General features: G+C 57.8%; 46 protein-coding genes and 3 pseudogenes (1 of these 49 running past the window's edge). 22 read left to right on the plus strand and 27 right to left on the minus strand.

Annotated features, from left to right (window positions below; genetic code table 11):
• The 10 genes from Q363_RS46125 to Q363_RS07290 form a co-directional block, all read right to left on the minus strand.
• A partial coding sequence (locus Q363_RS46125; RefSeq protein WP_211256135.1) for a helix-turn-helix domain-containing protein occupies positions 1-150 on the minus strand: 150 nt, incomplete at its 3' end.
• A 173-nt stretch (positions 151-323) separates the two neighbouring features.
• Positions 324-1,397, minus strand: a complete 1,074-nt coding sequence (locus Q363_RS07250; RefSeq protein ID WP_084080134.1) for a radical SAM protein — start codon at positions 1,395-1,397, stop codon at positions 324-326.
• A complete protein-coding gene (locus tag Q363_RS07255) occupies positions 1,381-3,288 on the minus strand; it encodes a methyltransferase domain-containing protein (RefSeq protein ID WP_035349039.1) in 1,908 nt (635 codons plus the stop codon). Before Q363_RS07255 ends, Q363_RS07250 begins: the two co-directional genes overlap by 17 nt.
• Entirely contained in the window at positions 3,285-4,754 is a 1,470-nt protein-coding gene (locus Q363_RS07260) for a B12-binding domain-containing radical SAM protein (RefSeq protein WP_035349040.1), read from the minus strand. The genes Q363_RS07255 and Q363_RS07260 overlap by 4 nt, the downstream gene beginning before the upstream one ends.
• A complete protein-coding gene (locus Q363_RS07265; protein ID WP_084080112.1) occupies positions 4,751-5,719 on the minus strand; it encodes a class I SAM-dependent methyltransferase in 969 nt (322 codons plus the stop codon). Before Q363_RS07265 ends, Q363_RS07260 begins: the two co-directional genes overlap by 4 nt.
• Positions 5,716-6,531, minus strand: coding sequence for a class I SAM-dependent DNA methyltransferase (locus tag Q363_RS07270; RefSeq protein WP_035349042.1), 816 nt, complete (start codon positions 6,529-6,531; stop codon positions 5,716-5,718). Before Q363_RS07270 ends, Q363_RS07265 begins: the two co-directional genes overlap by 4 nt.
• A complete protein-coding gene (locus Q363_RS07275) occupies positions 6,528-7,931 on the minus strand; it encodes a B12-binding domain-containing radical SAM protein (protein ID WP_035349044.1) in 1,404 nt (467 codons plus the stop codon). The genes Q363_RS07270 and Q363_RS07275 overlap by 4 nt, the downstream gene beginning before the upstream one ends.
• On the minus strand, positions 7,931-9,406 hold the full coding sequence (locus Q363_RS07280; RefSeq protein ID WP_035349045.1) for a B12-binding domain-containing radical SAM protein: 1,476 nt from the start codon (positions 9,404-9,406) through the stop codon (positions 7,931-7,933). Before Q363_RS07280 ends, Q363_RS07275 begins: the two co-directional genes overlap by 1 nt.
• Positions 9,396-10,910, minus strand: coding sequence for a B12-binding domain-containing radical SAM protein (locus Q363_RS07285; RefSeq protein WP_245632080.1), 1,515 nt, complete (start codon positions 10,908-10,910; stop codon positions 9,396-9,398). The genes Q363_RS07280 and Q363_RS07285 overlap by 11 nt, the downstream gene beginning before the upstream one ends.
• Positions 10,907-12,439 (minus strand): B12-binding domain-containing radical SAM protein, encoded by a 1,533-nt coding sequence (locus tag Q363_RS07290; RefSeq protein ID WP_035349046.1) that lies wholly within the window; start codon positions 12,437-12,439, stop codon positions 10,907-10,909. The genes Q363_RS07285 and Q363_RS07290 overlap by 4 nt, the downstream gene beginning before the upstream one ends.
• A 1,007-nt stretch (positions 12,440-13,446) precedes the next feature.
• On the opposite strand from Q363_RS07290, the gene Q363_RS07295 reads away from it, so the two are divergent.
• A complete protein-coding gene (locus Q363_RS07295; RefSeq protein ID WP_035349047.1) occupies positions 13,447-14,721 on the plus strand; it encodes a glycosyltransferase in 1,275 nt (424 codons plus the stop codon).
• Positions 14,722-14,809: 88 nt separating this feature from the next.
• Positions 14,810-16,054, plus strand: coding sequence for a phthiocerol/phthiodiolone dimycocerosyl transferase family protein (locus Q363_RS07300; RefSeq protein ID WP_035349048.1), 1,245 nt, complete (start codon positions 14,810-14,812; stop codon positions 16,052-16,054).
• 455 nt (positions 16,055-16,509) lie between these two features.
• On the opposite strand, the gene Q363_RS07305 is transcribed toward Q363_RS07300, so the two are convergent.
• A complete protein-coding gene (locus tag Q363_RS07305) occupies positions 16,510-17,586 on the minus strand; it encodes a 3-deoxy-7-phosphoheptulonate synthase (RefSeq protein ID WP_035349049.1) in 1,077 nt (358 codons plus the stop codon).
• A 287-nt stretch (positions 17,587-17,873) separates the two neighbouring features.
• Between Q363_RS07305 and Q363_RS07310 the strand changes: the two genes are divergently transcribed.
• Both Q363_RS07310 and Q363_RS07315 read left to right on the plus strand, forming a co-directional pair.
• Entirely contained in the window at positions 17,874-18,374 is a 501-nt protein-coding gene (locus Q363_RS07310; RefSeq protein ID WP_157466605.1) for a tyrosine-type recombinase/integrase, read from the plus strand.
• 88 nt (positions 18,375-18,462) lie between these two features.
• Positions 18,463-18,918: pseudogene (locus Q363_RS07315) on the plus strand (IS91 family transposase); the annotation flags it as partial.
• Between the two features lie 23 nt (positions 18,919-18,941).
• On the opposite strand, the gene Q363_RS35810 reads toward Q363_RS07315, so the two are convergent.
• Both Q363_RS35810 and Q363_RS07330 read right to left on the minus strand, forming a co-directional pair.
• Positions 18,942-20,330 carry a recombinase family protein gene (locus Q363_RS35810; RefSeq protein WP_342667397.1) on the minus strand — a complete coding sequence of 463 codons (1,389 nt, stop codon included), beginning with the start codon at positions 20,328-20,330 and terminating at the stop codon, positions 18,942-18,944.
• 659 nt (positions 20,331-20,989) lie between these two features.
• Positions 20,990-24,799, minus strand: coding sequence for a PAS domain-containing protein (locus Q363_RS07330; protein ID WP_035349052.1), 3,810 nt, complete (start codon positions 24,797-24,799; stop codon positions 20,990-20,992).
• 561 nt (positions 24,800-25,360) lie between these two features.
• Between Q363_RS07330 and Q363_RS07335 the strand changes: the two genes are divergently transcribed.
• The 6 genes from Q363_RS07335 to Q363_RS07360 all read left to right on the plus strand — a co-directional run bounded on the left by Q363_RS07335 (position 25,361) and on the right by Q363_RS07360 (position 31,921).
• A complete protein-coding gene (locus Q363_RS07335; protein WP_084080118.1) occupies positions 25,361-25,960 on the plus strand; it encodes an IS110 family transposase in 600 nt (199 codons plus the stop codon).
• A gap of 34 nt (positions 25,961-25,994) precedes the next feature.
• Complete coding sequence (locus tag Q363_RS07340; protein WP_281175976.1) at positions 25,995-26,744, plus strand: DUF4331 family protein; 750 nt, start codon at positions 25,995-25,997, stop codon at positions 26,742-26,744.
• 72 nt (positions 26,745-26,816) lie between these two features.
• Positions 26,817-28,094, plus strand: coding sequence for a tetratricopeptide repeat protein (locus Q363_RS07345; RefSeq protein ID WP_035349054.1), 1,278 nt, complete (start codon positions 26,817-26,819; stop codon positions 28,092-28,094).
• Positions 28,095-28,115: 21 nt separating this feature from the next.
• Positions 28,116-29,447, plus strand: a complete 1,332-nt coding sequence (locus Q363_RS07350) for a tetratricopeptide repeat protein (RefSeq protein ID WP_035349056.1) — start codon at positions 28,116-28,118, stop codon at positions 29,445-29,447.
• The gene (locus tag Q363_RS35815) at positions 29,437-30,951 is read left to right on the plus strand and encodes a nickel/cobalt transporter (RefSeq protein WP_051978506.1); all 1,515 of its coding nucleotides are present in this window, start codon (positions 29,437-29,439) and stop codon (positions 30,949-30,951) included. The genes Q363_RS07350 and Q363_RS35815 overlap by 11 nt, the downstream gene beginning before the upstream one ends.
• Before the next feature lie 178 nt (positions 30,952-31,129).
• Positions 31,130-31,921, plus strand: coding sequence for a hypothetical protein (locus Q363_RS07360; RefSeq protein ID WP_035349057.1), 792 nt, complete (start codon positions 31,130-31,132; stop codon positions 31,919-31,921).
• A 1,422-nt stretch (positions 31,922-33,343) separates the two neighbouring features.
• Here Q363_RS07360 and Q363_RS43785 read toward each other — a convergent pair.
• From Q363_RS43785 to Q363_RS46140, 7 genes and pseudogenes are all read right to left on the minus strand, one after another.
• A complete protein-coding gene (locus Q363_RS43785; protein ID WP_051978507.1) occupies positions 33,344-33,631 on the minus strand; it encodes a cupredoxin domain-containing protein in 288 nt (95 codons plus the stop codon).
• Positions 33,632-33,649: 18 nt separating this feature from the next.
• Positions 33,650-33,850, minus strand: coding sequence for a hypothetical protein (locus Q363_RS43790; protein WP_245632099.1), 201 nt, complete (start codon positions 33,848-33,850; stop codon positions 33,650-33,652).
• A gap of 9 nt (positions 33,851-33,859) precedes the next feature.
• Positions 33,860-33,910 (minus strand): annotated as a pseudogene (locus tag Q363_RS46130) (hypothetical protein); the annotation flags it as partial.
• A 13-nt stretch (positions 33,911-33,923) separates the two neighbouring features.
• Positions 33,924-34,331 (minus strand): annotated as a pseudogene (locus tag Q363_RS46135) (multicopper oxidase domain-containing protein); the annotation flags it as partial.
• Between the two features lie 105 nt (positions 34,332-34,436).
• On the minus strand, positions 34,437-34,793 hold the full coding sequence (locus tag Q363_RS07375; RefSeq protein WP_035349059.1) for a metal-sensitive transcriptional regulator: 357 nt from the start codon (positions 34,791-34,793) through the stop codon (positions 34,437-34,439).
• An 8-nt stretch (positions 34,794-34,801) separates the two neighbouring features.
• On the minus strand, positions 34,802-37,201 hold the full coding sequence (locus Q363_RS07380) for a heavy metal translocating P-type ATPase (RefSeq protein WP_035349060.1): 2,400 nt from the start codon (positions 37,199-37,201) through the stop codon (positions 34,802-34,804).
• Between the two features lie 17 nt (positions 37,202-37,218).
• A complete protein-coding gene (locus tag Q363_RS46140; protein ID WP_035349061.1) occupies positions 37,219-37,431 on the minus strand; it encodes a heavy-metal-associated domain-containing protein in 213 nt (70 codons plus the stop codon).
• Between the two features lie 953 nt (positions 37,432-38,384).
• Between Q363_RS46140 and Q363_RS41980 the strand changes: the two genes are divergently transcribed.
• The 4 genes from Q363_RS41980 (at position 38,385) to Q363_RS07410 (ending at position 45,941) form a co-directional block, all read left to right on the plus strand.
• Positions 38,385-38,657, plus strand: coding sequence for a hypothetical protein (locus Q363_RS41980; protein ID WP_035349062.1), 273 nt, complete (start codon positions 38,385-38,387; stop codon positions 38,655-38,657).
• 1,541 nt (positions 38,658-40,198) lie between these two features.
• On the plus strand, positions 40,199-41,545 hold the full coding sequence (locus Q363_RS07400) for a TolC family protein (protein WP_084080123.1): 1,347 nt from the start codon (positions 40,199-40,201) through the stop codon (positions 41,543-41,545).
• A 2-nt stretch (positions 41,546-41,547) separates the two neighbouring features.
• Positions 41,548-42,825: an efflux RND transporter periplasmic adaptor subunit gene (locus tag Q363_RS07405; protein ID WP_035349064.1), complete on the plus strand. Its 1,278-nt coding sequence runs from the start codon at positions 41,548-41,550 to the stop codon at positions 42,823-42,825.
• Complete coding sequence (locus tag Q363_RS07410; protein ID WP_035349065.1) at positions 42,825-45,941, plus strand: efflux RND transporter permease subunit; 3,117 nt, start codon at positions 42,825-42,827, stop codon at positions 45,939-45,941. The genes Q363_RS07405 and Q363_RS07410 overlap by 1 nt, the downstream gene beginning before the upstream one ends.
• A 51-nt stretch (positions 45,942-45,992) precedes the next feature.
• On the opposite strand, the gene Q363_RS07415 is transcribed toward Q363_RS07410, so the two are convergent.
• From Q363_RS07415 to Q363_RS07440, 6 genes are all read right to left on the minus strand, one after another.
• Entirely contained in the window at positions 45,993-47,006 is a 1,014-nt protein-coding gene (locus Q363_RS07415) for a YncE family protein (RefSeq protein ID WP_035349066.1), read from the minus strand.
• Positions 47,007-47,051: 45 nt separating this feature from the next.
• Positions 47,052-48,476 (minus strand): sensor histidine kinase, encoded by a 1,425-nt coding sequence (locus tag Q363_RS07420; RefSeq protein WP_084080125.1) that lies wholly within the window; start codon positions 48,474-48,476, stop codon positions 47,052-47,054.
• On the minus strand, positions 48,476-49,153 hold the full coding sequence (locus Q363_RS07425; RefSeq protein WP_035349069.1) for a response regulator transcription factor: 678 nt from the start codon (positions 49,151-49,153) through the stop codon (positions 48,476-48,478). Before Q363_RS07425 ends, Q363_RS07420 begins: the two co-directional genes overlap by 1 nt.
• 179 nt (positions 49,154-49,332) lie before the next feature.
• A complete protein-coding gene (locus Q363_RS07430) occupies positions 49,333-50,037 on the minus strand; it encodes a hypothetical protein (protein WP_035349071.1) in 705 nt (234 codons plus the stop codon).
• Positions 50,038-50,110: 73 nt separating this feature from the next.
• On the minus strand, positions 50,111-51,943 hold the full coding sequence (locus Q363_RS07435) for an amidase (protein ID WP_051978511.1): 1,833 nt from the start codon (positions 51,941-51,943) through the stop codon (positions 50,111-50,113).
• A 54-nt stretch (positions 51,944-51,997) separates the two neighbouring features.
• Positions 51,998-52,567 (minus strand): hypothetical protein, encoded by a 570-nt coding sequence (locus tag Q363_RS07440; protein ID WP_035349073.1) that lies wholly within the window; start codon positions 52,565-52,567, stop codon positions 51,998-52,000.
• 124 nt (positions 52,568-52,691) lie between these two features.
• On the opposite strand from Q363_RS07440, the gene Q363_RS07445 reads away from it, so the two are divergent.
• The 6 genes from Q363_RS07445 to Q363_RS35840 all read left to right on the plus strand — a co-directional run bounded on the left by Q363_RS07445 (position 52,692) and on the right by Q363_RS35840 (position 55,681).
• Positions 52,692-52,889: a hypothetical protein gene (locus Q363_RS07445; RefSeq protein ID WP_035349075.1), complete on the plus strand. Its 198-nt coding sequence runs from the start codon at positions 52,692-52,694 to the stop codon at positions 52,887-52,889.
• Positions 52,876-53,094: a hypothetical protein gene (locus tag Q363_RS42675; protein ID WP_211256130.1), complete on the plus strand. Its 219-nt coding sequence runs from the start codon at positions 52,876-52,878 to the stop codon at positions 53,092-53,094. Before Q363_RS07445 ends, Q363_RS42675 begins: the two co-directional genes overlap by 14 nt.
• Before the next feature lie 124 nt (positions 53,095-53,218).
• Positions 53,219-53,524, plus strand: coding sequence for a hypothetical protein (locus tag Q363_RS07450; protein WP_035349077.1), 306 nt, complete (start codon positions 53,219-53,221; stop codon positions 53,522-53,524).
• Positions 53,525-53,680: 156 nt separating this feature from the next.
• Positions 53,681-54,382: an energy transducer TonB gene (locus tag Q363_RS35835; RefSeq protein ID WP_084080127.1), complete on the plus strand. Its 702-nt coding sequence runs from the start codon at positions 53,681-53,683 to the stop codon at positions 54,380-54,382.
• A gap of 106 nt (positions 54,383-54,488) precedes the next feature.
• Complete coding sequence (locus Q363_RS07460) at positions 54,489-54,998, plus strand: hypothetical protein (protein WP_035349079.1); 510 nt, start codon at positions 54,489-54,491, stop codon at positions 54,996-54,998.
• Between the two features lie 110 nt (positions 54,999-55,108).
• Positions 55,109-55,681, plus strand: a complete 573-nt coding sequence (locus Q363_RS35840) for a TlpA family protein disulfide reductase (protein WP_051978513.1) — start codon at positions 55,109-55,111, stop codon at positions 55,679-55,681.
• 9 nt (positions 55,682-55,690) lie between these two features.
• Here the strand turns inward: Q363_RS35840 and Q363_RS07470 are convergent, their stop codons facing one another.
• Entirely contained in the window at positions 55,691-56,311 is a 621-nt protein-coding gene (locus Q363_RS07470; RefSeq protein WP_035349081.1) for a D-sedoheptulose-7-phosphate isomerase, read from the minus strand.
• A gap of 169 nt (positions 56,312-56,480) precedes the next feature.
• On the opposite strand from Q363_RS07470, the gene Q363_RS07475 reads away from it, so the two are divergent.
• Positions 56,481-57,389, plus strand: coding sequence for an alpha/beta hydrolase (locus Q363_RS07475; protein ID WP_035349082.1), 909 nt, complete (start codon positions 56,481-56,483; stop codon positions 57,387-57,389).
• 128 nt (positions 57,390-57,517) lie between these two features.
• Positions 57,518-57,671 carry the 5' portion of a hypothetical protein gene (locus tag Q363_RS42680; RefSeq protein ID WP_035349083.1) on the plus strand. 101 nt of this gene lie beyond the right edge of the window, so the window shows 154 of its 255 coding nt (coding positions 1-154); its start codon is at positions 57,518-57,520; its stop codon lies off the right edge, out of view.

Below are 57,671 nucleotides of genomic sequence, written 5' to 3' on the forward strand. Positions count from 1 at the left end.
ACGGGCGGCATCGAACAACGCCCGCTCCAGCCCGCCATCAAGATACCGCTTGCCGATCTGCCATACCGCCTTGGCGGAAAGCCCCAGGTTGGCTCCCACCGCAGGCGTGGACTGTCCCTGATCCAATTGATGCAAGGCCAAGGCGCGCAATGTGTCGTGCGTACCGACTGCAACCCGCCTCCTAACAACTGATCGATCTGCTGTCGATCTCGCTGCTTGAGTTCAATCTGAAGTCGTATGCCTCTGCTCACTCCCCAGATATACAGCCAGCACCAGAACCCAACAAGCGCCTACATTGGTTACCTATACATGCGGCCACAGTACTAGAGGCCGCTCTTTGCTAGTGTCGAAACTACCTCAGGACCTATCTTTCCGGGCCGGTAGTTGAGGGAGCAGACACAACGCTGGCAAATGGGATTGGTTGGGACGTCGAGATTACTGCGGAAGGCGCGGGCGATGGTGCTATTGAGGGCCTGTTCCAACGTTGCCCCGGCTGTGGATGCGATGGCTGGCTGGAAGAAGCAGGGGCGTAGCGTGCCGTCAACCTCCATTACGGTTGAGACCCAGGGCGCGTTGCATTGAGGGGATCGAGGCGGTGTCCCTTCAAGGTGTTCACCGAAGCGTGTGGCGAGGCGGCGAAGCTTGGCTTCGTCCTCCTGAATAAAGCGTGAGCGGATATCGTGCTGGTGGGTGGCGATCAGGCCTTCAATCTCTGATTCAAGGGCAGTGATTTCTGCTGCGGTGAGGGCGACCTCCTTCTGGCGGTCGGCAGTCCAGGGCTCATTACGATTGAAAGCGGCAGAGGTGAGGTCTGCGGGCAGGAAGGAGATGCTGTCCAGGCCAATGGCGTGCGCGGCATCGACGGTGGCTCGGAGGTGCGCATGGTTTTGCTTCTGGACAGTTGTGCGGCAGACGATAGGCATCGAGGGGCAAAGGTCGCGGATAGTTCCGATGCCGTGGGCAATTGTTTCGAAGGCGCGGGGGATGCGGCGAATGGTGTTATGGATAGGTGCGGGGCCGTCGAGCGAAAGAATGATGTCGTCCACCCCATCTGCGATAAGAGCGGCTCGCTTATGTAAGAGCAAACCTGTTGTGAGCAGGGTGACATGGATAGTCAGAGAGCGGAAGAACTCAAGAATGGCCGGGAGGTCGCGGTTGAGTAACGGTTCTCCACCCGAGAGGACAACCTGTCGGACGCCGAGATGAATTAACGAGTCGCGATGGCGCATGAGGGTTGCGGCGGAGAGTTCCTGGGATTCGGTGCGCTGCCAGATATCGCACATGACACATCGGCAATTACAAAGTGTGTGAATGTTTAGCAATAGTATCGGCAAAGTGGAGATTCGAGAGTCTTGGTGGGCGACTTCAGCGGGCTGGATTTTATATAGTTGTGAGATGACGCACCTCCTTGTTACCGAGGCGAAGCTTGCCTGGACCGAGGACCTGTTCTGCGCTTTCGAAAAGATGAGGCAGGGGAGCACGGACGTAGCGTTCGATGCCTCCTATCTGGAGGAGGTAGAGGCCGGAGCGGTGGTGTTGCGACAGGCGAGCGTAGAGGGTAGGTGATGCGACCTGGACGCGTCCTTCGAGTACGACGAGTTCTACATCGGCCGAGGTCAGCTGCGCGAGTGTTTGGGCAGGTGTGGTCTGGATATCGCGAACAGCGATAAAGTCTGCTCGCTTACCGGGCATGATGCGGCCTTCACCCTGATTCAAGCGGAGAACTGCTGCTGGATTCGTGGTGACGAGGTTGTAAAGAATGGCAGGGTCTACTGCTTGTTCCGAGTGCAGATAGTAAAGTTCATCGAGGAGGTCCCCACTCGAAGTAAGAGGAGAGTCACTACCGAGGGCTTTACGCTCAATGGCTGTGAGAAGGCCGGCGGAGAGAGTCTGATTGAAGAGGAAGCGGTTGGAAGTTGGGCAGAGAATGACGGCTACCCCACGTTCATTCAGGAGCGCGATCTGCCGGGTGCCAAGCGCGAGTCCGTGGACGAGGGCGGTACGGTCGTTGAGGATATTGATGCGGTCAAGCTCCATAATCTCGTTACAGCTTTGTGGGTCGGTGCCTTCCGCAGCGTGAATGATGAAAGGTAACCCGGGGGGAGTGCACTGGAAGCGCACAATGAGATCTGGATCGAACGCGAGCGAGTGAGCCCAGCCGAAGTTACTGAGGACACGTATGGGAAATCCGGGTTCGGTGAGCGCGGGATGAAGAGGGTTGTGGTGGCAGACGGTCGTGACGCCTGAGAGGAGATTGCGGATAGCGCCCCACCAGAGGCGGGTCTCAAGCGGAACCTGTAGGTGTTGCGCGATGGTATGGGCGTGAACCTGATGAATCTCTTGGGCCCACTCCGCGGCGTTGCGGAAGGGTGGTTGGTCTGGCGGGCGCCCGAGATTGGGAAAGAGAGCAAACTCGAGGTGGTCATGGGCGTTGATGAGACCTGGAAGAAGTACGTAGCCCGTGAGGTCGAGGGAGCTGTGCGGTGTGTCTCGAGCGACGAACAATCCGTCCTGAACGGAAATCGGGGAGACATCCCACGTTGATTCGTTTGCGCTCCAGGGCACATTTGCGAGTTGAAGGTCGAAAGTAGGCGACGCTCGCTTCTGCAGCTTGAGGAGATAGATCGCGGGTGTGCTGGCGAAACGGTCGAAGTCGCCAAGCTTGCCTCTCTGCACGAAGAGGATTCTCTCTGGTTCGCCGAAGGAGGGTTCCGTCAGTTGGATGAGATCGAAGCCTCTATCGGCAAAGGTGGAAAGAATGTCGTCGAGGGAGTACGTGGTTGCAGGTAGTTGGATGCTGGCATCTTCAATACGGAAGGCGCGAGTCCAATTGCGCTGGATTGCGGTGACAGGGTGCATGTCAGAAAGGAGGATTTGGCCGCCCGCACGCAGGACGCGAGCGCACTCATCGGCGAAGGCCGTGAGGCTGTCGATGTAACTGAGCACAAAGGAGGCGACGATCAGTTCTACGGAGCCGTCGCTGCCGGGAAGAGCGGAGGCGTCTCCGAGATGGAGTGCCGTGGCCGGGGCCAGCTTTAGACGGGCACGCTCTAGCATCGCAGGCGAACAGTCGATGCCTGCCAGAGATTTTGGAGAGAGTGCCTCAAGGCGGCTGAGCCAGCGGCCGGTACCGCAGCCCACGTCGAGGACGTCAGTGCCGGCAATTTCAGGCAAGAGGGCGGGGAGTGTACGTTCTTCTAGAGTTAGCAGAGGATTAAGTTGGTGATCATAGACCTGCGCCCAACGGTCGAAGGTGCCACTGGACGAGACTGTACTTGGCGCCGTCACAAGCTCTCCCGCTTGGGTTTGCGCAGAGCGATGAACTGATTGGCTAAATGAAGTTCCAAGGGAAAGCTGTAGATATGCAAACGATACCGCCATGCACTGAGGGCTTTGAGGAAGAGACGGCTCCAGCGGGGTGCACGGATGTCCTGAACGGTGGGCCAGCGGGATGCGACGACGATTTCGAAGTTGTCTATGAGTTGCTTAGTCTTTCGTTTGAGCCAGGGTGCATTCGTATCGATGCGGAGAGTGTAGTTCATCCATTCGGGAGTGGCCCAACCGGCGGGCGTGTCAGGGAACGGGACCTCGATGTTGCCATACATCTCTCCGCCGGCTCTATGGGGCTGAGGAGTGGGAGTGTAGTGCTGAATGATGATCTCGGAATCCGGGTTGATGCGCTTGATCTTTCGGATAAAGCGGAGCGTCTCACGCGTATCGCGGTCGGGATCATTGGGGTTACCGATGACGAAGGAGAACTCCGGAATGATCCCGAACTCGCGGGTGCGGCGGGCGATCTCGAGCGTCTGTTGTGTGGTTATCCCTTTTTGCATCTCCTCAAGAACCCAGTCCGAACCTGACTCCGCGCCAAAGAAGATCATGGCGCAGCCGGCGCGCTTGATCGCGGCCCATGTCTCATCGGAGTAGCGAGACATGATGTCAACGCGTGCCTCGCACCACCAGCGGAGCTTGAGCGAAGCCATGCGATCGCAGAGTTCGCGGGCGAGGTCTTCGCGGAGGAAGAAATTCATGTCGTAGAACTGTACGGAATCGGCGCCATAACGTTCGACGAGATGTGTGAGGATGGCGACGGTGCGCTCTGGGGACTCAAATTTTTCTTTATTGCCGTACGCGGCATGAACGCCGCAGAAGCTGCAATTGAAGGGGCACCCGATGCTCGCGTGGTGTACCGCCGTTCGTTTACCGAAGAACGAGGGGCGGAGATACTTCTCCACCGGAAGTCGATGGAATGGCGACCAGGGAAACTCATCCGGTCCCTTCATCGGCCGTTCGCCGTTGTCGCGATGCAGGCCGAAGACGTCTTTGTAGAGCAGACCCTTGATGCCCTCGAGGGGGCGGTTGCCACGGAGTGCATCGAGAAGTTCCAGCAGGGTATCTTCACCCTGGCCACGGACGACATAATCAACGTAGCGTGCGTTGAGGGCGGCCTCGGGATAAATGGAGGGAAAGTAGCCGCCCCAGCAGATGGGGACCTCTGGATGTAGTTTGCGGACTTCTCGGGAGGTTTCCATGGCGACGACCATCTGTGGGCCCGGCATGGCAGACACGCCGAGGAGCTCAACGTGATGCTTCTCGATGAGTTGGAGGATGCGGCCAGTTGGGTCTTCCTCGAGGTTGCCGTCTACAATCTCATACTCCTCTTTGCCTTCAAGGACTGCTGCGAGGGCGAGGACAGCGAGTGGAAGGCGGCGGTTACGCGGCTTGGTGGCTCGGGGGTGATAGAGGATGATCATGCGGGAACCTCGGCCATGAAGATGCGGAACTCCGAGGGGGTACGACGGCCTTTAAGCTTTGCGCGCAGTGGGCGGAGGGCCCAGTGAACGCCATAAAAAGGCTTCAGAATTTGCCAGCGGATACCAAGCGCAGTCGCAAGTGCATCAAGGCGCTGCGGGGTAAGGAATTCCTGGCTGGCCAAAGAATTGGATGCGAAGCCGTATACGGATCTGAAGTGAGCGTGCTTTTCTTCGACCATTGCTGTGCCACTGGATTCATGCCGGTACCAGGGGCTATCGGCAATAACGATCTTGCCTCCTGGGCATGTGCAGCGAAGTGCCTCGGCAAGGGTCCTTGTGTAGTCCTTCGAATAGTGGAAGGAGGCATTGAAGATGGCAAGGTCAAAGGCGGCTCTGGGGAATGGGAGGCGATCGACGCTAGCCTGAACGCGCGGGAACATGGATGGAAGATGTGCGGCGTAGTGGGCGGCCGCACCGAGGCCATCCCGGTTGTTTGTGAGGATGTCGACGGCGACAGGCCGATGCCCAAGAAGTGACAACCGATAGCTGAGCCAGCCATTGCCGGCCCCCAGGTCGAGGATGCGGAGAGGACGCTTCTGCAGCCTGCTGAGGATCTTGCGTTCGAGATGACGGTAAGTTGCAGCACGAATTTTCCATTGGGCGGCGAGCTTACCTGTGATGTCGTCATAAGGGAGAGCGAGGTAATATGCGGGGTCGTTGCTGCCACGTGCCTCGGCTTCGCGGATGAACTCGTACTCCGCAATGAAGCGGTCGAACGATTCCGCGCGGCCTGGAGGAAGAGACCGCCAGATCCCGTCTTCCTGCAAAGTGACGGCGCCGCACCGGACGCAGGGATGGCTGCCTGAGACCCTGGGATTCAGGACGTCGCCGCAACTCCAGCAGCACAAGTGGAAGCTATCTGTGGCCAACGCGGTGGGGGTCTCTGCTGGCGTGATGGTGGTCATGGGGAGACCTTCTCGAAGCACAGCAGAATGTGATCGCCGGTCGCGCGGAAAAAAGGCAGATTGGCGAGGATGTTTTCGAGATGGCACAGTAGTCGTAAGGTATGCGGATGACGACGCGCCCATGGCTCCAGGTAGGACGGAGGAATGGCAACTCCGACACCAACGCGAGAGCGAAGGCGGAAGTGTGGCGCGAAACTGCGGCGAAGCTTCCGCAGGGTCGGATAGTAAACGCGGAGGGTTGCTCCATTCAGCTGTGCATCCGCATAACCCTTGCAACGGCGGAGTGCCTTCGCCACCTGACCCCGGCTGAGGTAGTAGAGGATCTCGATGAGACAGATGCGAGTAGAGAAGCAGAACAGGAGCGTGCCTCCCGGCTTAACAAGTCCGGACAGGGCGGCGACAACCGGTCCGAGGTCCTCGATGCAGTTGAGTCCGGAGAAATTGGAGAAGACGCCATCGAAGCGGACGGCAGGGGTGAGCTCATCAATGCGTTCGGTGGGGAGTTGGTGGAAGACTATGGGAGGAATTGGCGAGCTGAGGTCGAGGCGCTGCTCGGCGCGGGCGATCATCTGTTGAGAGGCGTCGCAGGCAAAGACCGAAATTCCATTGGCTCCGAGAAACAAGGCATCCTCGCCGGTACCGCAGTTCAGTTCAAGAATGTTGTCCTTCGGGTGGTAGGTCTTGAGCAGCACCTCCCAGACGGCGTTGCGCTGCGCACGGCCAATCAGGGAACTCGTGAAGTCTCGATCGTAGGTGTCGGCCAGACGGTCGAAGGCCGCCCCGGCGGAGATTCCGAGCCCCTGGGTGCTCACGCTTCCACCTCAGTCGCGGTGGCGGCCAGGCCCTGCCGGGCTGTGGCGATCTGCATCTTGAGTTGGTGAAGGTCAGAGGGATCGTTGGAATTGCTCTGTGCAAGCCGCGCGAGTTGCACCTCCGCGCGGAGCAGCTTGTCGGCGTGGGCGTAATAGTCGCGAGAGTGTCGGCCCTGGATCTTGATCTCGCGGTCGGAAGATTGACCCCACGGTTTCAGCTGCACGAGCTTGCTCTGAATCTCGGAGTAGTAGGGTGTGCCCTTGATGGGATAGGAGACAGTGGTAAAGAAGATGTCGGGCTGGGCCTTACGAACGTGGTCGATGGTCGCCTCAATGTCCTGCATCTCCTCGCCCTCATAGCCCCACATAAGAAACATGCCGCTCTGAATGTTACGCGCGCGGCTCATGGCGACAGCCCGCTGGACCTGCTCTACCTTGACGCCACGGTCCATTGAGTCGAGAAGGCGCTGGGAGCCGGATTCGGAGCCGATCCAGATCCGGAAGCAGCCTAGCTCGGCGAGAAGATCGAGCATCTCTTCATTGAGGCGGTCGGCGCGTGAGATGCACTCGAAAGGAATGTGAAGGCCGCGGCGGTGCATCTCTGCGGCATACTGTCGAATCCACTGGTGGTTGATGGTAAAGACATCGTCAGAGACCCACGCGATGTCCGGTGTGTATTCGGTCAAAAGCCATTCGAGCTCATCTACGACCTTGATCGGATTTCGCCTGCGATGGGTCTGGCCGTACACCTGGTGACTGCACCAGCGGCACTTATAAGGGCAGCCGCGTGCGGTGATGAAGTTGACGGAGCCCTGCCCGTGGTGTTCGCGCCAGGTGTCGACGTAGCGGTGGAGATCGATAGCGTGGCGGGCGGGCCAAGGCTGCGCGTCGAGATCTGCGATCTGACCGCGGGGAGGATTCTGGTGGAAGCGGCCGGAGTCGTCGAGGTATGCCACGCCGGCGATCTTCGAGCGCCAGGCGAGGGCGTCAGGGTGCTCCCGGAGGGCGGTAAGTAACTCCTGCATGGTCGCTTCGCCTTCGCCGAAGACGACGAACTCAGCGCCAGCTTCGAGGTACTCCTGGGCGTAGGCGCCGGGCTCGGGACCTCCTACGATGACACGCCATCCGGCTTGACGGGCAACACCCATAATCTCGACGGCGTTGGCGCGCGTCATCAGGTTGGCGTAGATACCCAGGACGCCAGGTGTTTCTGATTGCAGGTGGTGAAAGAGTGCAGTGCGGCTGGAAAAGGTCGTGTCGAAGACGTCGACATCAAAGCCATTCTGGCGGAGATGAGAGCAGAGGTAGAGGATGCCCAGGGGAGCGTAGGGCTTCATAATCTGCATCTCTTTAGGATCCTCGTAGAGGAAGTAGCCGTGGGTGAGTAGAAGGTCAGCCATCAGGCACCCCTTTCGGTCAGCACTTCCTCCAATGGCATAAAGACGGAGTGACTGAGCGTAAGAATATTGGCATTGCGGCTCACCGGCTCGAGTGCGTGTACGGTGGCCCATAACGTGTCGATGGCGTGCGCATCGATCTTGGCGACCTCGGCGTGGAGGGCCTGTCGGAGAGCGCGGTAGAAGTCGTCGTGGTAGGTAGCGGTGTGGATCGTACAGAGGTCATCACTGTCGTTCCAATTGCGCTTGGATCCAAGCTGTTGCTGAACTCGCTCGTAGAAGACTGTGCCGGGAAGTGGATAGGAGACGGAGACGCCGATATCGTCGGGCCGAGTTTCGCGGACGAGTGCTATGGTCTCAAGAATCTCGGGCCAGCCCTCGCCCGGGTAACCGAACTGGAGGAAGAAACAGGCGCGGATGCCTACGTTTGCCAGTCGGCGACGGGCGGCGTGAACGGCGGAGAGAGAGAGGCCTTTATTCATGGCGTCGAGTATTTTTTGCGAGCCGGACTCGACGCCCATCCAGATCTCCGCGCAACCGGCGCGTTTGAGTGCATTGACGGTGGATTCAGAGAGAAGGTCAGCGCGGGATTGGATCTTGAACGGAAGCGGTTCGCCATAGGATTCGACGGCCGTGGCAAAGGCCTCGACCCAACGGCGGTCGAGAGCGAAGACATCGTCACCAAACCAAATATGCTCGACTCCGAAGACGGTCTTCAACTGATGGAGTTCGGCAGCCACGGCCTCGGGAGGGCGGAGCTGAAACCGGCTTCCGGAGATGGGCTTGGCGCACCAGTTGCAGCGGAAGGGGCAGCCCCGGCTGGCAACGACGTTTGTAGAGAAGTGCCCGTGCGCTGCAGTCCATGCGGATCGGTATGGCTCCATGTCGATGAGCTCACGAGCGACGGTCGGTAGATTGGCCCAGGATGAGTTGATGGGCGGTGGCGCAGCGGTTGCCAATTTGTCGTCCACATAGTGAACGAGTCCAGGGAGGACCTTCGGTTTGCCCGTTTGCAGCAAAGAGGTGCAGAGCTCGGTCAGGGTTTGTTCAGCCTCGCCATTCAGAATGAAGTCGACACCGCGGTCCAGGTAGTGGGCGGGGTGATCAGTCGCGTCGGAACCGTGGGCGATGACAGTGATGCCGCGAGAGTGGGCAATGGCTGCAAGTTCGCAAGCCAGCTCACGCATATGCGTCAGGCACATCTTGGTTACAAAGTTGAAATCGTCCTCGTAGAGGACGAGTATGCGCGGGCGGTGTCGGTCAAGGGCCTCGATGAAGTTGGGGATAGGATCGGCAAAGGTGGGATCGAAGATCGCCACGGAGACACTACAGCCACGCAGTGCGGTGGCGGCGTAGAGGGTGCCAAGGGGAGGATACGGCTGCATCTTGCGCCACTGTTTGGCATCGTGCGCAAGGTGATAGGAGTGCGTGAGCAGTACCTCGACTGCGCGTCTTGCGGGAAAGAACTCAGCAGACATTTGCGGACTCCACCGGAAGCTCCGCTCCGGTAACAAGGGAACGGCGTTTGACGATGTCTTCGGAGAAACGCGAGAGCCAGAGCTCCCAGGGGAAGAAGAAGAGGCTTGCCTTCAATCTCCAACGAATCGGATTGCAGATGAGCGACGTGGTGAGCCGCTTGAGGAACGAGTCGCCTGAGGAACGGCGACGGGCTTGGTTGAGTAGAAGGAAATACTCGAGCATCCGATTTAGTCGGGAGAGCTCGCGGCTTTTGAGCCATGGAAGCAGGTTGGCGCCAAGCGGCATATTCTCCCAGTCCTCAAGCGTCTGCGGCTCCGAAACACCAAGCTCACGCAACTGCGGCCAAATAGGAATACCTGGGTAGGGAGTGAAGATATTGGGAGAAAAGCGGACGTTACGGAACTGGTTGCCGATGTCGCTCATGGTGCGAAAGGTCTCGAGGCGGTCGGCCTCAGTCTCACCGGGATAGCCAAGAATGAGATTGAAGTTGACGCGTATTCCAGCGAGGGAGGCCTTGCGAGCCGTCTCGTACATCTCATCGACGCGCTGGTGGCGCTTGTTCATCATCTTGAGAACCGTCTTTGAGGTGGACTCCGTGCCGAAGCCCATGTAGTTGACTCCGCTGTCAGCGAGCAGCTGGACTTCGTCCTGAGTCATGCGGCAGATAAAGTCCGTAGATGCTTGGAAGGTCCAGGAGAACTTTACGCCGGAGTCGACGATGCCCTGGGTGATGGCGATGGCGCGCCGCAGGTCTACAGGAAAATTGGAGTCCAGAAGTGCGACGTGGGTGATACGATAGCGCTGGACAAGCCCGGTCAGCTCAGCGACGACATGACCAGCGTCATAGGCATTGAAACGGCGTTTGTAAACCACCATGTCCGTGCAGTAGTTGCAGGCGTAGGGACAGCCGACGCTGGTGGCGTAGGCGAGTTCCCGCTTGCCGGTCACGCGCTCGTAGGAGTCGAAGTCGGTCAGGTCGAATGCGGGCTGAGCGAACGTGTCGATTGGCTGGACGCGGCGGTCGAAGTTCTGAATCAGGCGGCCATCACGCTTCCAGGAGATGCCGGCGATGAGGTCGAGCGGGTGTTTCGCGGCAAGCGCGGCGGCGAGTTCGACGATTGTGACCTCGCCCTGGCCGCGCACGACGATGTCGACGTAGGGCTCGCGAAGGGTGGATTCGGGGCAAAGCGTGGGGTGCCATCCGCCGAAGATAACGGTGACGTGCGGGGCGTGCCGTTTGACGTGCTGGGCTGCGACGATAGCTCCTCGAATCATCGGACCGGTGAGAACCGAGATGCCGATGCAGAGAGCAGATTTGCACTCCTCCGCGATGCGGTCAAGGTAGCGAGACTGGATCGCGGCGTCGATAAGGACGACCTCAAAGCGAGCCTCGCGGAGTGTGCCGGCCAGCGCGAGCAGCGAGAGGGGCGCGCCGAGCGGCGGGCCATCGTAAGGCGGATAAAAGAGCACGACCTTGCCACGACTTTGGATCGAGGTATTCAACACGCAGCCTCACCTGGGGTAGCAGCGAGGCGCTTGGCGTCGACGGCCGGCTTACTGCTGCGTGCGATACCCAAACGTTGGTTGAGCTTCTTATTTAGCCAAAGCTCAACCGGGTACTTGTAAACGTCGTGATCGAGCCGCCAACGGGCGGGAAGTGAGATGGCTTTCTGAGCGATGCGCGTGATGGGATCGCGCTTGTCGGCAGCGATGGGAATCCGGTCGAAGGCGATGCGCAGGTAGTCGCGGGTGGTCTGAAGGCGCGCGTGCTCCTTGCCCTTAAGCCAGGGGAGGGTGGTATAGCGGGGGAAGTAGTCGGCCCAGCCCTCCAAGGTCGTGGGAATCTCGATGCCGAGCTCCTCGACATGTTTCATGATGGGGGAACCCGGGTAGGGCGTAAAGATATTGGTCCAGAACTCGGCCCCAGGAAAGCGTCGGCAGACGTCCATCATGAACTCGATGGTTTCGCGGCGTTCCTTCGGCCCTTCGCCGGGGAAGGCAAAGATTATGTTGAAAGAGGGACGAATATTAGCCGATAGGCAGCGCGCCGCACTCTCATAGATCTGATCGAAGTCCTGGAATGTCTTGCCCATGAGCTGCAGCACCTTTGGCGAGCCCGAGTCCACGCCCTGGCATATCTGGTGCAGGCCGGCTCGACGCAGCAGAGCTAGATCTTCGCGCGAGAGACGCGCAACCATGTTGGTCGTAGCCTGGACGCTCCACTTGAACTGCGAACCCGCTCTGACCAGCCCCTCTGCGATACCGCGCGCGCGATCGAGGTCGACCATGAAGTTGTCGTCGACGACCCAGAGCATCTCGAGCCGGTAGCGGCGGGTGAGGTCGACGGTCTCTTCGACAAACTGTTCGGACGGGAGAGCGTTCCACTTGCGGCCGTAGACGCCGGCATTGGTACAGTAGGCGCAGTTGAACGGGCAGGCGAGCGAGGAAGTGTACATGGCCCAGCGTTTTCCGCAGCCACGCTCGTAGGCGTCGAAGTCGGCAATGTGGTACGCCTTGGGGGGCATCTCCACGAGCGGCTTTAGGGGGCGCTCGGAAGTAAAAATGAGCCTGCCGTCGCGTTTGAAGCCGATACCGGGGATGAGGTCAACGGCCGCGTTGGACTGGAGGTGCTGGACTAGTTCGAGGAAAACGTCCTCTCCCTGGCCTCGGACAACATAGTCGACACAGGCGGCCCGAAGAGTCTGATCGGGAAGCAACGACGGATGCCAGCCTCCCAGGACAATGGGGAAATCGGGGTCCCATTCCTTGACGGCGGTGGCGATCTCGACAGTCTCCCGAATCATGGGACCGGTTACGAGAGAGATGCCTAGGCAAACGGCGTCGCGGACCTCTTCAAGAACGCGCTTCTTATAGTTCGGCGTGATCGTGGAGTCAATGAGAACCACTTGATAGCCGGCGCGGATGAGCGGGGTCGCTACCGCGAGAATGCCCAGAGGAGCTGTCGCCTCCGAACTGGCGAAAGAAGGAAAAAAGAAAACTATTTTCTTCGAGGACCCATTTCGTTTCGGCATCGTTTTGGCGTCGTTTTCCGACCTAGTTCAGTGTGCTTCCGGTGTGACGGTTTTGTGTCAGGTGGATATCGGTGAGTTGTAATTGTTTTGTATATTGCCTTCGGCCAACCCACCTCACTCTTCCCTTCAAATCCGTGAGCGCTATGCGAACAGCATCTTGCGAAGCGAGGTATAGGGCGACTTAGCGATGCTCACAAGAGGGAGGTGTGACGTTTTAGGGAATATTCCGGTACCTTGCGGAATATTCCGGTTGTGACGGTGTTCTGGTTTCAAGAGGCCAGCCGCGTTCTCCACTCAAACGCTTGTCTGCCGGTCGTCAGGGACGGTCTAACCATGTTTTTTGATGTATCACTCGATATACTTCTCACTCCAGCCCCGCAGCCTCTAGGAAATATCAACCCCTCTCGAGACATCGGGAATGATCGAAAAACATCCGACAAAACTCTGTCTCCTTATGCCAAGCGATCGGGGATGATTGCATTGGGCCCTTGCCGTTGCGTGTACGGCGACGAGACTCTATCGCCCAAACGGCGAAAGAGTCGATCGATGTACCTCCTCACTCCAGACTTCTGCTACGGCCGTTGGAAGAGGAGATCAAGTTTACGGCTGCGTCAATGGCCGTTGGGCATTGATCAATTTATTTGCGCCGGGAATAAAAAGAGTGGCGCCGTGTTCAGTTTTACAGGGAAGCGAGTGAGGCCTTCTCTCCACTCTTCGCGTCGTGTCTATGACCTACATCAAGAGACTCTTTCGCTGCAGGAATGCCACTGGAAATCAGACATCCCGCGCATGGTTCAAGAATCAAAAACGTTTCATCTTCGCAGAGGAGTTTATTCGTGAGTGCAATGGATCGAATGTTATTCCCATGACGAATGACTCTCCAATGTGAATAGGACTCGGCTATGAGTCAGTTGCTGTTGTTTGTTTCCTTCTCATCGTCCCGACCCGCTTGACTCTGCGTCTCTAAAACCTGCTTCAATTTCTCCCACTAACCAACGAAAGGTCTTATGAAAATTCTTATCGCTTCTATACCGGCGGCCGGACACCTCAATCCACTTCTGTCCATCGCCTCGCTATTGGTGGAGTCCGGCCACGAGGTCGCCGTGCAGGTCAGCGAAGACCTGCGTCCCGCCGTCGAAGCCGCCGGCCACCGCTTCCTCTCAGAGATTCCCAACGCTCAAACCTCAGCAGGTTATTACTTCGAGACGTACCCGGAGCGCATGCAGAAGTCGCCCGGTATGGAGATGACCGGCTACGATCTCGTCCACTTCTTTGCCCGCAACATCGCCGCCCAGTCCGCCAGCCTCAAGATGGCGCTTTACGACTTCCAAGCCGATATCATTCTCGCTGACTCTCTCTACTGGGGCACGCTCCCCATGCTCGTCGGCCCTCGCGACAAGCGCCCCACCATCGCGCACCTTGGCATCTCCATCGTCAATATCGGCAGCGGGAAGAACATTCCCATGCGTCCCGACGAGACGCCGGAGCAACGCGAAGCAGAGCTGCAACTCCGGAAGCGCTTCATGCTCCAGCCCGCGCAGCAGGCAGTCAACGCCGCCCTCGCCAGCCTTGGTTATCCCGCGCTTCCATGCCCCATCCTCGAAGCCATGACCACGCTGCCCGACCTCTATCTGCACCCTGGCATCGAGAGCTTCGAGTACCCTGACCCCAACTCGAAGGTGCAATACATCGGCGCGTTGCCCACGTCAGCTGGCCAGCCCACGCTGCCCGAGTGGTGGCAGCACCTCGACCGCACCAAGCGCCTCGTCCTAATCACGCAGGGCACCATTGCCAACCGCGACTTCGGCCAGGTCATCGCCCCCGCGCTCGTCGCGCTCGGTGGCAGGGAAGACATGACCATCATCGTTACCACCGGCGGGCAGCCAGTCGAGTCCATCCCTGTTGCCATCCCCTCCAACGCCCGCATCGCCTTGTTCCTGCCCTACGCGCAGATCATGCCGGAGATCGACCTCCTCATCACCAATGGAGGCTACGGTACCGTAAACATGGCGATCTCCCACGGCATTCCGGTCATCTCCGCCGGTCTTACTGAAGATAAGGAAGAGGTATCTGCTCACGTCCAGTGGTCCGGCGCGGGGATCGATCTGCGCACCAACCAGGCGACCCCTGATGCCATTAGGCACGCAGTCGACGAGATCATCACGCAGCCTAGTTACCGTGAGCGCGCCCAGCAACTCTCGCTCGAGTTCGCCAGCCACGACGTCGAAGCCGAGTTGCTCAGCCTCATCGAGGAGTGCGTCCGCGACACCGTCAGCGCGTAGCTCCACGCCAGGCGTTCCTCGTCGCTGCACACTTCCCGTGCAGCGGCGAGGCTACATCTCTCGCCTCAAACCTGGAAAGGAAAGCATCATGTCTTCGACCTCCCTTGAACTTCAGTCTCTCGAACTCCTGCCCGGCGACCTACTCCGTCCCCTCGGCGCCTTTGAAGAGCTCTTCTGCCTCTTCGACCAGCACTTTCCCACCAACCATGCACTTGCAGCCCAAATCTCCGGCCACACAACCGTTCAGCAGTGGCGCGACGCGCTCGAAGCAGTACAGCAACGTCACCCGCTGCTTTCTGCCTGCATCGACACCACGTTCAACCGCGTCCCTCACTTCCGCCGCGTCACCGGCCAGCGCGTCCCGCTCCGCGTGGTTACATCGCCCAATGCCCGGTGGCAGCGGGAGATTGCCGAAGAAGTAAACGAACCTTTCACCCCCGATCAAGCTCCTCTCTTCCGTGCTGTACTGCTCCATCAGGAGACGCACTGTATCTTTATCCTCTCCTCCCATCACGCTGTTTCCGACGGCTTCTCGCTCATCTTTCTCCTGCGTGACATCCTCCTCGCTCTCAGCGGACATGCCCTCGAGGCTCTGCCACTGGAGCCCTCTCGCGAAATTCTTTTCGGAGCGCAACAGCGCACCTCCACCGAGCCCGGCCTGCCATCCTTCGCAGCTCAGCGCCCGCCTATGCCCCATGTGGAAGGAATTAAACTCACGACAGAACAGACCACCGCACTCCAGCGCCGCGCTCGCGAGGAAGGCGTCACCATCCACGCCGCTATCTCCGCTGCGCTCACCATAGCAGGCAGAGCCATCGATGAAAGCTGGCGCAATAACCCGCTCCGCATCATGTCGCCCGCTGAGATCCGCGACATTCTCGGCCTTAAAGATCAATGCATGGTCTCCTTCGGTGGTGGTGAGATCTCCATGGCGCCAGGCGTCCCGACGACGTTCTGGGAGCTCGCACGGTTCGCGAAAGATGGCCTCTCTGCCGTCAAGAGCACAGAGAATATCTCCAGGATGATCGATCTCCAATCCACAGCCGTCTCCTCCAATCTCACCATCGAACAGGCGTTTCAACTCAAGCGAAACGCATTCAACGCACAGGTCATGTTCTCCAACCTCGGCCGTCTCCCATTCGACAGCACCTTCGGTCCGCTGAAGCTCGAGACCCTCTGGGCACCATGTGCACTCCGTGGCATCGAGGGAGAGCAGATTCTCGGAGCAGTCACCGTCAACGGCTCGCTGCACCTCACGCACACCAGCCCTACGCCAATCCCCGGCCTGCTCGCGGGTATTGAAGAAGAACTCCGTAAAGCCTGCGCGATCTAACTAATTTCCAAAACTTGCCATCCAGAACGGATTCAAGCCGCTACCTCTCTCGAGAATGCGGTATATCTATGAAATAAATGGTCGCTGACCGTCATGGAGCGGAGCCCTAAAGGAGGTGCGGGTGAACCCGGGTGTTACGCAAGAGTAGATTCGGCCGAACCAACTACAATTGCAGAGAGGAATATGACCGGCTCTGGCTCCGACGCGGCATTCCGATTTAGGGATCACGATCACCTACTGAGATGTGTCAACGGGTGGACTTGCGCTTGATGTCCTCAAGAACAGGTCGACTCCTCTGGACGTCGAGATTGCCGTCCATGCCACTGAGTTCGCGAACATTGTGAAGGTTTCAGGAGCCCCTGCTAGAGTTTCTTGCGGACGTGCCGAGATTGCTAACGATGCCTACTGGTTAGGCGCGATATCTTCAAGAGCATGCGAGATTCACGTTCCTCAGTCTAAACTTGCCCGGTGCGAAGGTGAGTGCGCCGCTTCTGTACGGCGGTGGCGAGTTCACGCAGGAGCGAGTGGGTCTCAGGCCAATCGATGCAGGCGTCGGTGATGCTTTGGCCATAGACAAGTGTCTTGCCGTTTACGAGAGTCTGCGATCCAGCGACGAGATTGCTTTCGATCATGACGCCCATGATGCGACGTTCCCCACTCGTGATCTGCTCTGACACGGTGCGGCATACTGAGCCCTGCTTGCGGTGGTCTTTGCCGCTGTTTGCGTGGCTGCAGTCGATCATGATGCGCGGTTTGACGCCTGTCTTTTCCATCTGCTCGGCGGTCGAAGCGACGGAGGCGGCATCGTAGTTGGTGATCTGCCGCCCACCGCGCAGGATAACGTGGCAGTCCGGATTACCGGAGGTGAGAAGGATGGCGGATTGTCCCGTTTCGGAGGTTCCCAGGAAGGTATGCGGATGGCTTGCGGAGAGGAGGGCTTCAATCGCAATTTGTACGTTGCCGGAGGTACCGTTCTTGAAGCCGACCGGACAAGAGAGGCCGGAGGCAAGCTGGCGGTGGACTTGGCTCTCGGTCGTTCGCGCGCCGATGGCTCCCCAGCTTACGAGGTCGGAGACGTATTGCGGCGAGATCATGTCGAGGAACTCAGTACCGGCGGGCACGCCCATCTCGGCCAGATCGAGGAGGAGGCGGCGTGCAGTGCGCAATCCGTCACTAATGCGGAAGGATTCATCGAAGTAAGGGTCGTTGATCAACCCCTTCCAGCCAAGCGTCGTACGCGGTTTCTCGAAATATACACGCATGACGACCATAAGATCACCAGAAAGCTCTGCGATAGCCTCCTTCAGCAAGCTCGCATATTCCCTGGCGGCGATCGGATCGTGGATGGAGCAGGGTCCTACAACGACGATCAGGCGGTCGTCTGACCCGTTGAGGATGTCTACGATCTGACGACGTGCTTCGAAGACGGTGCGCGAAGCGTTGTCAGTGATAGGCAGTTCCTCCTCGAGGAAAATTGGAGGAAGAACGACTCTACTGGATTTGATCCTGAGGTTGTTTGTGGGATATGCCATAGCCGCTTGATCAGAATACTAGGTATGGCTCGCTCCACACCATCGCTGACGCAACCTTCGCTACGGCAACACACCTGCGGCTTAGGGCGGGTTATGCGGATCGATGTGACTTTGAGTCGAGCAGCTGCATTAGTTGCGGAATTGGACCGTCAGGCAGCCGAATTCGACCTGGGTTGTTTAAGTCACCAGAACGGCGTTTGAACGAAGCCGCTGGCGCGGCGGATGCTACAGTTGTGGCGGACACGGGCGTTAGCTCTAGTTAGGGTGGGTCACAAGGAGGTTTCCCTGTGACCCGTCTTCGCCAGAGGATGCTGGATGAGCTCCAGCGTCGTAACTACTCTCCGAACACTGTACGTTCCTACATTCATGCGGTGGAGGAGTTTTCGAAGTACTTCCGCCGATCGCCAGATCAGCTCGGGCCGGACCATATTCGCGAGTATCAGGTTCATCTGTTCCGCGATTGCAAGCTCTCGCCGCGCACCATCGAGGGACAGACTGCAGCACTGCGGTTTCTGTTCGTCAAGACACTTGGACGATCCTATCTGCCCGATCAGATTCCGTTTCCCAAGTGCCACAAGCGCCTGCCCACCGTGCTGAGTCAAGAAGTGGTGGCGAAGCTGATCGACTCAGCCGGCAGTCTCATGCACCGCGCGATGATCGTGACGCTCTATGCGACAGGAGCCCGCCGTGCAGAGCTGTGCCGTCTGAAGGTCTCCGATATCGACGCGAGCGCATGGTGCTTCATATTCAGCAAGGCAAGGGAGGTCGCGACCGCGATGTGCCATTGAGCCATCTGCAAGCCATTGCCAGTCCATTGGAGGCGATCGATGTATCGACATCTGCCTCGGTCAAGCACTCCAGGAGACGCGCGAAACGATGAGCCGGCCCACCCTCGAGGTGGCCGACATCATCCGAGCATCGGGCAGCAGCTTCTTCGAACGTCACGCTTCGCGCCTGGCTTACCAGCACCGCAAGGTGATGGATGCTATCGTCCGTTGCCGCACTGCGGCGTTGGGTGGGCATCGCGATCAGTGTCTCCGCTGCGGCCACCAGGCCATCTCCTATAACTCGTGCCGCAACCGGCACTGCCCCAAGTGCCAGGGCAACGCACGCGCCAAGTGGCTGGCCGCGCGCTCGGCCGAGCTCTTGCCCGTGCCTTACTTCCACGTCGTCTTCACACTGCCTCACAAACTATCCACGTTTGTGCTTCAGTACAAGCGACTGCTCTACGATCTCCTCTTCCGCAGCAGTGCCGCCACGCTGATCGACGTCGCTCGCAACCCGAAGCACCTGGGCGCTGACATCGGACTGCTCAGTGTGCTCCATACCTGTTGACAGAACCTCGAGCAGAACCCTCACTCATGATGCCTGGCATTATCATCTCCTTCATTTTCAGTAAACAAGGAAGGCGGATTTCCCGAACTACCCCCTTGCAGAACCAGCTTGCCTGTGCGGAGAAGCCTGTCGATAATGCTCCGAACTGTTTCGTTATTCAAATCGGCACGACGGATCTCCCAGGGAGCGCGAGGAGTGACCTGTTCACGCTTTAACAGGCCTGCCTCCACCAACCGTTCGATCGTGCGGTGACTCACTCCACATATCCGGGCAGCTTCATTCAGGCTGACTCTCTCAGGATCGGGTAGCGCTCGCCTTTGCCCGCTAACCGAATAGTTGCGCCGCGCGGTGGCCACGCGGATTTGATTCCACCGCTTGCTTTTACCTGTCGAATAACCGAGCCGGTTCAACACGGAGGCTATCTGGTCATCGCCGTGGCGAACCGCCATCCGGCGTATGATCTCCAGGGCCTCGATCGGCGTTGCGGTTTCAGTCGCTGAACGCGGCCGGTCCATCGCTAATTGGGTGTGCGTACCGCCGCTCCAGTGGATGGTGAACTGAAGCGTCTTTTTCTCCGCATCTGTGCGCACGATGATCTCCTCCACAACCGTGCGGAAGATCATCTTCTTGAGTGTCGAAGGACAGTGATCGTTTTGCCAGACTTCAGAGAAGTTCGTGCCCATCGCCAGGATTTGAGCTTCTTCATCGACGGACAACGAATATCGCTTTCCATTAAGGCCGGCCAGCCTCTGTTTGGTCTTTGCGATCTCCTCCAGCTTCTCGTTCCAGCGACGTTCCAACTCGCCGGCCACCAGACGATTCCTGGCATCTACGGCATCGTATTGCTCGAAGGCTTTCTTGGCCTCATACTCCAGTTGCTCAAGTTTGCTGGACAGGGCGATGCGCTGTGCTGCATCCCCGGTGCTTAACTCTTCAAGTGCGCGCAGGCTGGCTTCTATCCCAGGAGAAATCACCTTAAGCAGTTCCTGACTTAACCGGCGGTCTACCGATGCGCCGCCAAACCGTTGGCAGTACTGTCCGCCGTCGTCGTAATCTCCCTTGCAGAGATAACGCGCGTGGGTGCCGCGGGCTCCCCAGTAGCGTACATGGAGCTTGCGGCCACAGTGTCCACAGCGAAGAAGTCCCACCAGCAGACCTTGCCCGGCACGAATCGCGGCCATGGATTCATCCCCCTGCCAGTTTACGGAATTACGCCGTGTCATTCGTCGATTCTCTTCATAGGTGGCCCAGTCAATATAACCTTCATGATGATCGGGGATGAAGACCCGGCATTCTTCAGCTCGACGCGTAGCGCTCTGATGTTTCTCCAGCCTGCCGTCGACCAGCAATGTCGTGACCGGGCGACGGCCCCACACGTATGCGCCCGCATAGAAGGGGTTGCTCAGAATATCCTTGCTGCGATGCCGTGCGTCACCGCGCTACCGCCACAGCCTACGCCAGGCTACCAACCTCGTTGCCCGTTGTGCTCCGAGCCGGTGTTCATCATCGAGCGGATCACCAGTGCACAGCTTCTTGTCCGCAGCCTAACAACGTCGGCCTCGAAGCCTCATGGCATCGACAGTTCCTGATTCCAACATGCATACCTTGGCTCTGATCAACGTCCACACCAGCGGCCTGCACAGACGCTACGCAGACTCATGCTCATTCGAGCCTGCCAGAGGCAGATTTCGTGACCTCCGGCTATCTCCAGACAACGTGATTGACCACCTTCAGCACTTGTTACGAACTCCAGAAGCCTGCATCATCCCGGCCAAATTACCGCAGAACTGGCTCGCACCCATCCAAATCCCATAGCCCACCGCATCCACCCCACCCAGCGGCTTCCTTCAAACGGCCCTATCAAAACTGCCCCGGAAGATACGACCCGGACCTCCCCACGCGTCTCTGGCCGGGGCAGCCCCTATAGGGTCCTATCGTTTATGGGTACTAATCCAGAGAGACATTGCTGTCGGATTACCCCTTATACAGGAGTGACTGCCCTTTTCCGAATCGGTTTGCCGCCCAGACCTCAATCTGTATCACCGAGAGGCGGCCAAGGGACACCGAATCAAGTTCCCGCAGTGGGCTCTCTCCCTTCGGCTGCGGTCGGCAGAGCGAAATGAAATGTAGCGCCCCGTCCGTCATTCGCCGTAGCCCACAAATGGCCACCATACGACTTGATAATTGAGCGGCTAATCGCTAACCCCATGCCGCTGCCTTGTGGCTTGGTGGTGAAGAAGGCGCTAAAAATCTGATCGGCCATTTCGGCGGGCAGTCCTACGCCGGTATCACTTACCGAGATCAGCACTCGGCCATCCTGGTCCAGTTCCGATTTCACAGTAAGGACTCCGCCCATCTCCTTCATTGCCTCGATGCCGTTGAGCATGAGGTTCATGAGCACCTGCTGCAGTTGCACACGGTCAGCCATAATTTTGGGAAGGTCGGGGCAAAGGTCCCTATGTATCGAAACCGCATACCGGCTGGCCTGGCCCCGCAGGAGGATGACCATTTCGTCGACGATTTCGTTTACCTCCACAAGTTCACGTTTTGGAGGAACCTTCTTGTACAACGACCGTAAGCGGTCGATGATGTCAGCGGCACGCTTTCCGTCCTCCACGATACTTTCTATCGCTTCAAACGCCTCTTCCAAATCCGGCTGGTCGCGCTTCAGCCAAAGTAAGGCCGCGTTGGCGTTGGCGATCGCTGCCGCGATTGGCTGCTTCAGCTCGTGAGAGATCGAGGCCACCAATTCTCCCATCATGCTCACGCGGGTCACATGTGCGAGGTCTGACCGCAGGCTCTCACGCTCTTGCTCGGCACACTTGCGCTCCGTGATGTCGGTCGAGCTGCCGACGAATTGCTCCAAATCTCCGGTGTCGGAAAGGACGGGATGGCCGACAGTGTGGATCCATTTCACCTTTCCATTCGGAATAACAATTCGGAACTCCAGCTCGTAATCGGCTGTTTCCACGATTGCCCGTTCGATCGCGCCCTTCCACTTAAGGCGATCCTCCGGGTGGACGCGTTCGAGACGTTTTTCCCACGCCGGCGGTCCCTCAGCCGGATCGAAGGCGTAAATCCGGTACCACTCCTCGGAGAGGTGCAACGCGTTCCGATCCGGTACGTGCCAAATCCAGCTGCCCGTGTGGGTCAGCCTTTGCGCCTCGGTCAAGTGCGCTTGCCGAAGCTCCAACTCCTGGGTCAGCAGCTCTTGCTCTGTGATATCCATGGAGGTGCCGAGAAATCCCTTGAGGATTTCGCCTTCAACAACGGGAATTCCGACGCAGCGAATGTAGCGTAGCTCGCCGTCGGGGCGAACAATTCGTTTTTTTACATCGCAGCCAGAGCGTTCCGCATGCATTCTTCTTATGGTCTCAGCCATAAAATCGCGGTCTTGTGGGTGAACCGTGGCCAGATACTGTTCAAGTGTCGGGGCTCCCTTCTGCGGATCGAGCCCATAAATCTTGAACAGCTCCTGCGACCAGTAATCAAAAAAACCAGAGGGGTTAAATGCCCAACTTCCCATATGAGCGAGCCGCTGTCCTTCGCTGAGATAGTGCTCACTCAGGCGCAGCTCTTTCGTTAATCGCTCTTGCTCAGTAACATCCATCCCTGTCCCAAGGAAACCCTGGAAAGTCCCCCCTTGCGTGACCGGAACACCCACCCAGCGCACGCTACGAATCTCTCCATCTCGCCGCATAATCCTTTTCGTGAAGTCGAATGCGCGACGGTCGACCAACATCTGAGTAATTCCTTGTTTCATGAACGCGCGATCTTCCGGGTGTACAAGAGCCAAATATTCTTCTACAGTTGGCGGCTTGCCACTCGGATCAAGACCGTAAACCCGGAATAAGTCGGAGGACCAGTAACTGAATCCGGTAGCGTTGAATGCCCAGCTGCCCATATGGGCAAGGCGCTGCCCTTCAGTGAGATAAAATTGGCTTTGCTGAAGCGCCTCCTCGGCAGACTTGCGCTCCGTTACATCGATCACGGTACCCACGAACTCGCCGAGATTGCTGGATCCGTTGAGGACCGCATGACCGACGACGTGAATGTCCCTGATCCCCTTTTCCGGATGAACGACCCGGTAGTCCAGTTCGAAATCCGCTTTGTCGCGGATGGCTTTCTCGAACCGTTCCCTGCTCGCGGCTTGATCGTCCGGATGAATTCGATGAAGAAATTCTTCGAATCGCGGCAGCGGGCCAGCGGGATCGAATCCCAACACGCAGTAGCACATCTCCGACCAGTACCTGATATCACCGGTCGCGGGGTTCCATGCCCAACTGCCAGTTTGACTGAGTCTTTGCGCTTCCGCCAGATATGCTTCGCTTTCACGTAGCCTCTGTTCCGCGCGCTTGCGGTCAGTAATGTCCTGGATCGTTCCGAATATTCGGTAGGGCCTGCCCGAGGCGTCCCTGTTCACATCGCCCTGAAAGTGCGCGATGCGCACTTCGCCCGTTGGCCGGAACAAGCGACATTCAACATTAAAGCGGGCACCGCCGAGAGCCTCTTCCATGCCTCGCTGCCAATCTTCGGGGTGGACCTTTTCCTGCACCGTAGCTAAGTCCATAGGACGTTCCTGAGGCCGCAGTCCATAGATGCGATAGGTCTCATCCGACCAGTTCACTCGACCCGTTAAGATGTCCCATTCCCAGTACCCAACATGGGTGATGCGCTGGGCCTCTTCAAGCTTGGCTTTGCTTTCCTGCAAATCGCGCGATAATACCCCCAGGGCTTCCTCGGCGCGTTTGCGATCTTCGATGTCGGTCGTGACCCCATACCACTTGACGATGTTTCCATCTTCATCTCGGAGCGGCACTCCGCGGTCCAACTGCCAGCGATATTGCCCATCCGAGCGGCGGGAACGCACCTCACTTTCGTGAGGCTTGCCGGTAGCAACCGCTTCCATCCATTTACCTGCATGTCGCTCAAGATCATCAGGGTGAACTAGCGCTTGCCACCCTGATCCGGCTGTCTGTTCCGCCGATGACCCGGTGTACTCCACAAATCGCTTGTTAACGTAAGTATTGGAGCCATCGGGCAGAGCACTCCACACTAGTGCCGGAATCGTATCGATCGCATCGCGAAGCTCTTTTTCACTCTTACGAACGGCATCCCCTGCTCGTTTCGCGTCGTCGATGTCGAGACTAACCCCTATCCAAAACCGTAGAGTTCCATCGTTCGCGTGGAGGGGTTCGACGCGACTGAGGAACCAGCGGTATCCCCCTTCAGCATTACGAACTCGAACCGTCACCTCACCGGCACACCCCGTGCGCAGACAGGTGGACCAGACTCTGCGTGTCTCTTCCCGGTCGTCCGGATGCAGAAGGGGGATATGCGAATCCCACGCTGCTCCCGTGTCAATACCGAAGCGCAGAGGATGATCTTTCGGGAGACCAAGGTAGTTCGCATTTCGTTCATTCACGAAGGTGAGGGCGCCGGACGGAAGAGCGTACCATGTGTACGCGGGAATCACATTGAGAGTGGCTTGTAACTGTGCTTCCAGAAGCGGAACCTGCTGTGTAGCACCGTTCACGTTTAATCCGGTAAACAACCAGAGTTCTGTCCCGTCGCGAACTTTGTGCCCGAAAGCGATCAGTTCAACCGTTTCGGGGACACCATCAGATCCTTGCATGCGGACGTGCATGCGATAGGAAGTCCCGGACGCGAGAGATCTTTGCCAAGAAGCCGTCGCGGCCGTTCGATCCTCCTCCAGAAGGAAATCGCTCCAATCGGCTTGGCTGATCTGATCTAAGTTGAGACCGGTGAGACGTTGCAGCGCTGGGTTGGCATATACGCAACGACCCTGACGGGTCGCCAGCCACGTGGGGTTTGGAGAGCCCCGAATGAACGTGTCGATTTTGGTGATCTCAACCATCAACCACGGCCAACCTAAAGGAATCCATCCGGCAGAGCATCGACCTACAATGCTACCTCGTTTCGATTCCGATCGGCAGATCGACCGATTCCTGCTTCCTGATGGGGCGTCGAGACTCGGGAGCCATGGGATGAATGTTACTCCGATGAGCAACACCATACTACTGACAGCGGATAAGGAAAGCGAAGGATATCTCGTGTCCGGTCTCATGATCAAAGTCCGAAAAAACGCCCCTACGAGGGTTTCTGCGTTATCCAAAACAGCTTGAGGAAGTTGACCAGATAAGTAACGAGAAGCGTATCGTGGATGCCGGTCGAGTGACAGCCGCAGCCCGCGCCGACATTGGTGCTATTTGAGCCCGTCGAGAAGCGTGGGTCCGGGGTTGCGTACAGATGTGTGATGACGACCGCTCATCGAGCGGCGATCTCGATTGGGAGTTTGCTCTGCATTCGTGCCCTGGGCACTTGGCCGGCACCGGAGGTCCGCATGTCTAAGCAGAGTCATAGAAGGTGTGATCAGCTGCCGGTCCTGCATTCCAACGCAGCCGGGATGTAGGAGCGAGTGAGCTGTGGGTCGCGGTTGGTGCCGACCCGCGACCCACAGCCGGTGCGCCGTTTCCCGACGTTCACACGAGATCTATACGCCCTTGCCGATTGGTTGCAACAGTGCGGGGTCCGTTCCGTCGCGATGGAGTCGACCAGTGTCTACTGGATTCCGATCTATCAGATTCTGGAGGCTCGCGGTCTCGAGGTCTGCCTGGTCAACGCACAGCACGTGAAGAACGTGCCAGGACGCAAAACGGACGTCTCCGACTGCCAGTGGCTTCAGTACCTGCACTCTGTTGGTTTGCTGCGAGCGAGCTTCCGTCCGCCGGGCGCGATCTGCGCTGTACGCGCTCTCTGGCGGCACCGCGGCAGCCTGGTCCAGATGGCGGCCGAGCACATCATGCATATTCAGAAGTCGCCGGATCCACTCACACTCGCTCGGCTCTGCCATAGCCGAGTGAAGAGCAGCGAGAGCACCGTGGCAAAGTCGCTCGAAGGAGATTATCGGCCAGAGCACGTCTTCGCGCTACGGCAGTCACTGGCAGCGTATCGCTACTATCAGCAACTGCTCCTGGAAACGGGATCAGGAGATTCATCGCTAGATAAGTCGGCATGACGTCAGAAATCCCGCGGTTCCAGCCGTCAACGCGATTGCAATAGAAGTGCCCATTGAGGTGCTTACACGTACACACGTTCTTGAGCCCGCGAATTCGCCTGACGCAACAATTGGGATTTGGGGAACAACTTCACGTCCTCGGCTGACCGTTCGTCGCTCTCCGAATCCAGCTATAAGTTCGGGTTCGTATCGCCAAGTGCAGAGAATGGGCAATCCTCTTATCAATGAGCTGGTGATCGGCATTGGTTCCAAGGATCGCTTCAGCATGGACCAGCCGGTGAACGATAGTCAGTTCGCTAATTTCTTCCTTGATCCTCCGATCGTTCATGTTGTCGATGCAATCTACGGAAAGCTCTTTCCTGGTGCATTGACGGTGCCAACCGCTCCGAGAACAGATTTGCTTCCTCTGGTGACCTATGCTGCACCAATTGCCGCACCTGGTACTCCTGCTGGTCCGGTGGCAGATATGCTTCGCCTCAATACGGGTGTTCCAGCGACACCCTTCGTTAACGCGAGCCGTCTCGGCCTCCTCGGAGGAGATGCGGCGGGCTATCCCAACGGACGGCGTCTGTTCGACGACGTCGTAGACATAACGCTCCGCGTGGCCGTTGGAGGGGTCTTGATTCCAAGCTTCAATCACTTTCCGAACAATATTCTGGGAGATGGAGTCAATGTGAACGACGCCCCATACCAGCTACAGTTCCCATACTTAGCGGATTGTCCGAGTGGGCGAAACCGTCGCCATATCGATCCAGGAGAGCCGGGCGGAGGACCCGTACAGTAGACAGTCACCTTCACCATTGGTCGCGTTTTGAATGGGCGCGACCCTGAAATTCCGGATGGAGAAAGGGACGAAATGAAGACGTTTCGTTTGGTAGTCATGGTTCTCATCCTGGCGCCCATCGATTTCGCACAGGTCGCTTCAAACAACTCAACGCCAGCTCAGTTGAAAGTGGCCTGGGCGGAGGCGGCTATCAGGGCACATGGCGATCACTGCCAGCCTTACAACGATCTTGCAGTCGCGTATGTGCGGCGTGCTCGCGAGACCGGTGATGATAGCTACTACAGTCAGGTGGAATTAGCGCTCAAAAAGTCATTTCAAATCATGCCGGATAACCTGGAGGGACAGAAAGCACGCCTGATGATACTGCTGGGGCGAAGCGAGTTTACAGGCGCTCTGGAACTTGCGAAAGCGCTCAATAAGAAGACTCCCGACGATGTTTTAGTATATGGACTCCTCGCGGACGCGGCCGTCGAACTCGGCAATTACAACGATGCCGAAGTTGCAGTCCAGTGGATGCTGGACATGCGGCCGGGAAATGTACGCGCTCTCCTGCGCGGCGCTCGTTTGCGGTGGCTGTTTGGCGACCCTGAGGGCGCGATGGATTTCTACTCGCAGGCCTACCAGCAGATACCCCCGACACAGGCAGAAGACCTTGCATGGACCTTAACCCAGATGGCGGAGCTGCAATTGTCGGTCGGCCATATCGATGATGCCCGCAAACTTCTTCATTCGGCACAGGGAAAATTTCCAGGCTATTACCTGACTCTCGAAAGCCTGGCATCGGTTGAGATGGCGACACGTCATCCATTAGAGGCGGAATTGTTACTTCGGCAGCGCAATGAGCACTTTCCAAGCGCCGCGAGCCGGTACGCTTTGGCGAAAGCTCTTGAGGAGGCTGGAAAGGGTGCGGAGGCAAACTCCGCCTATATCGCTTTCGAACAAGAAGCGCGCCGCCTGATCAATGCGCCAGACAATGCGAATCAGGGACTCATTCTTTATTACCTCGGTCATGGCAGAGATCCTGCTGAGGCACTGCGCATTGCACGGATCGAAATTGCAAAACGGCACGACGTCAGCACGCTCGACGCGTATGCCTGGGCTTTATCAAGCAATGGCCATTACATGGAAGCGCAACGGGAGATGTCGGCAGCGCTTGCAGTCGGTATTCGCGAGGCAGCGATGTTGTATCACGCGGGAGTTCTTGCCGCGAAACTGAACGACAATTCCTCCGCGGCCGAATACCTGAAGGCTTCGATCGCAATCAATTCGACTTCCGAGATTGGGTCGGCTGCGCGGGAGGCGCTGGACAGATTAACGCCTGCGCTTGCTGGTGCGCACAATGTGAAGTAGAGACTTGGCTGGAGTGAGGACATGACTCGCAAGATCTTATTGCCGATATATCTGACCGGCTGTCTCTTGGGATCTACTCCGGTTCGAGCGCAACAGGATCAAAGCGCCCAACTGGTTAGAAGGTTGCAGGAACGCGTGAAACGGTCTCCCGACGATTATGCAGGTTACGCCGCTCTCGGTGCGGCCTATTTGCAAAAAGGCAGAGAGACCGCCGACGCAACGGAATATGAGTTAGCAAGAGTGGCCCTTGAAAAATCGCTCGACCTGCTCTCGAACGGTCCCGCCGCGGCGTTTCCGATGACGCAAATGGCGGCATTGTGTATGGTGGAGCATCGGTTTCAGGATGCCCTGACCTGGGCACAAAACGCACTTGCACAAGGGTCCGGTGATCCTGCCCCGTGGGCCCTTGTTGGTGACGCTCTCGCGGACATGGGCGATTATGCCGAAGCGGAAGAAGCCTACTCGAAGTTACAGAGTCTTTACGGTTCCGAAGACACGAGACTTGCTATGTCCTACCAACAGACAAGCCGCCTGTCCTACCTTCGATTCATCGCTGGCGATACATCAGCCGCGACTCAACTCCTGCGGAAGGCCGTGCAGATGGCGATAGAGATGCATATGCCGGCCGAGAATATTGCCTGGAGTGAATATCAGCTTGGTGAACAGGATTTCCATACGGGTGACTTGGTGGCCGCAGAAAGGGCTTATCAAGCAGCACTCGATGAGTATCCAGGCTACTATCGGGCCTTGGTCGGACTGGCAAAATTGCGAGCGGCCCAGGGCAGGTATGGCGAGTCGATCAAGCTGTACAAGGAAGCGATTGCCAAAGTGCCTTATCCCGAGTTTGCTGCTGCTCTCGGCGATATTTACCAGAAAATTGGGCAGTCTCAACAAGCAGCGAAGCAATACCAGTTGGTGGAGCTAATAGGTCGTTTGAATGAGATCAATCAGCAGATTCATAACCGTGATCTGGCGCTCTTCTATGCCGACCATGGACTGGAGCTCGATCGGTCGCTTGCGCTAGCCAGAAAAGAACTGGAAGTTCGACACGATATCTACACATGGGATGTGCTGGCCTGGTCGCTTTTTAAGAATGGGAAACTGCGAGAGGCATCGGAGGCGATCACGCACGCCTTACAGTGGGGGACGAAGGATGCCCAGATATTCTTCCATGCCGGCATGATCTATGAGCAACTCGGTGATTCGGCGAAGTCGAAGGACTATTTGCGGCGAGCGCTCGAAACAAACCCGCATTTCCATGTTGTCTTCTCCGAACTGGCAATTCAGGCGCTGGCGCGGCTGAATTCGAAGCCACTTGCAACGAATTCCGGAGAGGGTGGCCATGCTCACTAGAAGGGAAGGGAATTGCTACAGGAGATGCCTTGCAGGGAAGCTGTCGATCGCCTCCTTCGCAGTGTGGGCAGGGTTATTCGCCGAGTGTGCTTTAGCCCATCCTATGGGCAACTTCAGCATTAGCCACTATGCAGGGATAAGGATTGAGAGCGGTGAAGTCGAGATTCGCTATTTGATCGATATGGCGGAGATCCCAACGTTTCAGGAGATTCAACATAGTGGAATCACGGCTCGGTCTGACGATCCAAACCTGACGAACTACCTGGCGATAAGGGCGAGAGAGTTTGGCAATGGGCTCAAGCTCTCTATCAATGGTCAAAGCCTGCGCCTCCGCCCGGTGAGTCAGCAAGTGATCTTTCCTCCCGGAGCTGGAAATCTTCCCACGATGAAGTTGGGCTTCGTCTTTCGCGCAAAAATGCCCGAGGACTGCATGACAGAGAACTGTCAGCTGGACTACCAGGATGTTAATCTGGCGGACCGCGCCGGATGGAAAGAGATCACCGTAAGTCACGCCCAGGAAGTAACTCTGACGAGCAGTACTGTGCCGGATCATGATCGGAGCGGGCAGCTTTCGAACTATCCTACGGATCTGCTCAACAGTCCGCCCCAGGATCTTCAGGCCAAGATTGTTTTTGCGGCCAATCACGCAAAGGCCTTACCATCCTCTCCTCTCCGCGCCGGGACTACCAAGGCGTCGTCGAACTCTTTCCACGAACGTCGATTCGAGAAAGACAAGACCGGAGTTGTGCCAACCGCTGCGCCGTCGGCTGCGACCTTGCCCGGCGCAGCGGCCCCTAACATCGAGATCAAGCCAAACCAGCAGTCGACTCCGCGAAATGCCTTCACCGAAATAATGGGAACACAACATATAGGGTTAGAGATGGCGCTACTGGCGGCGTTGATCGCTGCAGGTCTCGGAGCGTTACATGCTCTTGAGCCGGGCCATGGCAAGACAATCGTCGCGGCCTACCTGGTGGGAGGAAGGGGCACAGCACGAGATGCTTTTCTCCTGGGCACTATGGTCACTATCTCTCATACAGCGGGAGTGTATCTCCTCGGCGCCGTCACGCTCTACGCCCAGAAATACATACTGCCGGAGAAGCTTTATCCGCTGATGGGAGTGCTCTCGGGAATCCTGATCGCTGGAATGGGTTTGTATCTTTTTCTTCAGCGATATGCGGGCCCCGAGTTCGCGCATTCGCACAGTCACAGTCATGGGCCGGGCGGCCACTACCACAGGAGGCCTACGGTGGAGCAGGGATTGGGCAAGCCTGATGATCGTATTTCGGCGCGACAGCTTCTCATATTGGGAATCACAGGTGGTATGGTTCCGTGTCCCGCAGCGCTGGTCGTGCTGCTGAGTGCTTTGGCGTTGCACCGTGTCGCGTTTGGCCTCTTCTTGATCGTTGCCTTCAGTATCGGGCTGGCGGCAGTTCTGATTGGCATGGGGCTGGCTGCCGTCTATGCCGGTCGGTTGGTATCACGATCGGGGGGGGGCGGATAGTCCGCTCATTCAGCGCTGGCTGCCGCTGAGTTCGGCGGTCATGATTACGGTTCTCGGCTGCACGATTGCCTTGCGCGGACTCATGGCTGCCGGGATTGTGCAGATTCGTTTGTGAATGCGAGTCGCTGGGTTATCGTCGAACGCTACGAGCCGCCCAGCGTGAATTTCAGGAGGCCGAGTGATTTCTTTTCTTGCCATAGTTCTCGTGGGATTTTTTCTCGGCATGCGCCACGCGACCGACCCGGATCACGTTATTGCAGTGACGACGATCGTCACCAGGAAGAGCGGAATTGCCCGGGCGGGACTCATCGGAGCACTGTGGGGATTGGGCCATACCTTTACAATCTTCGTTGTCGGCTCGGCGATCATTTTGTTCAAAGTCACGATTCCGCCCCGTGTAGGCTTGTCGATGGAGTTTGCCGTCGGCTTGATGTTGATCCTTCTTGGCATCCTGAATCTGACGGGAGTTCTTTGCTGGCTTCAGGAAAGGCTGTCGCCGGGCGCAGCTATATTAGAATTTCCTTTCCGAGACGGTTCTGCCTCCTCATCGACGCGAGGAGGCCGCTCGAGCCTGGAGGGACCGGATCGTACCAAGCCGCGGACGCGGATGGGCAAAGCCTTTCCTGGTATCGGGTTTTACAATGCTCTGCGCCCGATTGTTATTGGAATCATCCATGGCCTGGCGGGTTCGGCGGCTGTCGCATTGATGGTGATGACGACGATAGCCGATCCGTGGTGGGCTATCGCTTACCTCCTGCTATTTGGTGCCGGCACGGTCGCAGGCATGATACTCATAACATCGCTGATTGCCATGCCGTTTGCTTGCTGCCCAGAGAGATTCTCCTATTGGAATCGGTCGATTTCAGCGGCGTCTGGATTGCTCAGCATTGGCTTCGGAATATTTCTCTCTTACAAAATGGGAATCGTGTACGGCCTCTTCACTGAATATCCCCAGTGGACGCCCCGTTAGAGCGATCCTACATCGGGCCGTGCCCATTTCATTGGGACGAAACCGGACGCCAAGTTGCTAGCTGTGTACGACATTAAGTGGAATGCATCGAGTCCAAAGCTCAATCCGCAGATCATCGCGTCCACCGCGGACCCCGCGCATCGCCCCTGAGTTGACTCGCTCCTGGTGATACCGGACGACCTCGTCTGCACTTTCCAGATTCTGCTTCTGCAGTTCCACAGCTGCCTTTGCCGCTGCGAAGTTCCAGTATGCATTTTTGCGATGCGGGCGGACAATTGCTGTCGCAGCAGAGCAGCTGTGGCCTCGGTGCTCTGCTGGCGTTCGATTTGGCAAAGCCGGCCCGTTGCTTCCCGCTATCCCTACGGTCTGACCGACAAAAACATAAGACTCACTGTTGTCTGCCATCGAAAAGTTGCTGTCCCACGGCCGCAGATCCTCCGATTGCAGAAACAGCCTGGGATTGGGTTTCAGCGTTGCTTGCTTTATAAGATCCGATGTTTGATCCGCCTGCCCTTGATAAACCTGCGCTACAGGACTGCGTAGCCCCTCTTCTATAGCCTGATGCAGGCTTAGCGTCTGTTGTGCACATGCGTAAGAACCGGTTACGAAAACGGCGGAGACGCAAGCTAACCCAACTAACTCCTCCGCATCTGAGACAGCCTTTCTGAGGAAGTAGCGAATAGTTTCATAGGATCTTGAATGGAGACCTTCCAACGGTTTCAGCGTTGGACATTTCCTTTTTCGACAGACGCTTCCAGAGCCTTCCCACCCGCGCCGATAGTCCGAAAATATGACCGGCGTTGAGAGGACCGAGAACGCGATGATGCCCGAACAGCAGCCAATCCTATGGAGGCAATACAGCCACACTGCTCATAGTCGGGATCTCCGCCAAATTGACAAGGGGCAATGCTAGGCCCTTCGTTTCGGTGGACGGCCTGCCACCGGAACATGACGAACGGCGGAAACCAGCGACCTATGACCGCATCCTGAAGAACATCAAGGGCGCTGAAGTCACCATCCATTGCACGATTACCTCTCAGATTGCAGACCGCGAAGGCTATTTGCAGAGTTTTCTACACTTCTGGTGCGATTGGCTGGAAAGTAAAGAGAATCTGGTTCAGCTTGTTTCCGCCGCAGCGCGGTGCCAAAGACCATGAGATTCTGACGCCGGCCCAGCGCGTTGCGGTCATGAAGAACTGCTCCGGCTCAGACAGCGGTACTCCATTCTGGATATGCCGGAAGCGGTAATCGCTGGGATCAAGAAGCCGCCTCGCAGTCCCAGGGAGTGCATCTTTGCCGGACCACCGCAACCATTTCAGCAGACCTGAAGGCCGAGCCGGGGCGTGAGCGTGCCGCGCGCGAAACCGGTGCGATCTTCTGCCTGGGCGAAGATCGTGTAAGCGGTTTCGTCGCGCGGCTGCACTACCACGTCATAAGTCTCTGCAACCCCATACGGAATTCATCCACTTCAACAGGCTCGACATCGTTCCCGTCGTCGGCCTGCACTACAGTCATTGAAAGACCAGGAATCCGAACATCGAAGAGTGTCATCGACGATCCGTTAATGAAGCGAAGACGCACACGCTCGCCGGGCCGAAAGAGCCGCGTCCAGTTTGCCCGCGGAGAATTGCCGTTCAGCAGGTACGTATAGGCGACCCCCGACACATCAGCAATATCATTGGGGCTCATATTCATGCGTGCCCACGCCATGCGCTCCGAGAGCGAGGCTCAGGCGCCCTTTTCCTTCGCATCGCTGATGAAATTCGCGACCGTGTGCCGATGGTAGTTGTAGTAATCGCTCTCCTGTTCCAAGTTGTTGAAGATTGACTTCGGATCTGCATCGGTCCAGTCCGAGAGCAGCACGACGTATTCGCGGTCGAACTCGACAGGGTATGGATCGCGAGGCTCGATGACCAGTGCGCCAAGCAAGCCGGTTTGCTCCTGGAATTGCGTGTGATTGTGATACCAATAGGTGCCGCTCTGAAGCACCGGAAAACGGTAAAACGAAGGTTTCGCCTGGGGCGATGCCTCGATAACTCAGGCCGGGAACTTCGCCCATCTCCGTGGGAATCCGCATCCCATGCCAGTGGATTGAGCTGGACGTCTTGAGGCGGTTGGTCACGGCGATCGTGATGGTGTCGCCCTCGCGCCACCGGAGGGTTGGTCCGGGGGAAGAACCATTCACGCCGGTTGTGATCCTGCGGCGCCCGGTGAAATTCACGGGCAGCGTGTCAAGCGTCAGCTCGAAGTGCTTGCGCGACAATTCCGCGGGTGTGCTCATGGCCGTTTCACTGAGGGCCGCCATACTGTCCCAGCCGAGCGCGGCTAGGGCTCCTGCGGAGGCAATGCCCTGAACAAAGCGGCGGCGGCTGAAAGAGCCAAGGCCCTTTGGGGCGGTCGATCGATTCATGTTCACATCCTTCTCTCGCGCACGAAGTCTCGCTTCGCAGACAATGGATCTCCTGACCGGGCCGGACAGGCTCCTGGTGCGCGCTTCGCAGATGAGATTTTGGGCCTAGCGGGCGTTCTTGTAGATCATGTTCAGAAGTTCGTCGTACATTGCTTCTTTTTCTTCATGCGATCCGGTCCGGATCGCATGGCTGGCGCAATGGGTCAGGTGGTTGCGCATGAGAGAGCGGGCAACCGCGCGCAGAGCTTCCTGCACGGAGGTGACTTGCATCAGGATGTCAGCGCAATACCGATCTTCTTCCACCATGCGCTGGATGCCACGCACCTGGCCTTCAATGCGGCTGAGCCGACGAAGATTTGAAGCCTTGATTTCAGGATCGACGCCAACTGCTTTGCGCCCCTCATCCGGAATTTTGAATGCACAGATTGCTTCGCTTGACTGCGTGTTTTTTCTGGTAGCCATGATTCTCCTTACCCGAGCTTCAGCCGGCTCAAGCGCAAGCTGTTGGTGACGACACTGAATGAGCTGAAAGCCATCGCCGCGCTGGCCAGCACCGGGCTGAGCAGCAATCCGCACACCGGATAAAGAATTCCGGCGGCGATGGGGATGCCGACGACGTTATAGGCCAGAGCCCAGAAGAGATTCTGGCGTATCACGCGCATGGTTCCACGCGAGAGAGCGATGGCGGCCGCGATACCCGTGAGGTCGCTGCGCATCAGCGTCACATCGCCGGCCTCCATGGCGACATCGGAACCGCTCGCCATAGTGATTCCCACATCGGCCTGCGCCAATGCGGGCGCATCGTTGACGCCGTCGCCGGCCATGGCAACAATGCCACGTTCCGCCTGCAGGCACCGAATGACATCGACCTTGCCCTGCGGCAGTACGCCAGCAATCACGTCATCGACGCCGACTTCGCGTGCAATCGCTCGCGCAGTGTGTTCATTGTCGCCTGTGAGCATCACCACGTAGATGCCCTCGCGATGCAATTGGCGAATAGCTGCGATTGACGTCGGCTTAATCGTGTCGGCCACAACAATCACACCCGATAGTGCGCCGTCGATCGCGACCCAGAGCGGCGTTCGTCCTTGTTCTGCCGCTTGTTCCGCCGCGCTTGCCAGCGGCGCGATTGAGATGCTGTAGCGCTCGATGAGCGCCGGGTTGCCGATCAGGATTGCGTGGCCCTCGACGATTCCCGACACGCCATGTCCCGTCATCGATTCAAAGCCCTCCGGCTGCGGTACGGAAAGACCGCACTCCGTGGCATGGCGAACGACCGCTTCACCCAGCGGGTGCTCACTGGCGCGTTCGAGGGCAGCCGCCAGGCGAATCACGTCGTCGCGTGAAAAGCTGCCAGAAAGATTGAGATGTACGTCGGTTACCTCCGGACGACCCGCTGTGACGGTGCCTGTCTTGTCGAGCACCACCGTATCGACCTTCTCCAGACGCTGCAGCGCGTCGCCGCCCTTGATCAACAACCCGAAGGTCGCACCTCTTCCCGTCGCCACCATCACCGCCGTGGGCACCGCGAGCCCCATCGCGCAGGGACATGCAATTACCAGCACTGTGACGGCAGCGGCAAAGGCCTGCATCACGCCCGCGCCGGGTGCAAAGAATCGCCATGCCGCGAAGGTTACGATCGCCAGACCCAGAACCGACGGCACGAAGATTGCGCTGATGCGATCTGCCAGGTTCTGAATTGGTGCCCGCGATCCCTGGGCATCACGCAGCAGCCGCACGATTTGCGCCAGTGTGCTTTCCGCGCCCAGCATCGTCGCGCGATATTGCAGCGAACCACGCTGGTTAAGCGTGCCTCCGATCACGCGGTCGTTCGCTGTCTTTTCGACCGGGATAGACTCGCCAGTAAGCATCGACTCGTCCACGCTGCTGCTTCCGGAAACCACTTCTCCGTCCGTCGGGATGCGCTCGCCCGGACGCACGAGGATGATGTCGCGGTGCTGAATTGCATCGATTGGCACATCGTGTTCCTCGCCTTTGCGCAACACGCGCGCCGTCTTTGGCTGCAGTTGCACCAGCTTCCCCAAGGCAAGCGCGGTGTGGCCCTTGGCTCGGCTCTCCAGTGTATTGCCCACCAGTACAAGACCGATGATCAGAAGTCCCGCTTCGTAGTAAACGTCGGGCGCAATGCCATGAGAAATGAAGAAATCCGGCGCGATGGTGGTGGCTGCCGAGTATAAAAAGGCGGTGCCCGTGCCCAGCGCAACCAATGTATTCATGTCCGCCGTCTTGTGTAGCAACGCCGACCACGCCTTGAGGTAAAATCGGCGTCCGGCCCAGCCGATGATGAATATCGAGAGCGCAAAAAGGAACCAGCGTATGCTGTTATCGCTAACTGAATACAGCCAAGGCGCCATTTTGCGCAAAGCCGGATCGAGGACCCGCATGGACCAGTTCATGAACGGGTCCTTCATGCGCTGGAGGTCGCCCACACTCGACATGCTCATCAGTGGCATGGAGGCGACCATGGCGACGACGCCCGCCAGGACGCTGACCCAGGCTTTCCAGCGCAACTGTTGATACTCGCGCAGCTGTTCTTCGTCATTCTTCTCCTGTGCGGCGAGAACCGATTCATTCGCTACCGGCAACTCGGCGCCGTAGCCTGTGCCGCGAACTGTATCGACAAGTCCTGCGGGGGACGTGACCCGCGGATCGAAAGTCACAGTCGCGTTGTGCAACATCAGGTTGACGGTGGCGTCCTGGACGCCTGCCGCCCCCGCCAGCGTCCGCTGGACAAAGGACTGGCATGCCGCACACGTCATGCCAGTAACTGGAAAGCTCACCTTTTCCAAAGTGGTAGCGGAATCGGCATCTCTACTGACCGCCGCCTCGGTCGTGATGGTATTCGACATGTTTTCGACTCCGTGGGTTAGGGCTCAACACGAGCAGTGAAACCGATCCCATCCACAACCGCTGCAATTTGTTCCGGTTTAGCAGTCGTAGGGTTGAATGTGACAGTCGCGGAACCGACCTTGACCGAGTCCGCACGAACCCCCTCAACGCTGTTAAGCGCATTTGTCACCCTGCGAACGCAAGCTTCACAATGCATCCCTTCGATCAATAGGCTAGTTTTGATTTCCATTTCTCTGAATCTCCCTTCGCTTATTTATATAGATGCCCCTACCCCCTACCTGTATTCAAAGAAAGAATAGACCGAATTCTCCCAATATCGCCACACCCCACGCCGATGGAGGCTACCGCGACACCGGATGCGGTATTTTGTCGTTTTCGGCCAAGGGGTTTCTGGACACATAAGCGCCTTCAGCATCAAGATTCTACTCGGTGAAATTGGAGAGAAGAGCACAGTGAGCGCAGCGATTTGTCGCGCGAAGTCAGTTGGACTTCAACTTTGTGCGAAGAAGCCCGCATCAACCGGGGAGTACAGCCTGAGGACTCGTTGATTTAAAACGCAGTCTCTCCCCATGGCATCCTTCAAGGAAAATGACGGATTAGTTTCTCTTGGGTTTGATGCCGTCAGCGTCACACTGTCCATGCGGCCTCGCGGCGGCGAGGAGCCAGCAGGAAAGACTTGCAATTTGCCCAGATTCCACATAACGCACCGACCCGAATTGCTATGCTGCCAAGCTGGACGCGCACGTAAAAGCTAAGTTTGCCGCCAAGCCGGAGGTTGTCCAGATCAGCACGGCATACAAGCAACCGTCGGAAAGCGAAAAGGCCATCCTGCGCAATAAATATGCGCGATCAGGGATGAGAAGCCAGACACGCCTGAGAAGTCGAAGTGGCGGGAGTTCAAAACGTGTAAGTAGCCTACCGAGACTCGTTTCCGACGGCATCGACAAGGGCGAACTGCGAAAGGTTTGTACCGAGCCAACCTGCCCAGTGCACCTTCCGAAGAAGCAGACCCCCGAAGGCCGATGCCAGCTTCAAGGCGGAGCAGGAGAAACGCCGCCGTGAGGAGGCATTGTCGAATGCGACCGGAATCCGTGTCCTGCTAACGATCGTTGCCGCTGTGCCGGTTCGTCTGATGAATCGCGATCTTCTAGAGAACGTTAGTGCACTACGGGAGAATAGGTGATGCCCCAGATCGACATCGATTTTGAAGTGTTCAAGAAATTAACAAGTCGGAGGCAGACAAAAGATATTACGTGCAATGACGTGATCCGTTGGCTCCTGAAACTTCCGCAGCAGGCCAAAAGCCAAATTATGTCGGCGGCGAATGGCAGCGACCCCTGGATTGTGTCAGATACGAGCTTCCTGGCAGGATCAGAATTTATGGCGGACTACAAGGGGAAAGTCCTATTCCGGTATCGTGAAAGGCGGGAAGTTGGAACTCAGCGACGGTCATAGGTTTTCGACGCCTTCGGCCTCTGCCGTCCACATCACTAACACCAACGTGAACGGGTGGAGATTCTGGCGCTGCAAAATGCCCGGCCACTCCCAATACCTGCTTGCCGAGCGGTTGCGCGGGAAGTCGCACGCCTCTAACGAAAGGATGGAGGGTCCCAGCGTTTGACGAACTCTTGCGCGAAATACGGCGAATGGAGGGCACCCATCAGATTCCCGTCTCACTCCCGTCTGACGCGGATGGATATTTCGATAGAAAGTGTTCTTCGGAGGAATGCTTGTTCGAATTCAAGGTACTTGCGGATAACTGGGGGAAAAGGTCCGAGACGAAGATTGTTCTGCCAGTTCTGCGGGCATACAGGCAACTCGACCGAATGGAACACGCAGCAGACAGAGCATCTCCGAGATACCGCTCTCACGCACGTGCAGCAGCGCATCGGGCGCGCGGTGAAGCGCGATGCTGAGAGCTGGAACCGTCGTCAGTCAGCGAATAGTCAGCGAACGTCTTCATCCGAATGCGTATCCGACACGACTGTGAGACTCATCGTAGAGAATGGGCTCCAAAACGCTGGGACGGCGTTTCAACGCTTTGCCGAAACGCTGTAGGCTCGTTTCCCGGCATCCCCAAGGCCGCGTCGCAATGCCTTTCAAAACCTCAAGGAAGGAAGCGACTTATAGAAAAGGGACTACAGGAAAGCCTATAGCGCATATCTGGAGAGTGCCGAGCAGGTCATACTCCTCCGGTAGTTTTTCGATAATCGAAAGGCAATCGCGCACAGCGGCGCGTACTACAAGACGCTGGCCAGAGCGATAGGTCGAATCGCCGGTCCACGCGACGTAGTCATCATCAACCAATCCTGTCTGTGCGCTGAAGATGGCGCTGCTGAAGGCTTCCCGCGTGTGGCCATAACGCCGCTGATTTAATGTTCAACCACGCCATTTCCGGAATCCGGGCAGGACAGAAAAAGGCAGCGCCAACGACGCATAGCGGCAGTCGCAAGCTCGCAGGTTATTTTCAGACGCATGGGTTCTGCCGCAGCCGGTGGCAACAGGATTTGCTGGGGACGACTATCAACGCTCATGGTCACTCACCGGAGCGATGGCGGCTGATACATGACACAGTCGTGAAGCACTCATCCGAGGGGTCGTCAATAAGGGCAGGGGTCTGCAGGGCAGAGGTCGTGGGTTTGATATGGGTTTGATAACGGTTCCTGATCGTTCCTTCGAGCGCCAAAAGAAGCCATCCGTGACGCTTGTTTTCTATAAGTTACGCGTTTCCTTTTCGCTTTCTTGGCAGAGGTCGCAGGTTCGAGCCCGTCGTCCCCGCCATACATTCCAAAATCCATTTGGAATGGACGGAAACCCGCAAGAGTGAAGATAGAGGACAGGGAATTGCCTTTTCCCTTTCGCGGAGCATTCGCGCACCGAACCCGGCTTTCATCGTTACGGTATTAATCAAGAGATGTCTTCGACCACGGTAAGGCGCTGACGGGCGAAGATCCAACCTTCAGGTTTGCATAAGGTTGTCCCAATAGGATTTGGGAATGGCAACAATGTCTCGCGCTGCTAGAGAAGTACGATGCGTCGCGTTGTTTTCGGCGATGGCAGCGATCAACTTTGCGTACGGCCAGAATGCTGCACCAGCTCAACACATTACCTTGTCGGAAGCAATCCGTAGCGCTCAAGCGAACGAGCCGATGTTCGCTGCAGCTGTGGCGGCTCAGCGTACGGCGAAGATCGACGGATATCTGGCGAAAGCTGCACTGCTGCCATCGGTGATTTACCACAACCAGGTGCTGTATACGCAACCCAATGGGCAGACGAACCAGGGCGGGCAGGCTGGAGTGCAGGCTGCACCGATCTTCATCGCCAACAATGCGGTTCACGAGTATGCCAGCCAGGCTTCCATCAACGAAACGATCGGCGTCAGGCAGTTTGCCGACGCAGAGGTGGCCGCGGCGAACTCCGCCCGCGCCTCTGCCGAACTGGAAGTTTCCCGACGCGGATTGGTTTCAGCCGTTGTCACTCTGTACTACACGGTCTCCGTTGCTGAGACCAAACAGAAGCTGCTCCAAGAAGCGCTGACCGAGGCGCAGAAGTTTACCGAGATCACCCGGAAGCGGGAGTCGGCTCGCGAGGTAGCTCATGCCGATTTCGTGAAAGCGCAGCTGCAGGAGCAACAAAGGCAGCGAGATCTGTCCGATGCGACTGTAGTGGCAAATAGAGTTCGCCTTGAGCTGGCCCTATTGCTGTTTCCCGATCCGAGAACGCTCTACACGACGGACTCTCCCGGAGCACCGGCAGAGCTGCCAACGCGAGATGAGGTTAACCGTCTGGCCGCGGACAACAATCCTGAGATTCGGAGCGCGCTTGCCGGCGTGAGTGCAGCCAATGCTGGAGTGAAATCTGCAAAGGCCGCTTACCTTCCGGATCTCGCGCTTAATTTCACCTACGGCATTGATGCACCCCAGTTTGCAACGAAGGGTCCGGAGGGTGTGGATAATCTGGGTTACTCCATGATGGCAACGGTCGATATCCCGGTATGGGACTGGTTCTCCACGCAGAAGAGAGTCAAGCAAAGCGAGATTCAGCGTGATTTCGCAAAAGTGACTCTGACAGCAGCCCAGCGGCGGCTTATCGCGAATCTTGAGGTGGGTTATGCAGAAGCTGCGGCGGCGCGGGACCAGTTAGACCTGCTCGGCCAGAGTGTGCAGACTGCGGCGGAGAGTCTACGCCTCACGAATCTTCGCTATACGGCCGGCGAGGCGACGGCACTGGAGGTGGTAGATGCTCAGAATGCCTACGTTTCCGCACAAACCTCCCAGGCCGACGGTGTTGTTCGGTATGAGACGGCCCTATCTGCACTCCAGATTTTGACGGGAATACTGTAACCATGAGCACAAAGACTTCCATCAACGCGAAGGTATTGAGAGATGCTCTCATTGGGGGCGTGCTCCTCTGCTCGTTCGGCCTACAGGCTTGCAAGAAGCAGGCGGACGAAGAAGCCCAGGCATTGGTCACGGTGCAAGCCGAACGCCCCGAGATGGGAGAGATCTCGGAGCACATCATGGCCGACGCCGTCTTCTCGCCACTTGCGCAGGCGGCGATTTCCCCCAAGATTTCGGCACCGGTCAAAGAGTTCTATGTGCAGCGCGGTTCAAAGGTAAAGGCAGGCCAGCTTCTTGCCGTTTTGGAGAACAGAGACCTCACTGCTCAGGCGCTGGACAATAGAGGTCAGTTCACGGCTGCTCAGGCCACGTACGACATGCAGACGAAGGCACAGGTTCAGGAAGACTATGCGAAGGCGGAACTGGATGTCGCCCAGGCCAAAGCCCAGCTTCACCTGCAGAGCGAGATCGCAGCATCCCGGCAGAGGCTCTTTCGCGAGGGGGCCATTGCAGGACGTGACTACGATACAGCGGTCGCTGCACTTGCTCAGGCGCAGGCTGCCTATGGCGTTGCTCAGAATCACCTGGACTCCCTGAAACGAGTGAGTCGCGAGGCGACTCTCCAACTCGCACATGGGCAGCTCTCTTCGGCGAAAGGAAAATATGAAGCTGCTGAAGCGCAGGTGTCTTATTCACAGATTCGTAGCCCCATATCAGGCGTTGTGACGGACAGACCCTTGTTCGCCGGCGAGACAGCGACCTCCGGAACAACGCTGGTCACCGTTATGGACACGTCAGCGCTGTTTGCGAAAGTTCATTTATCGCAGACAGTGGCCCAGCGGCTGAGTCTTGGCGATGAGGCAAGTGTGACCGTGCCGGGAGTGGACACTGCGGTTCCGGCCAAAGTGTCTCTCATCAGTCCGGCGCTCGATCCGGGCAGCGCGACGGTCGAGATCTGGTTGCGTGTCGATAATGCCGCAGGCAAATACAAAGCCGGCACACCGGTTCGAACTTCAATTCTGGGCCGGACAGTTCCCAAGGCTGTCAAAGTGCCAGCGTCTGCGATCGTTACGGCTGAGGACGGCTCGAAGTCGGTCATGGTCGTCAACGCTGATGGAACAGCTCATAAGATGAGCGTGCAGATCGGCATCAACGATGGTGAAGATGTGCAAATCGCAGAGGGCCTGAACGGAAGCGAGACCGTGATTACCACCGGCGCATATGGCCTGGATGAAGGAACAAAGGTCAAAGTAAGCAAGGTCTCGGAGGAGGACGAGAAGTGATGAAACGTCCTCTCTCAAATCCTCCCACAAAGCCATTCTGGCTCGTCCGCTTCCGAGCTCCAATCTTCTTTTTCCTGATCGTCCTGTCTCTGGTGGGGATCTACGCTGCCCAACAAGTTCCAATCTCGGTCTTTCCGGAGACGAACTTTCCACGCGTTGTGATCGGTGTCGACAACGGCGTGATGCCTGTTGAGCAGATGCAGGTGACCGTCACGAAGCCGATCGAAGACGCAGTGAACGCGGTCCCTGGACTTGTAACGGTTCGATCGACGACGAGTCGAGGTTCCGCCGAGGTAAGCCTCTTTTTCGACTGGAATGTGGACATGTTTCACACGCTCCAGTTGGTCGACGCAGCTCTCAGCAAGGCCCGTCAGACGCTCCCATCGACTGCGAACCTCACAACTAATCGGCTTACATTTGCGACGTTTCCCATCCTCGGCTACAGCCTCACCTCGGACCGCCTCTCGCAGACACAGCTCTGGGAACTGGCGACCTACGAATTGAAGCCGCCGATCAATCGAGTAGCCGGCGTGAGCACCGTGACGATTCAAGGTGGCAAGGTGCCGGAGTTCCACATTGTTCCCAATATGGCAAGGATGCAGAGCGCTGGCGTTACGATCCTTGATCTTGTGAATGCCGTCCAGGCATCAAACATCGTCGATTCGCCGGGGCTGTACGAGGCGAACCACCAGCTCATCCTAGGACTGGTAGGCGCGCAAGCGCACGACGCCGATCAGCTTGGTCGCCTTGTCGTGAAGACGACAGTAAGCGGTACTCCTGTCCGTGTGGCAGATGTCGCCACGGTGCAACCCGGGGTTCTCCCTGTCTACACTGCAGTCACTGCAGATGGCAGCCCTGCTGTGCTGCTGAACATTACTCGTCAGCCGTCCAGCAACACGGTAGCGGTTGCCGATGCCGTAGCTGCACAGATTGAGCAGCTCAGGAAGATACTTCCTGCCGGCGTTCTGCTCAAGCCCTACTACAATCAGTCGGAACTGGTCCGTGAAAGTGTCAGGAGTGTTCGCGACGCCATTCTGATTGGACTTGTGCTCGCCTGCATCATCCTCTTCCTCTTTCTTGGGGACTGGACGTCGTCTCTTGTCGCCGGCCTGGTGATTCCGGTTACGGTTGCGATCACGATTCTCTTTCTGTGGATCATTGGCGAAAGCTTCAATCTGATGACGCTTGGCGGACTGGCGGCTGCGATCGGGTTGGTCATTGATGACGCCATTGTTGTCGTAGAGAACATCGTGCTTCATCGCGATAACGGTGAAACACGAGCGGATGCAGCTCGCCTGGCCCTGAAGGAGATTGCGATTCCACTGATCGGTTCAACGGTCACACCGGTCGTCGTCTTTTTGCCTCTGATTTCAGTAACTGGGGTTACAGGAAGCTTCTTCCGAGCGCTTGCGATCACGATGACGGTGGCGTTGCTAGCCTCGCTGCTGCTTGCTGTGACGTGGACGCCTGCGCTGAGCCTCATCTTCCTCCGCGAGCGCCGAGAAGAAGAGCCGGCGCATGAGCACTACGGGAAGATGATGAGCCGTATCCTTTCGTGGCATCAGAGAGCGCTTTCCTGGGCACTGGCACGCCCGCTGATGCTCCTTTGCATCTGCGGATTGCTTGTTGCTGGAACCTACGTTGCCTACGAGTCGCTCGGCTCTGATCTTTTGCCGTCAATGGATGAAGGCGGCTTCATTCTGGACTACATCATGCCCGCTGGAAGCTCACTGACGGAGACGAACCGGGTTCTCGACCATGTGAATCAAATTTTGCACTCAATGCCCGAGGTCGAAAGCACATCACGCCGTACGGGCCTCCAGATGGGACTTGCGGCGGTGACGGAAGCGAACACAGGTGACCTGACGGTGAAGCTGAAGAATAAACGAGACCGCGATATTGACGAGATCATCGCGGATGCGCGCGCACAGATCAAAAAGACGGAGCCTGAGCTCGACGTTGAGTTTATTCAGGTTCTGCAGGACATGATCAACGACCTCTCGAATGCGCCTGAGCCTATTCAGATCAAGCTCTTTGCAAACGATCCCGCTCTCTTGTCGGAACTGGGACCAAGGGTGGGCGATGCTATCAGTAAGATCTCCGGCGTTGTGAGTGTCGAGAACGGCATTGAGAATACGATCAGCGGACCGGCGACCAGTTTTCAGATCGATCCTTCGGTTGCAGGCCGCATGGGCTTCACGCCGCAAGAGGTTGCGGAGGATGCCACTTCCATCCTCGATGGAGTGAACATAACAGATCCGCTCATTGCAAATGGGCGTCCCTATACGATACGTGTTCGCCTGGGAGACGAAACGCGTCAATCACTCGATGCGATCCAGAACACGGTATTTAATAGTGCCACAGGGAAGCTGGCGACACTTGGTTCGCTCGCTCAGATAACACAGCTTCCTCCTCAGAATGAGATTCGACGGGAGAACCTGCAACAGCTTGTCGTGGTGACGGCACAGCTTGAAGGCTCAGACCTGGGAACGGCCATCGCCAGGGTCCAGCGCACGATAAGCGCTATGCATCTGCCGCCGACCGTTCGAGTAGAGTACGGCGGCACGTATCAAGAGCAACAGCAGTCTTTCCACCAGCTACTGAAGGTGCTGGTCATCTCGCTTGCGCTTGTCTTCGGCGTACTGCTGGTCGAGTTCCGCAATTTTTCAGCTCCGATTGCTATTCTGACCTCATCGGTGTTGTCCATTGCAGGAGTTGTGTTTGCCCTGCTGATAACAGGCGTGACCTTCAATGTCGCCTCGTTCATGGGGCTTATCATGGTCATCGGCATCGTCGCGAAGAATGGAATTCTGCTTCTGGACGCAGACGAGCGGTACCGCAAGGAAGGAGCTTCTGCGCAGGAGGCAATGCTCCATGCGGCTCAGCGCCGTTTGCGTCCGATCCTTATGACAGCGACAGCGGCCATCTGTGGCATGTTGCCTCTTGCATTCGCTCTAGGTGCGGGATCGCAGATGCTCCAACCGCTCGCGATCGCGGTAATCGGAGGTCTCGTTCTGTCGATGCTTCTGAGCCTGATCGTTACGCCGGTGGTGTACTACCTGCTCACCTCTCGCCATCGAACGGTTGAGAAGCCTGATCTTGTTCAATCGATTTAAAGTCAAAAGGAAGAGGCCCGCGTAATGCGGACCTCTTCCTTTTTGGCGTTTTCATCGCGTAACGACGAGAATCTCGAAGCTGTCGGGCAACACGGATGGACGCGGATGTGGTACCGCTGCCGTCGGGGCAGGTGCGGGGCCAAACTTTGCTGTGGAGAGGTATATCTTGCCCGTTGATGTATCCAACGCCATCGTTCTGGCGCCGCGCGCGGTAGGTACAGATTGCAACCGCGGAAATCCCTGCTTGTTGGCGTCAATCACCGTAAGCGTTCCGTCTCCGTTTGATGAAAACGCAAGGCCGGTCTTTGGGTCGAAGCCTGCGGCATCCGGCGAATCTCCGATGGTAGCCAGCCCAAGAAGCTTCCCTGAGTCATAGCTGACGACCGCCATCTTGCCGCCATCACATACAGAGAAGAGACGATGCTTTGCATGATCGAGCGCCATACCGGAAGGAGAGTCGCATCCCTGGAGTGGCCACACCGATAAAGCTTTCCTGGACTGCGCGTCAAGTTTCACAATTGCGTTCATGTCTTCGATGTTCACAAACACTGAGCCGTGTCCATCCACCTGAGGAAACTCGGGCTTACCAGGCAATGAGATCGTTGCGACGATCGTATTGTTGGCGGCATCCATCACGGTCACATCATGGCTGCGGCCGTTGAACGCCCAAACGGTATGAGTGACTGGCTCGAAGGTAATGCCGTCGGGATTCGTGCCCGCTCCAACGATCTGTTTCACTGCGAGAGTGCTGCGATCAAACACGACGATGGCGTTTCCAGCGCCATCGCTGGCATAGCCGGTCTTGCCATCCGGATTCAAGGCTACTCCGTGTGTGCTCTTGAGGCCGCTGATCGCACCGATAAGTTTTCCTGTGGCAGTGTCCAACACCTCGACCCGTGCGTTGTGAGTTACGTACAGACGGTGCGCTGCATCGTCGCTGAGCAGGTAGTCCCAGCCGCCCTGTCCGCCAACCCTCCAACGGTCTGCGACGTGATAGTTCTGAGCCTGAGAGAGAGAAGCAGACAATAGGAGGATGGTTCCCGCTGCTACCTTGAATGAAGGCATTTGAAACTCCTGGAAGAACTCGGCATCTCTGTCGCATTCCGAGTTTCATCTTCGCGCCTTAAATGAAGCTGAAACCTCGTGTGTGGAAGGGGCGGTCAGCACAGGAAGGAGTACGCTAACGATGGCCCCTCCATCCGGGTGGTTCGCAATGGAGATACTCCCGGCAACGTGGTCGCAGATTGCTTTGCAAATGGAGAGGCCTAAACCAGTTCCACCGCTCTTGCGGCTACGTGACGGGTCCCCGCGATAGAACGGCTCAAACAGAAATTGCTGATCTTCAGAACGGATTCCCTCGCCAAGGTCTCTTACGGATAGATGAATCTGCTCGTGGTCGACCGTCATTTTAACTTCTACCGTACCGCGCTCGGGACTGTGCTGGAGCGCGTTGAGAACGATGTTTGAGCAGAGCAGGGAGGCATCGCGGCGATCGAGCTCCACTGTCGCCGGAGTCAGGGGCGAGACGCCAACGTTGATGTGCCTGAGCGCAGCGAAGGGTGCGCTCTGGTGCACTGCATCCAGAAGCGCCTCATCGAAACGACAGGATTGACCTTTGCTCTGCGCCTGCTCCAGCCTTGCGAGCGTCAGCATCTTTTGCACGGTGTTCTCCAGCCGTGTGAAGTCATCCAGCGCAAGCTCCAGCCCACGCGCGTACTCGTCCGGGGTCCGCCTCTTCATGGAGAGGAGCTGCAGCGATGACTTCACGATTGCAAGGTCTGTCTTCAACTCGTGCGCGGCATCGCTTGTAAAACGCTTCTGTTGCTCGAAGGAACGCTGAAGCCTGGCAATCGTCTTTTCAATCGCGAGCGCGAGAGGGCGTAGCTCGACAAATGTCGTGGCGCCTGCCGGTGGCACAAACTGCCAGACCTTTGCGGTGATCTTCTCCGCTTCAGCAGCAAGAGCGTGAATTGGCGAAAGTGATCTGCGGATCAACCAGATGAGAAGCAGGGTTGTGACGCTGAGCAGGATTGCTGTTGCAATGGCGAAGAACCGGATGGCTTCCAGAATTTCGTGCCACACGTGGCCAACGGGCTGCCCGTAGACAACTGTAATGTGGTGATGGATTCCGCCATTTTCCTCAGGATCGATGATTCGGTCTCCACCGAAGACAAAAAAACGGTAGGACCGGCCCTCTATTCGTGCATCCACGAATGTTCCTTCCTGAATTGGTATCTGCGGAAGCTGCCCTGCAAATCCAAGGACTCTGCCACGGTCATCCGTAGCCTTGTATATGGAAGCGTCCGGAAGCGTGAAACCCTGGGAATCTAGAACGACATTGTCTCCTTTATCGTCGGCGTCCTGCACGGCTCCAAAGATAGCGCTGGAATGACTTCGCATATTGGCGTCGAAGACCTTGTACTGGATCCGGTACTCGTTGACCGTGATAGCTGCGATGAGAGCCAACGCAGCCGATAGCTCAAGTAAAAGTACCGAAGCAATGAGCCGCCGTGTGATGGATGTCCTGAATGGCATCAGGCTGTTTCTCCACGAAGCCTGTAACCACGGTGACGGAGAGTTTCGATGAGTGGTTCCGTGTCAGGCAGATTCAACTTCCTGCGCAGGTTTGACACATGCGCTTCGATGACGTTCGAGTGGTGCTCCCACTCGAAATCGTAGAGATGTTCCAGTAACTCGTGCTTCGAAACGACCGCCCGTGGGCGATGAGCCAGATACTGAAGAATCCGAAACTCTGTCGGCGACAGATCGATCTGTCGGCCCTGCCTCAGCACCGTCTGGTGAATGGTATCCAATTCCACATCTGAGACCTTCAACACGGCGGATGACACTCCTTTTGCACGACGAATCAACGCCTTCACTCGCGCAATCAACTCGCCCAGATCGAATGGCTTGGCGAGATAGTCGTCGGCGCCGCTGTTGAGCAATTCGACGACGGACTCTTTTCCCTCCTGCGCCGTCAGAATGAGTACAGGCGTGTGAAGTTTGGCCTGCCTCAAATCCTTGAGGACTTTCTGTCCGCTCTTTCCGGGTAGCATAAGGTCCAGGATAACGGCGTCGAAGACGTCCTGCTCGGCCATGTGAGAACCCGCCAGCCCATCAGGAGCATGGTCTACGGCAAATCCTGCCTCGCGCAATGCCGCTGTGATGTTTTCGGCCAACCGTTCTTCGTCCTCAATAAGAAGTAATCGCACGGGATGTCCTGAATATAATTCTCGCGATCGTTTCTTAAACACAACTGAATGCTATTCGGGAGCGTTGATTCGAGGACTCCTAGAGGCTCTTTACGTTTGGCCCTAGCGTTTCTGTACCGAGCGGTGATCGATTGTGCCGCCGATATCATACCCGGTGGGACGCCCAGGCGGAGCCAAATCTAGAACGTCTTCAGAAATTCGATGAGTGCGCGTTTGTCTTCGTCGCTGAGCGGAGGCTCTTCGGCAAAGTAGCTTGTGCCGAAGTAATGGCCGCGGTTGACGACCAGGTCGGGGCACTTGCTTAGCAGCATCAATGGGTCCTTGATGTTGGCGAAGGCCTTGTTGACTTCATCATCCGAGGCTCCGGCGGGCACAGAGTTCTCATGCTTTGCCTTGAGGCGGAGGTCGAAGACCCGCTTCTGATAGGCAGCACGCTGGATGGGATCGTGAGTTTCAGGAACGACGTTCAGGTTGGCTAGCAGGCCGACAGGCGTTCCTTTGGGAATGGGACCGATGGCGATCCCTTCCTCTGCGAAGATGCTAGGGAGGAAGCGGGCGAGAATGCCATGGAGGCCATTCAGGAAATCGGGAAGGTAGCCGCTGGCGACTCGAATATAGCTGCGGTCGGTGGTGCGGTCGATCGTGCCGGGAACCTTGTCGCCGAGGACGGAGTCGTACTGCCGCTTCTCAGGCCAGAGGAGTTCCTCAATGGACTCCTGGAATGAGTCAAGGCGCGCATCGACCGAGGGGCTTGGGTTGAACTTGCCGAGGCTGTTGTTGAGCAGGAATGGCGCGGTTGACCAGAGGCTGATGAGCATCGACCGTTGGGCAATCAGAGTCGCGCGCGACGGCGGATGTACGATACGCTTTCCAGGCTCAGACATGCGATGAACGGCGTCCCTCTGTACGAGCCAACTGGCGACGAAGTCTTTGACTAAGCGTATTTAAGGAATCGTCCTAAAAGCCCGGCGGCGTTTCCATGGATACGTTGAAGGCGCTCTCAAACGCGATTGCCGCCTGGGCGAGCCGTCCCTCTTCGAAGAGCCGGCCGATGAGCGTGACGCCGTGGGGTACGCGCCGAGGAGGAGAGAACTTCGGCAGGGGATGAGCCGGGTCGGGAGCCCAGTCGCTGCGAGCCTCTGCGACCTGAACGAAGCCAGCGCGCAGCGTGAGCGACGGGTGTCCCGTGAAGTTGGTGATGGTCAGCATCTCGTCGCGCAGTGAAGGGACGAGTAGGAGTTCAACCTGCTCCATGACGCGGGCCATCTGCTGGGCGACCATACGACGGAGACGATCGGCCTGGACGAGATCGACCGCCGAAAGAAAGCGTGACTGACGGAAGCTGTTGGGCCATGCGTCGGGAACCTGAACTCGCAGCTGGTCGACGGCGTGAGTGAGAGTCAGATCTTCAAATGCTGCGGCGGACTCCGCAAAGAGGATGAGCTCGAGCGAGTCGTAGGACCAGTCCGGAAGCGAAACTTCGACTGGTGTCATTCCAAGTTGATGGATCGTTTCGAGCGCGGAGCGATCGACCTGGGTGGCGGGAGCCTCTTTCATCCAGGCCGGGATGTAGCCGACACGGAGCCCTTTGGCGGGAGAGGCAGCGTCAAAGTCCAGGTGGCTCTGTACACAGGCGAGGTCGCGACCATCGGGGCCTGTGATGGCATTCAATACGAGAATGGAATCTTCGACGGTGCGAGTCATCGGGCCGAGCTTGTCGAGCGACCAGCAGAGTGTCATGGCGCCGGTGCGAGGGACGCGACCGAAGGTTGGGCGCAGGCCGGTGATGCCGCAGCGCATGGCGGGGCTGGTGATCGATCCGAGGGTCTCTGAGCCGATCGAAAAGGCGACCAAGCCTGCAGCAGTCGCGGCTCCGGGGCCTGCCGAGGATCCGGAGGAGCCCTCATCGAGCAGCCAGGGATTCATGGTCTGGCCACCGAACCAGATGTCGTTGAGGGCGAGGGCGCCGAGGGAGAGTTTGGCGATGAGCACGGCGCCCGCCTGGTTGAGCCGTTCGGTGACCGTGGCGTCGGCGGAAGGGATACGGTTGCGGAATGGCTCGGCCCCGTAGGTCGTGGCGATGCCCGCGGTGTCGAGGAGGTCCTTGGCTCCCCATGGAATGCCATGCAGAGGGCCGCGATAGTGGCCCGCGGCAATCTCGCGGTCGGCGGCGCGAGCCTGTTCGAGTGCGTGGTCGGCGGTAAGGGTGATGACACAGTTCAGCTTTGGATTGAACTGATGGATGCGGGCGAGATAGATGTTTGTAAGGCGCTCGCTTGTGAGCTTTCGGGCCTCGATCCAGCGCGAAAGCTTACTGACGGGAGCAAATGCGATCTCTCGATCGGAGGAGGGAAGTGGACCTGGATTGGCTTCGCTGCGAATGAAGCGGTTCGCGTTGGGGCCAGGCAACTGCCCGGGGAGCACTGACCGTATGGTGGAGAACGGCTGGATGTCATCTGGGATGGCAACGCGTCGTGGGCCCGTGCGGCGCTCATAGAGCGGCGCCATGGCATTGCGCCAGTTTGTTGCGGCCTCCGCACGATGTGGTGCAGTAAGCGGCACCTGGACGAGTTTCTCCGCCTCGGCGAAGGTCGCGGAGTTGACCTCTGGGCCAACGGCAGGAGCTGTGCCGAAAGCAGGCGGAGCGCCTGGGGTGGTGGATGGAGGAGGTGCCTGGGCTGCGGCTTCTTCGACGGCGGCGGCCGAGGCAAGTACGGCAAGTGCGCTCTGAGCTAGGAACTGACGGCGGGACTTTGGACTGGCGTTGGAACTGTCGTACGAGTTGGACATGCGCTGGCCTCTAACAGGCGATTGTAGATGGGGCGAAGGAGCGATCAGCGTAGGCTATTCGGGGACCTGCCAGCCGGCGAGCGTCTGCGCGAGAGTTGCTTGTCCGGAGCCGCCATTCGCAAGAGCGCTTGCCATCTCGGGAAAGGCGGCGAGGACATCGGGAGACTTCGCCCATACCGGGGTGTCCTGAATGGTGTAGTGATAGGCGACATGAGTCTCCGGGAAGCCGGTTGCTCCTTTGGCTGGTGGGGTGAAGCTGTCGATGGTGCTGATGGTCCGATGGCCATAGCAGAAGCGGGGAGCGTAACGTGAGCCGGCAGGGGCGACGGTGTAGCGGGTTGTATGCACGGAGGACTCGTAGCTTGACTCAAGCATCTTCGACTTGACGAGGGTATTCAACTGCTTCGTCATGTCCGGATCGGACGTGGCGTAGGGAAAGCGCACTCCTGAGAAGAGGCATTCGGGGTGTTCCAGAAAGTACGAATTGAGGACCTGGGTGAAGTTTGCGGGCGTGGGCTTGGTTTTGGAGTTACATCCCACCACCGGCAAGACGATTGCTATGAATGCGGCGGCGATGAAAGCTCCTGCCTTTGCGGTTTTCGTTCGAACAAGATCGGGGATCATTCGCGCTCCTGGGATGATTATCGCCGGTTCTGCGCATTCTTGTGTTCAGACGGAGATATGCCCCTCTATTGGGGATGCCGGGAGAGTCCTCCAAAAGGGCAGAAGCAGCGTATGATGACGAGCCATGCCTTTCTTTTCCGATGCGCGGGAGACTTCGGCTCGGTACGGAAGATACATCGCTGAGTTTCAGGAGCTCTCAAAACGGCATGAGGTCAGTTCGGGGACGCCGGAAGACTTTTACCGGCTGGCTGCCAAGCTGGCCTCCGACGAGAGGTTTCGTGCGGACTTTTGCACGCTGACCCGGTCGGGTGGCACAGCGTGAAGGGGGGCGGTTTACGCTGACGCGGATTCTTACCATAATTGCCATTGCAATGGGCGGAGAGACCATCGATACGATCGGCACCACAGGCGCGGTTCCAGTGAGTATGGTCGTCGTCTTTCTTGCTGGCGTGGGCGGCTGGAGCGACGACGAGAAATTCCTTCGGACGTTTCAGAGGCGATCACGAAAGCGACGACGCAAGCCGTAACGGCGAGTGAGAAGCAGCAGTTTCTGTACGACGAAAAGGAGGCGCTCGAGTTGGAGCGCCGCCTGGCAGCGGAGCCGAATGACTTTCAGGGGATCACGTCGTCGCTGCTGGCAGCCCGGCGAAGGTGAAGGAGGCGCTGGGCCGCCTGGAGCTGCATACGCTGGAGCTGAAGCTTCATTTGGACAGCATTGACAGTCGAATTGAGCGGATCGAGCCTCACCTGGACGACCTGGCTTCCCGGCTGTCGGCAGGGAAGCCGCAACGCAAGGGGGAAAGCAACACGTTCGGGCGCAGCTTCCGGTCATGCGTTATTCGCAGCCTGCGCTTCGTGTTGGTTCGGAGACGAATCTACCTGATGATGCGCCGAAGAGACCTGAGTCTGCTCCGAGCAAGTCGCAAAGTGCTCCTTCGGGTAGCTTTCGAGGGCTAAGGAAGGAATATCAGGTTCGGCGGCTGCATCAGCTGCTGGCGGCCTCCGCCGTATTGCTGGTGGTGATGGCGTCAGTATTGGGGTTACTGCTCTACAACAGCCCCGGGCGCGTGTTGAAGAACGAGACCGGAGAGATTTTCGCGAGCACGATAGCAGATGCCCCTACGAGGCCGACGGCCGGGGATTCTGCTGCGGCGAGTGCAGGCAACTTCACCCCCTTGGCGCTGCAGTGCCAACGGAAGCGCCTGCGCCGCAGAAGATCGAACCAGGTCCTCCGCCGGCGGTGAAGCCAAAGCAAGCAGAGACGAGAGGCGCTACTCTACCGAGCGGATCGGGCGAGACTGCGAGAAAGATCAACGTAGAGAACGCAAGAGAAGAACCACTCAAGACCCCGGTCATTCATCTGGCGGATGGCTTGCCGGGCGCAATTGCCGCCAGACCGTCGGACGGATCATCGGTGAAACCGGCCGCTCGGGCGAGTCGGCGGTCTCGAATGCATCGGCCCGCGCTGGCGCGACTGCCTCGGCCGCGGGTGATAAGGAAGCGATAAAAGCCCCTGAGACTCGCATCAAGGTATTCGTCCCGGCGAGTTCTCTGGTACGGAGTGCGATTGCGTCACCGCCTCCGATCTATCCGTCGACGGCACGGATTGCGGGGGTGGAGGGAGAAGTGGTGCTGCAGGCGCTTATCTCGGAGAAGGGGACAGTCGAGTCGGTAAGCGTCATCAGCGGACCGGCGCCGCTGCATAGTGCTGCGCTGGACGCGTTGCGGCGCTGGAGATTCAAACCGTACCTGATCGACGGACATCCCGTGGCGGTCCGTACGTTCGTCGACTTTCGTTTCAAGATGAATTACTAGCGAAGCCGGCGCCAGGGGGTCGGCAGCCGTCTTAGAACTTCGGATAACCCGGCTCGATCCGGGAGCATCCAACCCGCGAAGCAAAAAATCTAAGGAGATCGACCGGATGAAGACCATTCAGTGTCTAGCTGTGCTCGTGTTCTCATTGGGTACCATGACGGCGTTCGGCCAGGCAGGTGCTCAGGCACCACCGGCGGACGCGGTCACGGGTCGACCCGTGACCGATGATGATATTGCAGTGCTTCGCCAGGACGTACAGGCGGACAAGACAGAGATCATCACCCGGAATATGAACTTCACCGACGAAGAGTCGAAGGCCTTCTGGCCGGTCTACCGCGAGTATGCGCACGAGCAGCAGAAGATTGGGGACCAGCGCGTCGCCCTGATCAAGGATTATGCCGCTAACTATGACAAGATCGACGATACCCAGGCCGATAGCTACATCCAACGCGCGGTGAAGTATGAGGAAGAGATGGCCGATCTTCGGAAGAAGTATATTCCGAAGTTCAAGAAGGCAATAGGGGCGAAGCAGACCGCAAAGTTTCTTCAGGTAGATAACAGGCTGAACCTGCTGGTGAACGTGCAACTGGCGGCACTGTTGCCGCTCATCAAATAGCAGCCCAATCCGGAATGGCACCGAGAAGGGCGGCATCTTCGGGTGCCGCCTCTTTGTCTTGCGGGAGACAAAAGAAGAATTGGTAAGATCGCTAGGAGGCCTCTCCGACGATGGAAGCAGCAAATCTGCGCCGAAGGCGATGGGCTGGATACGCATTCGCGGCGTTGACCGGCATCCTTCTGGCTTTTATGTTCGGGCGCGGAGCGCGTTACCCCAAAGGGCTCGTCCATAAGAGCGAACGAACATCGATGCCCGCTCTCGTGCTGAGGCAGCTCGATGGAGGCTCGTGGCGGCTTGCCGATCATCGCGGTCAAGTGGTCGTGGTCAACTATTGGGCGAGCTGGTGTTCTCCATGCTGGGAGGAGGCTCCGGCCCTGATGCGGCTGAATCGAGAGATGGGACCGGAGGGGCTGGCTGTGGTGGGGATCGCGATGGACGAAGGCAGTCCTAAACAAGTCGCCGAGAACGTTCGTCATTTTGTGCAGGCACTCCAGATCGCTTATCCGATTGCACTGCCAGAGCCGATGTCGCAGATGGCCTATGGCATGGAGGGACTGCCAACAACGATTCTGGTAGATCGCAACGGCAAAGTCGCCCGGACGTACGTTGGTGCAGTAACGGAAGCGGATTTGAGGAGGGAGATCCGCGCCTTGCTGAGTGATACTGCGCGCGGAGGTTTGTGAGCGAAGCAATCAGCGCTTGAGGACTACTTCGCTGCTCCTCGCTGCGCCGAATTCATGTCCAAAGTAGAAGCGTTCGACCGCCATGCAGAAGATGTGCTCAAGGGCGAGGTGACACTCCTGGACGTTCATCGTGACATTGGACGGAATGATGACGTTGTGATCGCACAGCGCCCGCATTTGCCCTCCGCCATTGCCGGTGAAGCCGATGGTGGTGATGTTCATCTCTTTGGCCTGCTGGACAGCCTGAAGGATGTTCTTCGAGTTGCCCGAGGTGGAGATTCCGAGAAAGACGTCACCGGCTTGACCGAGTGCCTCTACTTGGCGGGCGAAGATGCAGTCGAAGGAGAAGTCGTTTCCTGCGGCTGTTAGGATCGACGTGTCGGTGGTGAGGGCAACAGCGCGCAGGGCGGGCCGGTTCTCGGTGAGCCGGACGACAAACTCAGCAACGAGGTGCTGCGCATCTGCAGCCGACCCTCCATTGCCGGCTACCAGGAGCTTGCGTCCCGCCTGCATCGCGTTGGCGGTAAGTTCGGCGATGGTGACGATGGTATCGGTGACATGAAGGTCGGCGAGAGTGGCCTGCATGGTTGCGATGGACTGCGCGAGTTGCTTCTGAACCAGATGCTTCATGAACTCTCCAGCAGCAATGCCTGCCACTGACAAGGGTAAGGGATTGAGACGGGGAAATCCATGCACGTTGTGCCTGTGAAGATTGGCGTCGTAGATGCCGCTCAGTGAGAAGAGTCTTCGCGGCGGCCGGCCTTGTTTACAGTGGTGAGGGTTCAATGGGGAGGAAGGCGTGCGTGTTATTTCGAAGTATCTGGTGCTTGTCGTTACGGCGTTGTCCCAGGCATCTCTCGCTCAGCCCGGCCAGCCGGCAGCCGGTGCGGAGCCGGGTAAGACCAAGCTCCTGTGGCCCGGGGGAGCTCCGGCGGCACTGGGGAACGAGGATGCGGACAAACCTGCGCTGACGGTCTTTCTGCCCGCTGTGGCGAATCCGACCAGATCGGGAGTTGTGATTGTGCCGGGTGGTGGATACCAGAATCTCGCCATGGAGAAGGAAGGGTTTGCGGAGGCGCGCTGGCTGAATGAGCGGGGCGTGGCGGCCTTCGTGCTGAAGTACCGCCTGGGGCCGCGATACCACAACCCGGTAGAGCTTGGAGACGCGCAGCGGGCGATCCGGCTGGTACGGGCTCATGCAGCGGAATACGGTTTGGCCGAAGATCACATCGGCATGTGGGGGTTCTCGGCAGGCGGGCACCTGACGGCGACGGCGGGAACTCACTTTGACGCGGGCAGCCCTGGCTCTGTCGATGAGGTCGAGACGAAGAGCAGCCGGCCGGATTTTCTGATCCTGTCCTATCCGGTGATTACGATGACGGACCCATCAGTGCACAGCGGCTCGAAGCTTTATTTGCTGGGGGAAGACCCGGATCCGGCGCTGGTGCACTCGCTCTCCGACGAGACCCAGGTCACCAGCCAGACTCCGCCTGCCTTTCTGTTTGCGACGACGGATGACAAGACGGTCCCGGTAGCGAACAGTGTGATGTTCTACATGGCGCTGGTGAAGGCGGGCGTGCCCGCGGAGATGCACCTCTTCCAGCACGGCGCGCACGGAGCCGGACTGGCTGCGACGAATCCGCAATTGAGCATCTGGCCGGATCTGCTGATCAAGTGGATGCGGGAGCGCGGCTACGCAGCTCCCTGATCGAAGAATCAAGATGTTACGGGCGTGTAACGAGGTGGGAGGCGTGCGACCAGAGTGGAAGGGATGTATCCGAAGGTGCAATAGCGATGCACGTACGGGGCATTGTAATCGAGAGCTGTTTTGACACAATGGTCTACGGAAGAGACCCGGAAGTGTTGCTCGATCACGCCTGGCGCGGAAGTCTTTTGAAGTTTCAGGGAGTGGAAGTGAACTCGTCGATTGTCTTGATCTCTGCGGTATCGGCATCTTTGGCTGCTGGCGTGCTAACTGCTTATGGAATCT

It is taken from the genome of Edaphobacter aggregans DSM 19364 (genome assembly GCF_000745965.1).
Taxonomy (GTDB): Bacteria; Acidobacteriota; Terriglobia; order Terriglobales; family Acidobacteriaceae; genus Edaphobacter; species Edaphobacter aggregans.

Bases quoted from the DNA above. Each gene is read 5' to 3' on its own strand.
- Q363_RS07420 (WP_084080125.1), bottom strand. From the start codon at position 48,476: ATGCCATTCAGGACATCCATCACACGGCGGCTCATTGCTTCGGTACTT.
- Q363_RS07410 (WP_035349065.1), top strand. From the start codon at position 42,825: ATGAAACGTCCTCTCTCAAATCCTCCCACAAAGCCATTCTGGCTCGTC.
- Q363_RS07260 (WP_035349040.1), bottom strand. From the start codon at position 4,754: ATGATCATCCTCTATCACCCCCGAGCCACCAAGCCGCGTAACCGCCGC.
- Q363_RS43785 (WP_051978507.1), bottom strand. From the start codon at position 33,631: ATGGCGTGGGCACGCATGAATATGAGCCCCAATGATATTGCTGATGTG.
- Q363_RS35815 (WP_051978506.1), top strand. From the start codon at position 29,437: ATGCTCACTAGAAGGGAAGGGAATTGCTACAGGAGATGCCTTGCAGGG.
- Q363_RS35835 (WP_084080127.1), top strand. From the start codon at position 53,681: ATGCCCCTACGAGGCCGACGGCCGGGGATTCTGCTGCGGCGAGTGCAG.
- Q363_RS07375 (WP_035349059.1), bottom strand. From the start codon at position 34,793: ATGGCTACCAGAAAAAACACGCAGTCAAGCGAAGCAATCTGTGCATTC.
- Q363_RS07330 (WP_035349052.1), bottom strand. From the start codon at position 24,799: ATGGTTGAGATCACCAAAATCGACACGTTCATTCGGGGCTCTCCAAAC.
- Q363_RS07470 (WP_035349081.1), bottom strand. From the start codon at position 56,311: ATGAAGCATCTGGTTCAGAAGCAACTCGCGCAGTCCATCGCAACCATG.
- Q363_RS07415 (WP_035349066.1), bottom strand. From the start codon at position 47,006: ATGCCTTCATTCAAGGTAGCAGCGGGAACCATCCTCCTATTGTCTGCT.
- Q363_RS07290 (WP_035349046.1), bottom strand. From the start codon at position 12,439: ATGCCGAAACGAAATGGGTCCTCGAAGAAAATAGTTTTCTTTTTTCCT.
- Q363_RS07430 (WP_035349071.1), bottom strand. From the start codon at position 50,037: ATGTCTGAGCCTGGAAAGCGTATCGTACATCCGCCGTCGCGCGCGACT.
- Q363_RS35840 (WP_051978513.1), top strand. From the start codon at position 55,109: ATGGAAGCAGCAAATCTGCGCCGAAGGCGATGGGCTGGATACGCATTC.
- Q363_RS07345 (WP_035349054.1), top strand. From the start codon at position 26,817: ATGAAGACGTTTCGTTTGGTAGTCATGGTTCTCATCCTGGCGCCCATC.
- Q363_RS46140 (WP_035349061.1), bottom strand. From the start codon at position 37,431: ATGGAAATCAAAACTAGCCTATTGATCGAAGGGATGCATTGTGAAGCT.
- Q363_RS07380 (WP_035349060.1), bottom strand. From the start codon at position 37,201: ATGTCGAATACCATCACGACCGAGGCGGCGGTCAGTAGAGATGCCGAT.
- Q363_RS07400 (WP_084080123.1), top strand. From the start codon at position 40,199: ATGGCAACAATGTCTCGCGCTGCTAGAGAAGTACGATGCGTCGCGTTG.
- Q363_RS41980 (WP_035349062.1), top strand. From the start codon at position 38,385: ATGCCCCAGATCGACATCGATTTTGAAGTGTTCAAGAAATTAACAAGT.
- Q363_RS07295 (WP_035349047.1), top strand. From the start codon at position 13,447: ATGAAAATTCTTATCGCTTCTATACCGGCGGCCGGACACCTCAATCCA.
- Q363_RS07305 (WP_035349049.1), bottom strand. From the start codon at position 17,586: ATGGCATATCCCACAAACAACCTCAGGATCAAATCCAGTAGAGTCGTT.
- Q363_RS07435 (WP_051978511.1), bottom strand. From the start codon at position 51,943: ATGTCCAACTCGTACGACAGTTCCAACGCCAGTCCAAAGTCCCGCCGT.
- Q363_RS07280 (WP_035349045.1), bottom strand. From the start codon at position 9,406: ATGTCTGCTGAGTTCTTTCCCGCAAGACGCGCAGTCGAGGTACTGCTC.
- Q363_RS07445 (WP_035349075.1), top strand. From the start codon at position 52,692: ATGCCTTTCTTTTCCGATGCGCGGGAGACTTCGGCTCGGTACGGAAGA.
- Q363_RS07460 (WP_035349079.1), top strand. From the start codon at position 54,489: ATGAAGACCATTCAGTGTCTAGCTGTGCTCGTGTTCTCATTGGGTACC.
- Q363_RS07275 (WP_035349044.1), bottom strand. From the start codon at position 7,931: ATGGCTGACCTTCTACTCACCCACGGCTACTTCCTCTACGAGGATCCT.
- Q363_RS07405 (WP_035349064.1), top strand. From the start codon at position 41,548: ATGAGCACAAAGACTTCCATCAACGCGAAGGTATTGAGAGATGCTCTC.
- Q363_RS07265 (WP_084080112.1), bottom strand. From the start codon at position 5,719: ATGACCACCATCACGCCAGCAGAGACCCCCACCGCGTTGGCCACAGAT.
- Q363_RS07440 (WP_035349073.1), bottom strand. From the start codon at position 52,567: ATGATCCCCGATCTTGTTCGAACGAAAACCGCAAAGGCAGGAGCTTTC.
- Q363_RS07300 (WP_035349048.1), top strand. From the start codon at position 14,810: ATGTCTTCGACCTCCCTTGAACTTCAGTCTCTCGAACTCCTGCCCGGC.
- Q363_RS07350 (WP_035349056.1), top strand. From the start codon at position 28,116: ATGACTCGCAAGATCTTATTGCCGATATATCTGACCGGCTGTCTCTTG.